This is a genomic window from Spirosoma luteolum (assembly GCF_054778875.1).
Genome location: NZ_BAAGZE010000019.1, coordinates 57,672 through 105,195 on the forward strand (window position 1 = coordinate 57,672; position 47,524 = coordinate 105,195).

A 47,524-nucleotide genomic window follows, 5' to 3' on the forward strand; every position below is an offset into this window, starting at 1 on the left:
TCGAGCTCGGTATCGGTAACGCTGCAGACGCAGGCCGAAGGTGTACTCTTCAACACGGCCTATGTAACGGCCGATCCGGTTTCGGGCCAGCCCGAGTTCAACCTGAGCAACAACGTAAGCCGGGCCTGTGTGACAGTGCCTGTCAAACTGTGTTCGGGCGAAGGCTACGAAGCTACCGTTCCGGCCGAATTTACCAACGTGATCTGGTACCGGGGCAATACGCAGGTAGCGACCGGAAACAGCTATACCATTACGCAGGCGGGTAGCTACAGCTACACGGCTTCGGCGAGTGTCGGTTGCGGAGCCACCAGCTGCTGCCCCATTGTGGTAGAAGATGGTGTGGTACCAACGCTGGCCATCACCCCATCTAACCCGGCTATCTGCGCCGGTAGCTCGGTTAGTCTGACTGCAACCGCGACCGGCGCCGGCAGTTCGGCCGGTACGATGCTGTGGAGCACGGGCGCCACCACGAACAGCAACACGAGTACGATTGTCGTGACACCCGTGAGCACAACGGCTTATTCGGTGACCTTCACGCCATCGTCGTATGGAACCTGTCCGACATCGACCAGCACCACGGTAACGGTGAATCCGAACCCCGTAGTGACCCTGAGCAGCGCAACGATCTGCGCTGGCACGACGGCTACGCTGTCGGCTTCGGTAGCAGGCGGTGGCACCTACACCTACGCCTTCTCGGCCGGTCTGACGCCAACCTCGGCAGGCAGCGCATCGGCCAGCACGGGTGTGCTGACGGCGGCCGGCACGACGGTTTACAGCGTAACGGCCACTTCGGCTCAGGGATGCTCGAGCACGGCCACGGGCAGTGTGACGGTAAATCCGAACCCAGTAGTAACGCTGAGCAGCGCAACGATCTGCGCCGGTACGACGGCTACGCTGTCGGCTTCGGTAGCGGGTGGCGGCACTTACACCTACGCCTTCTCGACGGGTCTGACGCCGACTTCGGCAGGCAGCGCATCGGCCAGCACGGGTGTGCTGACGGCAGCCGGCACGACGGTCTACAGCGTAACGGCGACCTCGGCTGAAGGTTGTTCGAGCACGGCCACGGGCAGTGTGACGGTGAATCCGAACCCAGTGGTAACGCTGAGCAGCGCCACGATCTGCGCCGGCACGACGGCTACGCTGTCGGCTTCGGTAGCGGGCGGTGGCACTTACACCTACGCCTTCTCAACGGGTCTGACGCCAACCTCGGCAGGCAGCGCATCGGCCAGCACGGGTGTGCTGACGGCGGCCGGCACGACGGTCTACAGCGTAACGGCCACTTCGGCTGAAGGTTGCTCGAGCACGGCCACGGGCAGTGTGACGGTAAATCCGAACCCCGTGGTAACGCTGAGCAGCGCGACAATCTGCGCCGGCACGACGGCTACGCTGTCGGCTTCGGTAGCGGGTGGCGGCACCTACACCTACGCTTTCTCGGCCGGTCTGACGCCAACGTCGGCAGGTAGCTCGTCGGCCACGACGGGCGTGCTGACGGCAGCCGGCACGACGGTTTACAGCGTAACGGCCACCTCGGCTCAGGGATGCTCGAGCACGGCCACGGGCAGTGTGACGGTGAACCCCAACCCCGTGGTAACGCTGAGCAGCGCGACAATCTGCGCCGGCACGACGGCTACGCTGTCGGCTTCGGTAGCAGGTGGTGGCACCTACACCTACGCCTTCTCGACGGGTCTGACGCCAACGTCGGCAGGCAGCGCATCGGCCAGCACGGGTGTGCTGACAGCAGCGGGCACGACGGTCTACAGCGTAACGGCCACCTCGGCTGAAGGTTGTTCGAGCACAGCCACGGGCAGTGTGACGGTGAATCCGAACCCCGTGGTAACGCTGAGCAGCGCAACGATCTGCGCCGGTACGACGGCTACGCTGTCGGCTTCGGTAGCGGGTGGCGGCACCTACACCTACGCCTTCTCGGCGGGCCTGACGCCGACCTCGGCAGGCAGCGCATCGGCCAGCACGGGTGTGCTGACGGCAGCCGGCACGACGGTCTACAGCGTAACGGCAACCTCGGCTGAAGGTTGCTCGAGCACGGCCACGGGCAGTGTGACGGTGAACCCCAACCCCGTGGTAACGCTGAGCAGCGCGACGATCTGCGCCGGTACGACGGCTACGCTGTCGGCTTCGGTGGCAGGCGGTGGCACTTACACCTACGCCTTCTCGACGGGTCTGACGCCGACCTCGGCAGGCAGTGCATCGGCCAGCACGGGTGTGCTGACGGCAGCCGGCACGACGGTCTACAGCGTAACGGCAACCTCGGCTGAAGGTTGCTCGAGCACGGCCACGGGCAGTGTAACGGTGAACCCCAACCCCGTAGCGTCGATCGCGGCCAGCAGCCTGACGACCTGCCAGGGCTCGCCAATCTCGCTGACCGCGAATGGTGGCAACACCTATCTCTGGTCGACGGGAGCAACCACGGCCATCATCAGCGTAACGGCCAGCGGTACCTACTCGGTAACGGCAATCAGCGGTCAGGGCTGTACGGATGTTGCCAGCGTATCGGTAACGGTACAACCCACGCCAGTACTGACGGTAACGTCATCGGCTCCGTCGGCAGCACTCTGCGCTGGTCAGTCGACGACCCTGACGGTGAACGGCTGCTCGGGTACGGTACTGTGGTCGACGGGTGACACCGGCGCATCGCTGCTGGTCGAGCCGCTCGTAACCACGACCTACTCGGCAACCTGTACGCTCTCGACGGGCTGCGCGGCCGACGTAGACGTGACGGTAACGGTGAATCCGGCTCCGACCTACGACAACCCACCGGTTGTAACGTCGGCCACGTGTAACGGGGCTACGGCCAACAACGACGCGAAGGTGACTTTCACCACGCTGAGCAACACGGCCAAGGCGGGCATCTCGCTCGGAGCAACCTACACGGGTCCTGATTATAACACGGCAACAACGGTTAGCGGTGGAACGGTAACGTTTGCCGGTCTCGACAATCCGTCGGCCCGTCAGGCCTACACGGTGCGGCTGTTCAGCCAGGATGGTACCTGCTACACCGACGTAGTCGTGTATGTCAGCCCGGCCGACTGCACCTGCCCGGTTAAATGTGTACCGGTTGTAATTCGTAAAACACGCTAACTGAGCATACCCTGAAAAGGTAGATAGTGCCTACAACATAGAGAGAGACTATGTTACACGTAAAACCCCGGCGACCCTGTCGCCGGGGTTTTTTGTTGCGGGATCGGTGCCAGGGCGTTGTTTGCGGGAGAACCGGCTGGCAACTGGCCGGTGATGGGGTGGTTAAAATTTCGCCCGGGCAAGTATGTATGGAGCGGGTTTCGGTTTGTTTAGCACCATGCGTTCTGCCAATCCAATCTTCCGTCTGCTGCTGGTTGCCTTACTGATCGGTGCCTGCCACCGGCGCGACGAGGGCGCGTCGCGGCCGCTAACGTTCTGGTGCTCCAACAACGCGGGCGAGATTCAGTTTGCGAAGGAGTTTGTGGCACGCTGGCAGCGAGACCGGCCCGATAAGCCACTGCGCTACCAGCCCATTCCGGAAGGGCAGTCGAGCGAAGAAATCATTCTGGCATCGGTGGTGGGCAAAACCACCCCCGACATCTACGCCAACATGTGGCAGGGCAGCGTGGCCATGTATGCCAAAGCAGGCGTGCTGGTTCCGCTCGACACCATTGCCGATTTCCGGGCGTTCATCGCAGCCCGCTGCGACAGCGCCATGATTCGGGAAATTACCTCGGCCGATGGTCATATCTACCAGGTACCCTGGAAAGTGAATCCGTTCATGACGCTGTGCAACACGCGGGCGCTGGTGCCGGGCTCGCCCACGGGGCCGCCCTATACTTACGACCGCTACCTGCAGGCGGGGGCGCAGCAGCAGCACCGCGATGCCAACGGCTACGTCGACCACTGGCTGGGCTATACCGAGGTGAAGGCCATCTGGTACCAGCGACTGTTCAACTTTTACCCGCTCTACCTGGCCGCTTCGCACGGCGCTCCGCTGGTAGACGTGCGCCGGGGGCAACCGTCGCGGGCTGCTTTCAACAACCGCCACGCGGTGGGTGTATTCCGGTTCCTGCAAACGCTCTACCGCCAGAACTACTTTGCCCGGGAACGGCTTTCGGCCACCCGCGACCCGTTTATCGACCAGCGCATCGCATCGCAGTTTACGGGCCCCTGGCAGGTCAGCTACCTCGACAAGTTTGCCGATCCGGGCCTGACCTACGATTTCTACCCCATGCCGGTACCCGCCAGCCACACGGGCCCGATCTACAGCTACGGCGACCCGAAAAACATCGTTATCTTCAACACCTGCCGCGACCCGGCCGGTGCCTGGGCATTTATCCGGACGCTGATCGACAAGCCCGGCGATCTGCGGTTGCTGGAGCTGACGGGGCAGTTTCCGCGCCGGCAGCAACTCGATACCGATCCGTACTTCGCGCCCTTTCTGGCCAGCCATCCACGCCTGCGTCCGTTTGCGCAGCAGAGCCGCTACATCCGGGGGGTCGATAACTGCGAGGTGATTGTGGAGGTATTCGACATTATTTCGCAGGAGTATGAAGCCTGCGTGATCTTTGGCCGGAAAACGCCCGAAGCCGCCATTGCCGATGCCGCCCGGGCGGTGGATGTGTTACTGGAAAGTGAAAGAGCGAAAGAATGAAAGGGTGCTTGTGTTATAAAGTCTCTTTTTTACTCTCTCGCGCGCTCGACGTATGAAGAAGCTGATTCCTTACCTGCTGGTTTCGCCTTACCTGCTGCACGTGCTGGTGTTTGTGGCGTTTCCGGTGGTGTTTTCGGTGGTGCTGACATTCCATAGCTGGAACATCATTGCGCCGATGCAGTATGTGGGCCTGGCCAACTACCGGCACCTGCTGCACGACCGGCTGTTCTGGACGGCCATTGGCAACACGCTGCGGTTTCTGCTGGTGCATATTCCGCTCCAGATCGGGGTGGCGCTGGGGCTGGCCGAGCTCCTGAACCGAACAGTGCGGGGAGCGGCTTTTTTTCGGGCGGCTTTCTTCCTTCCGGTTATCGTGTCGGGTGTGGTCGTTACCATTCTGTGGCAGCAGCTGCTGGGCTACAACGCGGGTCTGCTCAACCGCCTGCTGACAGCCATCAGCCTGCCCCGCGTGCCCTGGCTCGACGATCCCGATCTGGCTATGTATGCCATTGCGCTTATGGCTACCTGGAAAAACGTGGGGCTCTACGTGATTCTGTTTCTGGTGGGGCTGCAATCGGTGCCGACGCAGTATTACGAAGCCGCCGACATGGAAGGGGCCACCAGCTGGCAGAAGTTCCGTTATATTACGCTCCCCATCATCAACCCGACGCTCTTCACGGTGGTCGTGCTGTCGACGATCAGTGGCTTTTCACTTTTTATTGAACCTTACATCATGACCGAAGGCGGGCCGCTCAACAGCACCCTCTCGGCGGTTATGTACATCTACAAACAGGCGTTTCAGTACTACCATATGGGCTACTCGGCCACGCTGGGCTTCTGCTTCGCGCTTATCATCCTCTTCGTGGTTATCATTCAGAAGCGCTTCGTGGAGCAGGAGGAGTAATGATAAGTTTGAGGTTTGTCGTTCGACGTTTTGTCGTTAAACGGATACCCTAAACAGGCTAACTCAGCAATACATCCGTTGGGATACACGCAACAGTAAACGACCAACACCAAACTACACACCTCTCTCTATGCTCCGCTTCGTCCGATACCTCCTCCTCACGATGGCGGCACTGTCGTTTATCTATCCATTCATCTGGATGGTGAGCGCGTCGCTGTCGACGGAGAGTGGGCTGGGGCAGCTGGTACTGTGGCCGCAGGCGGTTACGCTGGCCAACTACACCACTGTGCTGACCAAGATTCCGCTGGGCCGGGCCTTTCTGAACAGCGTGCTGGTGGCTACCCTGACCACAGGGCTCGTGCTGGTGTCGGGGGCGATGGTGGGCTATGCGCTGGCCCGGCTGTCGTTTGTGGGTCGTAACTGGATTTTCTACGCCATCATTTTCACGATGACGCTGCCGTTTCAGATCACCCTGATCCCAAACTACATCACCATGGTGCGGCTGGGCTGGGTCGATACGTATCTGGCGCTCATCGTACCTTTTGCGCTCAACTCCCTGTCGATACTGCTGTTCCGGCAGGCGTTCCAGGGTTTACCCCAGGCCCTGATCGACGCGGCCCGGATGGACGGGGCGGGCGAGTTGCGCATTATTTTCCAGATTCTGGTGCCCAACGTGCTGCCTACCATGCTGACCATTACAATTCTGACGTTTATGGGCCTGTGGAACGAAGCCCTGTGGCCGCTGATCGTAATCCGCGACGAAGCGACCATGACCATGCCGCAACTCGTAACGCTGTTTTCGGTGGGCGGGCGGGCCGAAGGGCAGCTGGGTGTCAAGATTGCCGCGGCCGTGATGCTGGCCGTGCCCATTGTGCTGCTCTACCTGTTTTTTCAGAAACATTTTATCCGCAGTATGGCCTCGTCGGGGCTGAAAGACTGATTACGAACTATGGGTACAGACAAACCGCGGGTGTACCTGCTGCTGGGGCTGCAACTGCTGCTGCTGTCGTTTTCGTGCCGGAAAGACCAACCCGCGCCCCAGCCCGACGCTGGCGGTCGGTACGTCAACTTCGATTATTTCGACCGGCTCTACCAGACCGTCACCCTCGCCAACGGTGCGGAGGTGGGCACGATCGCCATCTACAGCAATGCCCCCGATTACCGGCTCGTGGCCGACCCCGACGAGGGTTTTACCTGTGTCGATGATGTGGCGCGGGCGGCCCTGCTGCTAGCGGCCGAACCCGATCTGGGCACCAACCTCGACAAGCAGATAAAACTGCGCAACCTGACCGAGTTTGTGCTGCAGCTACAGGCACCCGAGGGGGTACCCGGCGCCGGCTATTTCTACAATTTTCTCTGGCCCGACAAAACCATCAACAAGACCTTTACGACCAGCGTGGCCGAACCCAACTTCTGGTCGTGGCGGGCATTCTGGCACCTGACCGAGGTGTATCCGTACATGCAGCGGGCCAACCCGGGTCTGGCTGCACGCATGCAGACCGCCATTCGGCGCATCACGGCCAACGCCATCCGTGATTTCGGCAGCCGCCCCAACGACTACACCCTGATCAACGGCGTTGCCGTGCCCAAATGGCTTCCCTTCGGGTCGGGCACCGATCAGGCGGCCATTATGCTGTTGAGTCTGGCTAACGTGCAGCAGCAGTCGCCCAGCGATGCGGTGCTGCGGTTGATCGAGCAGCTCGGGGCCGGTATCGTGGCGATGCAGTACGGCGGCCCGAACGAGTTTCCGTACGGAGCGATTCTAAGCTTCGAAAACACTTGGCACGCCTACGCCAGCGATCAGTCGTATGCGTTGCTGCGAGTAGGCAAACAACTGGGCAAACCTGAGTGGCAGGCGGCCGCCCGGCGCGAAATCGACTTGTTTTACCCGTGGCTGCTCAGTCAGGGCGGTCTCGAGTCGCTGGCTATAGCGCGAACCGGTTCGGCGCTGACGGCCGCCCGTACCAGCCAATACGCCCAGATTGCCTACGGGATTCGGCCGATGGTGTGGGCTGCGCTCGAAGCTTACGACCAGACCCGCGACGCCCGTTACGCCGACCTGGCCGGGCAACTGGCACGCTGGTTTCTGGGGGCTAATCCGGCCGGTGCCGTTATGTACGACCGAACCACCGGCCGCGGCTACGATGGCATCGGGGCAGGTAACCAGGTAAACCGCAACGCCGGCGCCGAATCGACCATCGAAAGCCTCTGGGCCTTCCAGCGCCTGGAGAAATACCCGGAGGTGACACTAAACTAAATGGCGAAAGCGTGAATGAGCGAAAGAGCGAAACGGCCCGGAATAACCGCTCATTCACTCATTCACTCTTTCGCTCATTATCCAACACATGGCTACTATACAACTGAACCATATTGCCAAGGCCTATGCCGGTGGCCCCCGGGTGATTCGGGATGTGACGATCGATATCCGCGATAAAGAATTTGTGGTGCTGGTAGGGCCGAGCGGCTGTGGTAAATCGACGCTGCTCCGGATGATTGCCGGGCTCGAGGAAATTACCGCCGGCGACCTGCTGCTCGACGGGGAGCGCATCAACGACTTGGCGCCCAACGACCGCGACATCGCCATGGTCTTTCAGAACTACGCTCTGTACCCGCACATGACCGTGTTCGATAACATGGCGTTTGGCCTCAAGCTGCGCAAACTGCCCAAAACCGAGATTCGCGATCGGGTGCTGGCGGCCGCCCGTATTCTCGACATCGAAGCCCTGCTCGACCGCAAACCCAAAGATATGTCGGGGGGGCAGCGGCAGCGGGTCGCCATCGGACGGGCCATTGTGCGGGAGCCCCGCGCCTTTCTGTTCGACGAACCCCTGAGTAACCTCGACGCCAAACTGCGCGGCCAGACCCGTATCGAACTCCAGAAACTGCACCGTGCGCTGCAGGCCACCATACTCTACGTAACCCACGATCAGGTGGAGGCCATGACCCTGGGCGACCGGATTGTGGTGCTGCGTGGGGGCGACGTGATGCAGTTCGATACCCCCCTGACGCTCTATAACCAGCCCGCCAACCGGTTTGTGGCCGGCTTCATTGGCACGCCACCCATGAATTTTTTGCCCGGTCGGCTTTCCCGGCGCGGGGAGCAGCTCTGGTTTGACAGCACCGACGGCGCTGTAACGGGGTGTGTCGACAGCAGTCCGCACCGGGCGGCCCTGCTGGCCTATGAAGGGCAGTCGATTACGATGGGTATCCGGGCCGAAGCCTTTGCCCCCCGCCCCGACGCATCGGCGCCGATGATACTTCGGGCGGTCAGCGAAGCGGTCGAGCACATGGGCAACGAAGTACTGGTTTATCTGCTAACCGGCACCACCCGACTGGTGGCGCGGCTGCTGCCGGCCGAGGCACCGCTGGTGGCGGCAGGGCAGCACGTGGTAGTCGCCCTCGATCTGAGCCAGGCTCATTTTTTCGATGATGCAACCGACAAGACGATTCGCTGACCGGCCTACAGCTCCCGGCCGCAGTGCGGGCAGCGCCGGCCCGAGCCGGTTTTGTGGTAGCGTACCTGCTCGGTAAAACCCGATACCAGTACGCCGGTGGGCAGGGCAAACAGCCCGATACCCAGAATGGCCGCTACGCCACCCAGCAGCTTGCCCAGGGGCGTGATGGGGTGAATGTCGCCGTAACCCACCGTCGTCATGGCGCTGACGCCCCACCACATTGTGGCAGGAATCGAGGCAAATTTGTCGGGCTGGGCCGGGTGCTCCACGTAGTACATCACGCTCGACACAATGATGAGCATGAACACAACGAACGCCATGCTCAGGATAAGTTCTTCCTTGCGCTCGCTGACTACCTGCTGCATCATACGGGCGGCCCGGTCGTAGCGCGTAATACGAAACAGCCGGAAAATCCGGAACAGCCGCAAAATCCGGACAATGGCCAGATCGGTGGCAAACAGCGAGAAATAAAACGGAAATATGGCCAGGAAGTCGATGATGGCTGTGGCCGAGAACAGATACCGCAGCCGCCCCCAGACCGGGTGGGCGTAGCGCTCATTTTCGACGCAGACCCACAGCCGCAGCAAATACTCGACGGTGAAGAACGACACCGAAAACAACTCGAAGTCGTAGAACAGCCGGGCGTAGCGCTTATTGTATTCCGGCACCGTGTGCAGCACAATGGCGATGGCGTTGAGCGTGATAATCAGGATCAGCACAACGTTGAACAGCAGACTAACCCCCCGCCGACGGCCGGCCGAGGTTTCGAGAATACGATAGAGCAGTTTGCGGAGCGGTTTCATGGCGGTGGGGGAGACCGCTAAGCTACACACGTCTGCGCTATTTTACGACCGATAGGTTAGCGCGCGGTGGCGGGTCAGGCCAGCCACCAGAAGGGCCACCCCAAAAAGCCCCCCGCCCGCCAGGCCGATAGCCGGTGCCGACACATAGTCGAGTGCGTAGCCAGCGGCCAGCGTACCGGCAATATCCGACAGGTTCACGAATGCCATATAGGTCGTAAACTGCGAGCCTTCGATGCCCTTGCGGCAAAGGCTCATCAGAACCGGCAGGGCAGCCGCGCTGAGGGCCGGGTCGATCAGGTAGAGAATCATCAGCCCCGTTTGCCCAACCGACAGCGTAGGCCACCGGTCGGCCAGCAGGTTAAAGCCGATCAGGTAAGCGGCCACCACCGCCAGCACCAGCAGCAGCAGCCGGCGCGCCCCCAGTTTGTCGGCCACATACCCGCCCGTAAGCGACACGGTAGCGGCTGCCACCATGCCATAGGTGCCGGTCAGTACCGACAGGTCGGTGTCGTTCCAGTGCAGCACGTAGAGCAGGTGATGGTTGTAGGCCCGCAGAAACAGGGCATTACTCAGATAGGCCAGTATGATGGCAGCCGCTATCAGCAGGCTCCGTCGGCTAAGCAGTCCCCGCATCAGCTCGGTAAACAGGTGCCGGAAGTCGGGCGCTGCCGACGATGTCGACGCGGGGCCGGCGGGTCGGGCTGGTACTGTGCGTTGGGCCGGCCAGAGCGGGTCGCCGGGGCGCTCCCGTACCACCAGCATCAGTACTACCCCCGTCAGCAGCAGGCCCAGCTGTACCAGTACGGCCGGCCGGAAGCCATAGTCGCGCAGGAGCATGGCAAATGCCGCGGCCCCGATGCCGACGCCGGTCAGGTAGCCCGCCCGCATAAAGGCGTTCACGCGCCCCCGTTCGGCGTCGGGCGTAACGGTGATGGCCATTGCATCGACGGCGGCATCCTGCAGCGCAGCAAACACACTCCGGCCGCAGAAAAGCCAGCCCAGCATACCGATCTGCGCCACCGGATCGGCAACCAGCAGCAGGAGCGCCGACGCCAGCAGCGCCATCACCTGCGACCCTACTACCCAGGGCTTACGCCGACCCAGCACCGAGTGCTGAAACCGGTCGATGAGCGGCCCCCATACAAACTGAAACGCCCAGGGCAGGCCGATGAGGGCAATAAAAGCGCCGACCGTTGTGGAACGCACCCCGTGGGCCGTGAAAAAATTGGTCAGTGCCGTCAGGTAAAAGCCAGCCGGAATACCCTGCATGATATACAGGTACGCGAAAACAGCGTACCGGGCGAAACGGCTTTGGGTGAGGGCGCAGGAGCGGGCGGAGTGGGGCAGGGCCAGAGGCATGGAGAGCGGTTGCAGGTGGGCGCAGCGTTGGCCCGGATCGGCAGGGTGATCTATATACCGGCCGGTTTGGCGATATGTTTACGGGCGGCCGAACTATCGCTTAAAAAATGCGTTTTATGTATTGCAGGACCCGGATAAAGTACCTAACATTGTCCGCGTTTTCTGCGCCAGAATCAACCGATGGGTAAGCTCGTAATCATACCGACTTTCTTCCATACTACGCCCTTCCGGTTTAGGTCCGTGAGGACCATATAGCATTATCTGCCTACGTGGTAGATTAGTTTCGCCCCCCCTTTCGTTTTTACTGTCCAACTAAGTGTAGAACCGCGGATCCCAACGTCTCCGCAGCGGTCCTGAGGCCGCCCAACCAACGACGATGATTAAGCCAGAAGTAGTTAACGATCAGTACATTGTTCAGGTAGCCAGCGAAGACCATCTGCGGCTGGCCGAAACCATCTGTAAGGAGATGGAGGAAAGCGCCAAAGCGCGCGGAACGGGTATCGCCAAGCGATCACCGATCTACCTGATGGAAAAAATGCTGGAGGGGAAAGCGATTGTTGCCACCACCATGGCGGGCGACTGGGTCGGCTTCTGCTACATCGAGACCTGGGACCACGGCAAGTTCGTGGCCAACTCCGGCCTGATCGTGCGCCCCGACCATCGCAAAAGCGGCATTGCCACGCGCATCAAGGCCAAGGCCTTCGAACTGTCGCGGACAATGTTTCCTACAGCCAAGATCATTGGTATCACCACCAGCCTGGCCGTGATGAAGATCAACTCCGACCTGGGGTATCAGCCCGTTACGCTGAGCGAACTGCCCCCCGACGAGTCGTTCTGGAAAGGCTGCCAGACCTGCGCGAACTTCGATATCCTGACCCGTACCAACCGCAAGCACTGTCTCTGCACGGGTATGCTCTACGATCCTGAAGAGCACAAGAAACCCGAGAAAGAGGAAAACTGGAATTTCCTGAAAGAATCGAAATTGTATGAGCGCTGGATGCGGATCAAAAAGGGCATCCTGATGCGTCTGCACTACGATCGACCACGTTCGCGCCGGTCGGAGCGGGAGCTCGAAACGATCGGGTAAGTCCGGTCGCGTCTATACGTCACTAAAAAAGGCCCCGCAGCGCTACCGGCTGCGGGGCCTTTTTGTAGGTAGTCAATGGTAAGTCGGCTGCTTTTTGCGCTTTGGTAGGCAGGTCTGAACCCCCTTTCGTTATGACTGACTTTCCCCTCGATCGGCGCCAGTTTCTGCTGGGCGCATCGGCTGCCCTGGCCCTGCATACCCTCGATGCCCATGGACTTGCTGCCACGGCAGCCGCCAAACCCTATCGGGTGGCGCTGATCGGCACCGGCTGGTACGGCAAAAGCGATTTATTCCGGCTTATGCAGGTAGCCCCCGTTGAGGTGGTGGCGCTCTGCGATGTCGATAAACACCAGCTCGACGAAGCGGCCAAACTGGTCAGCCAGCGGCAGGCGTCGCGGCAGGTGCCCAAACTATACGGTGACTACCGCCGGCTGCTGGCCGAAAACAAACTCGATATCGTCCTGATCGGTACACCCGATCACTGGCACGCGCTGACCATGATCGATGCCGTGAAGGCAGGCGCGCACGTCTACGTGCAGAAACCCATCAGTGTGGATGTGCTGGAAGGGGAGGCCATGGTGGCCGCAGCCCGAAAATACAATAAAGTCGTGCAGGTGGGCACCCAGCGCCGGAGTACGCCCCACCTCATCGACGCGCAGAAAAACGTGATCGATGCGGGGCTGCTGGGCAAGATCTCGCACGTGGAGATGTGCTGCTACTACCCCATGCGCGCCAACGGCAACCCGCCCGTCGAGCCCATACCGGCTTTCCTCGATTACGAGATGTGGACGGGTCCGGCCCCGCTGCGGCCCTACGACGGGCTGCCCCACACACGCTGGTGGCGCACGTTTATGGAGTACGGCAACGGCATCGTGGGTGATATGTGCGTGCACATGTTCGATGCCGTGCGGTGGCTGCTCAAACTGGGCTGGCCCACCCGCATCAGCTCGACAGGGGGTATCTACGTCGACAAAAGTGGCAAATCCAACATCGCCGACACCCAGTCGGCCCTGTTCGAATACCCGGGGCTGAACTGCGTCTGGCAGCACCGGAGCTGGGGCACGCCCAACAACCCCGATTACCCCTGGGCCTTTACGCTCTACGGCGATAAGGGCACGCTCTGGGCCAGCACCATGCGTTACGATTTTATTCCGGTTGGCAAAGACGGCCCCACCAAAGGCGAGCGGATTCACCGCGATGTGGTGTTTGAAAAAGAGCAGTACCCCGAAGATTTGACGGAAGACCGGATCGAGCTGAATGCCGCCCCGGCCACGCGCCGGCACATGCTCGATTTTCTGGCCGCCATCGAGAAAGGCAGCCGACCTGTGGCCGATATCGCCGAGGGCCACATCTCGACGGCGAGCTGCATCATGGCCAACCTGTCGATGCAGCTGGGTCGGCCGCTGGTCTACGATCCGGCGAAGCGCCTGGTGGTCAACGACCCCGAAGCCACCCGTCTGCTACAGCGCCCCTACCGCGCCCCCTTCACTCACCCCGACTGGCAGCGGGTATAGCCCAATACGAAAAATCCCCGAAACCGGATGGTTTCGGGGATTTCAGAGCCTCCTACGGGATTCGAACCTGCGACCTACGCATTACGAATGCGTCGCTCTACCAGCTGAGCTAAGGAGGCTTCTTGCTGTTAGCGGGTGCAAATATAATGAGGCCGGTACGATACACGCAATAAAAGCCGGTATTTTTTCTGTCTGTACGGTAACAAAAGGGGCGTGTCGGACCGTAGGTGCCTGTTTATGACGGATGTAGTTATAATTAACCGACAGTGCGCTTTTGTCCGTATGGCAACCCATCCGACCTCCATCAGCCGCCGGGACTTTCTCGATCTGGCTACCAAAACCACGCTGGCCTCGTCGGCGCTGGTGTGCGGCTTTCCAACCATTGTACCGGCTTCGGTCTTTGGCCGGCATGCGCCCAGCAACCGCATCAATATCGGCGCCATCGGCACCGGGCGGATTTCGCGCGGCCATGATATGCCCGGCGTCTGGCAGTACGACAACGCCCGCATTATGGCCGTCTGCGATGTCGACAGCAAACGCGCCGACGAGGCAAAGCAGCTGGTCAACGAGGTGTACGCCAAAAAAACGGGTAAGGCGTACGATGGTGTTCGGGTATACACCGACTACCGCGAATTGCTGAACAACAAGGATATCGATGCGGTGCTGGTGAGCACGCCCGACCACTGGCACGCGCCCATTGTGATCGATGCGGTGCGGGCCGGTAAAGACGTATATATGCAGAAGCCAGCCTCGCTGACTATTGCCGAGGGCCGCCTGATGGCCGACGCCGTAAAACAGTCGGGGCGCATTGTGCAGGTAGGCAGTCAGCAGCGTTCGTCGGAGCAGTTTCGCTACGCGGCCGAACTGGTGCGCAACGGCCGCATCGGCCAGCTTAAAACCGTGTACGTTGGCCTGCCGGGCGACCCCTCGGGTGAGGAGGAGGCCGAGATGCCCGTTCCCAAAAATCTGAACTACGACATGTGGCTCGGCACAACGCCCGAGGTGTATTACACCGAAAAGCGCGTGCATCCGCAACAGGGCTACGACCGGCCGGGCTGGCTGCGCTGTGAGCAGTTTGGCGCGGGTATGATTACCGGCTGGGGCTCCCACCACATCGACTGCGCGCACTGGGCCATGAACACCGAACATACCGGCCCCGTCGAAATCTGGGGGCATGCCGATTTTCCGAAGGCGGGGCTGTGGGATGTGCACGGCATTTTCAAGACCGAAGCCCGCTATGCCAACGGGGTGCATATGATTGTGAGCAACGAAATCCCGAATGGCATCCGATTCGAAGGCACTGAAGGCTGGGTTTTCGTGTCGCGGGGCGATGCATCGGTGACGGCCAGCGACCCCGTGGCTAAACAGCAGGCGGCCAAAAAGCTCGATGCCAGCGACCCGCGCCTGCTGGAGTCGGTGATCGGCCCCAACGAAACGCACCTGACCGTCAGTAAGGAGCATCATGGCAACTGGCTCGAGAGTATTGTAAGCCGCAAAGAGCCGATTGCCCCCGCCGAAACCGGCCACCGATCGTGCTCGGCCTGCCTGCTCCACCATGCCGCTATGAAACTAAACCGCCGGCTCTACTGGGACCCCCAGCAGGAGCGGTTTAAAAATGACCCCGAAGCCAATGCGCTGCTGTCGCGGCCCCAGCGAAAAGCCTATGCCATTCGGGCGCTGGCCAGCGCCCGAAAGTAATTGCTGATCGATCAAACCCACTGTATGAAACGAGTTTTGCTGACTGGCAGTGTGCTGGGCCTGATCGGCCTGATGGCTATGCTGCCCCGTCCCGGAGCCACGCCGGTGATTAAACTGATTACCCTCGATCCGGGTCACTTCCACGCAGCCCTGGTGCAGAAAACAAGCTACGAAGGGGTCGACCCCACGGTGCATGTCTACGCGCCGGCTGCCGCAACCGCAGGACCGTCGGATCTGCAGCTGCACCTCGACCGGATCAAAGGCTACAACACCCGCGCCGACAATCCGACGCACTGGCAGGAGGAGGTGTACCGGGGCGCTGATTTTCTGGAGCAGATGATTCGGCAGAAGGCGGGCAACGTAGTGGTGATGGCGGGTAACAACCAGCGCAAAACCGACTACATCAGCAAAGCCGTTGGCGCGGGGTTCAACGTGCTGGCCGATAAACCCATGGTGATCAGCGCCGACAAGTTCGATGACCTGAAAGCGGCCTTTGCTATGGCCCGCAAAAACAACGTGCTGCTCTACGACATCATGACCGAGCGCTTCGAGATTACGACCATGCTGCAGCGGGCATTCTCGCAGCAGTCGGGCGTGTTTGGTACACTCGAGAAAGGTACACCCGACCAACCGGCCGTGACCAAAGAAAGCGTTCACTATTTCTACAAAAACGTGTCGGGCAGTATCCTGACCCGGCCCGCCTGGTTTATGGATGTGCGGCAGCAGGGCGAAGGTATTGTCGATGTGACAACACACCTGGTCGATCTGGTGCAGTGGGCCTGCTTTCCGAATCAGGTGATCGACTACCGGAACGATATCCGGCTGACGGGGGCCCGGCGCTGGACCACCGATATGACCCTGAGTCAGTTCAGGGCCATTACGAAACTGCCGGCCTTCCCGGCTTATCTGCGGCCGGCCATCCGGCAGGATAGTGTGCTGCAGGTGTACAGCAATGGCCAGATCGATTACCAGCTGCGGGGCGTTCATGCCCGGGTATCGGTAACCTGGGCCTATAAAGCCCCGGAAGGTGCCGGCGACACGCATCATTCGGTGATGTGGGGTACTAAAGCGCGGCTCGAGATCCGACAGGGCGTGGCCGAACGCTATAAGCCTATGCTCTACCTGGTACCGGCGGCCGGCAACACGGGCTTCGACGTAGCGGTGCAGGCGGCTTTGCCCGCCATTCAGCAGCAGTTTCCGGGCGTGGGGGTGGTGCGGGCCGAAACGGGCTGGCGCGTTACGGTACCCGAGACTTATAACGAAGGCCACGAAGCCCATTTTGGCCGCGTCATGCAGCACTACCTGGCCTACCTGCGCGACGGCAGCATGCCCGCCTGGGAGGTGCCCAACATGCTGGCCAAATACTACACGACCACGCAGGCGTTACTGGTGGCAAAGAGCGAAAGAGCCAAAGAGTGAAAGAGCGACCGGCCGTTCTCGATAGTCCCCGATCTGCACGATGTCTCTTTAATACATTTTTCCTTTTCCGGTACTATCGCTGTTGCCTACGTTCCGGTACCGCTCTTGGTTCGTTGCCTGCTCAGCGGCCCTGTCCCCGCTCGTTCAATAGTTAATTCTCTTTCACCCTTCAGTTCTCTCCCCGCTCTTTCACTCATTCACTCTTTCGCTCTTTACTTTTTTCGCTCTTTACTACTTTCCCATGCATCGCCGTTCTTTCCTTCACGATACCCTGGCGACAGCGGCCGGACTTGTTGCCCTGCCCGCTTTGTCGACTGCTGCACAGGCGGCTCCGCAACCCGATCTGCGGGGCGCCAACCGAATCAAATTTGCCGCTGTAGGTCTCAACCACGGCCACATCTACGGGCAGGTCGAAGCCGTAATCCGGGGCGGGGGCGAGCTGGTAGCGTTCTACGCCAAAGAACCCGACCTGGCAGCAGCCTTCGCCAAACGCTATCCGCAGGCTAAACAGGCCGCCAGCGAACAGGCCGTTCTCGACGATAAATCGATCCAGCTGGTACTCAGCGCGGGTATCCCGGCCGACCGGGCTCCGCTGGGAATCCGGGTTATGAAAGCCGGCAAAGACTACATGTCCGACAAGCCGGGCATCACCACCCTCGAGCAACTGGCCGAGGTGCGCAAGGTGCAGCAGGCCACCCAACGCATTTACTCGATCATGTACAGTGAACGCTTCGAGAACCGGGCAACGGTGAAGGCGGGCGAACTGGTGAAGGCGGGCGCTATTGGCAAGGTGATTCAGACAATCGGGCTGGGGCCGCACCGCATGACCCCGCAGTCGAGACCCGCCTGGTTCTTCGAGAAAAAAGCGTACGGCGGTATTCTGTGCGACATCGGCTCCCACCAGTTCGATCAGTTTCTGTTCTTCACGGGCTCGACCTCGGCCGACGTGGTAGCGTCGGAGGTAGGTAACGTGCACCACCCGCAGTACCCCGGTCTGGAAGATTTCGGCGATGTGATGGTGCGGGGTAACGGCGGCATGGGCTATGTGCGCGTCGACTGGTTCACGCCCGATGGCCTGAAAACCTGGGGCGACGGCCGGCTGACCATTCTAGGCACCGAAGGCTACATCGAAATCCGGAAAAACATCGACATTGCCCAGCACGACGGCGGCAACCACCTGTATCTTGTCAACAACAAGGAAACCCGCTACATCGACTGCAGCCAGGAACCCCTGCCATACGGTCAGCTGCTGGTCGACGATGTGCTGAACCGCACCGAAACCGCCATGCCGCAGGCGCATTGCTTTCTGGCCACCGAGCTGGCGCTGAAAGCCCAGAAACAGGCCGAGGTGGTGAAGCTTAAGGTTTGAGGCCGGTATACAGTATACAGTTTTTAGTTTGCAGTTTTCAGTTTACGGGAGTGTAGCCTCGCTTGGACAGAAAATACAGTGTTCAGGTTACCGTTTTCAGTTTACGGGATCGTAGCCTCGCCTGGGCAGAATATAGTGTTCAGTTTTTAGTTTTCAGTTTACCGGAGCGTAGCCTGGCCTGGGCAGTAGGGCTGGCGTTCTACGGTATACTGAAAACTGTAAATCGAAAACTGTGCGGTATACTGAAAACGGTATACCGTCCCTGCACAGGGTTTCCGGAATTTTAACCCGCGGAGATCGGTTTTCTTTCCGGTAACTTTGTGTCCATGATTTCCATTACGAACCTCTCGTACTACCTCGGTAGCCGGGCTTTATACGAAAATGCCTCGCTCCATATCAAGCCCAACCAAAAAATCGGTCTGATCGGCCTGAACGGAACGGGCAAATCAACGCTGCTGCGCATCATCAACGGCGAATACCAGCCCGACGGCGGCACCATCTCCAAAGCGGGCGACGTAACCATCGGTTTCCTGAATCAGGACCTGCTCTCGTACCAGACCGACGAGTCGATTCTGTCGGTGGCCATGCAGGCCTTCGAACGGCAGAACCAGCTGCAGAAGCTCATCGATGAGGTGCTGCACGAGATGGATACCAACTACCGCGACGAACTGGTCGATAAGCTGGGTAAGCTGCAGGAAGAGTTCGAAGCCCTCGACGGCTACTCCGTTCAGTCGAAGGCGGAGGAAATTATGGAGGGGCTTGGCTTCTCGACCGAGGACCTCCAGAAACCCCTGCGCACCTTCTCGGGCGGTTGGCGTATGCGCGTGATGCTGGCTAAACTGCTGCTCCAGAAGCCATCGCTGCTCATGCTCGATGAGCCGACCAACCACCTTGACCTCCCCTCGATTCAGTGGGTCGAGAAATACATTCAGACCTACGAAGGAGCCGTTATTGTGGTATCGCACGACCGCGAATTCCTCGATAACGTGATCGACGTAACGGTCGAAGTGGCCAACGCCAAGCTGAATTACTACGCCGGCAACTACTCGTTCTACCTCGAAGAGAAAGCCCTGCGCAACGAAATTCAGAAGGGAGCCTACGAAAACCAGCAGGCTAAAATCCGGCAGACCGAACGCTTTATCGAACGCTTCAAAGCCCAGGCCACCAAAGCCAAGCAGGCGCAGAGCCGCGTGAAACAGCTGGCCCGTATGGAGCGGATCGACGATGTGATCGACGAATCGGCGCGGGTGAACTTCAAGTTTCAGTTCTCGACCCAGCCGGGCCGCCATATCCTGCACCTCGACGATATCACCAAAGCCTACGGTGCCAAGAAAATCCTGACCCGCGCCGACATCCGGCTCGAGCGGGGCGATAAGGTAGCCCTGATCGGCGCCAACGGCCGCGGTAAGTCGACCCTGCTCCGGATCATTTCGGGCTCCGAGCCGGTCAACGAAGGCAAGCGCCAGCTGGGCCATAACGTATCGTTCAGCTTCTATGCCCAGCACCAGCTCGAATCGCTCAGCGTAGACGATACGCTGCTCGACGAGCTGAAACACGCCAACCCCACCAAGAGCGAAGGCGAACTGCGCGGGGTACTGGGTTGCTTCCTGTTCTCGAACGACGAAGTCTTCAAAAAGATCAAGGTACTGTCGGGGGGCGAGAAATCGCGGGTGGCGCTGGCCAAGGTGCTGCTGTCGCAGGCTAACTTCCTGCTGCTCGACGAACCGACCAACCACCTCGACATGCAGTCGGTGAATATCCTGATTCAGGCGCTCGAGCAGTACGAAGGTACCTACGTGGTTGTTTCGCACGACCGCTACTTCGTGTCGCAGATTGCCAACAAAATCTGGTATATCGAAGACGAGCAGATCAAGGAGTATCCGGGCACCTACGACGAATACGAATGGTGGATGGAGGAGCGCAAAGCCGGTCGGGCCGAGCCCCTGCCCGAACCGCCGAAAGCCGCTCCGGCTTCGGCACCCGCCAGCAACGGCCGGGCCACCGACGATGAGCGCCGGGAGTGGCAGAAAACCCTGAAAAAGCTCAACCAGCAGGCCGACGAGTCGGAGGCCAAGATCGGGCAGCTCGAAGAACGGAAGAAACGGCTCGAAGCCGAACTGGCCGACCCGGCTACCTACGGCGACGACAAACTCATGCAGGCCAAAAATGACGAATACCGCCGGCTGACCAACCAGCTCGACCAGCTTCAGACGGAGTGGGAAGAGGCCATGGTACAGGCCGAAGCCTGGGAGAAAAAACTGGCGGTATAACGCCGTTTTAGTCCCCAAACAAAGGAGGGCTGTGCGCAAACACAGCCCTCCTTTGTTTATGGCGGTATCCGATTCAATGCTTAGGCCGGCAGCGGCTGGGTAGGGGCGGGGTGCTCGAAGGCCTGGTGAACGGTTTTGTAGATGGTGCGCGAAATAGCGTCGAGGGGCAAATCGTTTTCGTCGGTGCCAAACGGATTCTCGATTTCTTCGGCAATGATTTCCAGACTGGCCAGAATGTAAAACACAAACATGGCGAACGGAATGACGAGGTAGTGCAGGCTGAACGTGAAGCCGATGGGCAGCGTGAGGCAGTAGCTGACAATGAATTTCTTCACGAATGAGCTATAGGAATAGGGGATGGGCGTGTTCCGGATCCGTTCGCAGGCCCCACAGATATCCATAAAACCCTGCAGCTCGGCGTTGAGCAGATACACGTGTTCAGGCCTGAGGATGCCGCGCTGCTGGAGTGCAAATACCTGCCCGAACAGCGCCGACGCGACCTGGTTGGGTATATGTTCGTCGGTGCGCAGATCGGTAAAGCGCAGCAGCGACGTGTCGATAAACTCCGCAGCATCGGTGTGGCCGCGCAGATGATTTTTCAGCACGAAGGCAAAATTGCCGATCATGGTCTGGAAAAACTGGCGCTCGGGGCCCAGCGACTCGGGCAGCATCTGGTGCAGCTTGAGGGCCAGGTTGCGGCTGTTGTTGACCAGCGATCCCCACAGCCGGCGCCCTTCCCACCAGCGGTCGTAGGCCGTATTGGTGCGAAACACGAGCAGCATCGAAATGACGAAGCCCAGCAGCGTGTGCAGCAGGGTTACGTTGCGCACCGCCGAGGTTTCGCCCAGCTGAAACACGTGCTTTTCGAGCAGCACAACGACCAGCGAATACAGGCCGATACCCAGTATATAGGGCGCCAGTTTGCGGGCGGTGTCGCTGCGCTTGAGCGTAAGCAGATTGAACCACTGTTTTGGATTATACGGGATCATACACTAAACTACGTTATTAGTCGTAAACAAGACGCTTGCCTGAGTCAACCCGTCCGGTCGCCGAAAGGTTAATCCCGGCTTCGGTCAATGGGTTGATCGGCCCATACGTTCTATCCCTTCTGTATGCCATTCTTTCGTTTTATCGTGGTCGGCTGGCTGCTGTTGCAGCCGCTAGCGGCCTTGCTTGCCCAGGCAATCCCCACCATCGACCGTATTTATGACCCGCGCCTGCAAACGGTACTGCTGTTTCCGCAGGTGGGGGCCACCGGCAATCAGCCCGCCGAGTCGCCGGCGCTGGCCCTGAATCCGCCCATTATTTCGCTCGACGAACAGGTGCCCCTGCAGCTCGAATTCGACGATCTGACGGCCAACTACCGATCGTTTCGGGCGCGGCTCATCCACTGCAACGCCGACTGGCAGCAATCGGTGCTCAACGATATCGAGTTTACTTACGAATACAACGACAACCCGATCACCGATTACCAGGTGTCGATCAATACCAAGGTGCCTTATTACCACTACCGGTTTATGGTGCCCCGCGTGAAACTACCGGGCAATTACCTGCTGGTGGTGTACGACGAACGAAACCGGAGCAACATACTGCTGACGCGTCGGTTCTGCACCTACCAGAACAAGATTGCCGTGAGCGCCGATGTGCGGTTTTCCAACGATCCGTCGCGGCAGTTTTCCGATCAGCTGGTCAACCTGGCCATCAGTTACCGGGGCTATCAGGTGATTTCGCCCCAGGACGATTTCAAGGTGGTGATCCGGCAGAACTACCGCGACGACCGGACCATACAGGGGCTGCGGCCAACCAACGTGCGGGCCTTCGACCAGGTGCTCGACTACCAGCTCATCGACCTGAGCAACACCATGCCGGGGGGCAACGAATTCCGGTTCTTCGATACTCGCACCATCCTGTCGCGCGCCAATTACATCGACCGCATCGATCGCCCTGCCGACCGCAATATCGTTTATGTGCAGATCGACCAGCCGCGCAGCCGGGGGGCCTACATCCAGAGCGACGATTTCAATGGTTTGTTCGTCATCGACCACCGCGAAACAGGCAACGGGGCCACCAATGCCGACTACGTCGAAACCGTTTTTACGCTCAGGATACCGTCGTTGCCGACGGGGGAGGTGTATGTAAACGGCGCGTTCAATTTCTGGCAGCGCAACGACCGCAACCGCATGACCTTCGATCCCACCAAGGGGCTCTACCAGGCGTCGATTTTGCTGAAGCAGGGTGTATATAATTACGATTACGTGATCGAAACGGCCGATACACCGCCCCGCGCCGACGAGGGGCTGATCGAAGGCAATTTCTCGGGGACTGAAAACGATTACGAGGTGTTTGTGTACCACCGCCCCCCAGCCGCCCGCGCCGATCAGCTCGTGGCCTACCGGCGCGTAGGGGTCAACAAGCGCAACTGAAAATCGCCGTGGCCGTAGGTTCGTAAACCCGCAGCCACGGCGATTTTTTTATTGAACCGGTGCGCTAGGCGCTGTGCAGAAACTCCATGATGTCGCCATCCTGCACAACATATTCCTTGCCTTCGACCGACAGCTTGCCGGCTTCGCGAACGCCGGCTTCGGTTTTGTACTGCTCGAAGTCGGGCAGTTTCATCACCTGAGCCCGGATAAATTTCTTCTCGAAATCGGAGTGAATCACACCCGCGGCCTGGGGTGCTTTCCAGCCCCGGTGAATGGTCCAGGCCCGTACTTCTTTCACGCCGGCGGTGAAGTAGGTAATCAGTCCCAGAAGCCGGTACGACTCCTTGATAAGCTTGCTCAGGCCCGACTCGGTCAGGCCGTATTCGCCCAGAAACAGTTCCCGTTCGTCGGGGTCTTCCATCTCGGCAATCTGCGATTCGATACCGGCACTGATAATAACGACTTCGGCACCCTCTTCCTTCACGGCCTCGCGCAGGGCGTCGGAGTACGCGTTGCCGTTGGGCAGCGACCCTTCGTCGACATTGGCTACGTAGATCACCGGCTTCACGGTCAGCAGAGCCAGATCGGCCAGAACGGCGTCGCGCTCCTCGGGCGATACGTCGACGGTGCGGGCGCTTTTGCCGGCTTCGAGCGCCGTTTTAAAGCGTTTGAGAATGTCGAGTTCGCTTTTTGCCTTGGCATCGCCTACCTGAGCGGCTTTGGCGATGCGCTGAATTTTCTTGTCGACCGATTCAAGATCTTTCAGCTGCAGTTCCGCATCGATGATCTCTTTGTCGGCGATGGGGTTTACTTTTCCTTCGACGTGTACGATGTTTTCGTCTTCAAAGCACCGGATCACGTGCACGATGGCATCGACCTCCCGGATGTTAGCCAGAAACTTATTGCCCAGCCCGGCGCCCTGACTGGCCCCTTTGACCAGCCCGGCAATATCAACGAATTCGATAATGGTGGGCACGACCTTCTGCGGTTTCACCAGGCCCTCCAGCGTGTTGAGCCGCTCGTCGGGAACGGTAACGACCCCCACGTTGGGTTCTATCGTGCAGAACGGGTAGTTGGCAGCTTCGGCCTTACCGCTCGAAATGGCATTAAACAGCGTGGATTTGCCAACGTTTGGCAGCCCCACGATTCCACATTGTAGACCCATAAGTTGTTTATGAATGAATAGCGACCCACGTACTGGCGTCGCTACGCTTCTCATTAATTTCGGTAAAATTACAACCGGGTGGGCGGACCACAAAAAAAGCCTTCGGCCCGGGCCGAAGGCTGCAACAGGTATGCGGTTCGGCCGGTCTGCGGGAGCGGCCCCGGTCTGCAGTGGCTAGTCCCACTTCAGCTCGCTGGCGAAATCATCCCGGGTGTCGCGTTCGCGCTGGGCAAACTGCGCAAAATCCACGTCGGGCATCAGTTCGGTCTTCAGATGATCGAGCGTTTCCTGCAGGGCTTCCAGAAATTTATCGAAGTCTTCTTTGTAGAGAAACAGCTTTTGTTTTTCATAGGAGAAACCGTCGCCCTGACTGAGCCGGCGACTTTCGGTGATGGTCAGAAAATAATCGTTGGAGCGGGTCGCTTTCACGTCGAAAAAGTAGGTCCGTTTGCCGGCCCGTACGCGCTTCGAATAAATTTTCTCACGATCTCGATCGTCCACAGCAAAGTCTGGTTAAGGGTTCGTCTGCGCTAAAATACGTTGAATCAGGCCAGAATTAAAAGCGGGGAAATGACTATATTTTGGGGAGAAATAGCCACGTTGACGAGTAGAGTTGTGGAGGCCGTTCTACAGTTTTTTGGCTAAATGCTTGGTTATTAGGGTGCCAAAACTTATCTTTGTTTAGTGCCTGTTGCACTTTTTAAGGATAATGCAAGTTGGTCAGGCCGATTGACCGCTGCTGATCGCTCCCGAAAACGTAACCAATAGCTGTATGAATTTACTCGTGTCCTTCATGTTGCTTGCCAGTGCCATGAAACCAGCGGAGACCCTTCCGGGTCTCATACAGAAAGGCAAAGCGTCTTTTTATGCTAAAAAATTCAACGGTCGCCGTACGGCCTATGGCGAACGAGTCGATTCCGAAGCGCTGGCTGGTGCCCACCGTCAGTTCCCCATCAACACCCTCGTCGAAGTCACGAACCTCTCCAACAACAAATCGATAATTGTACGAATCAATGATCGGGGGCCGTTTGCCAAAGGCCGTGTCATCGATCTGACGTATGCAGCCGCCCGGGCCATTGGCATGGTATCGCAGGGGGTAGCCACCGTATCGCTGCGTGTTGTCGGTAAGGGCAAAGCCGAATCGCTGGCGGCCCTGTCGTCGGTCTTTACTAGCCCCGACCTCAACCAGTCGCTGCTGCAGCCCGTACTCTAGGGCCGTATCGCCAATCCGTTTTTTTGCGTACCTTACCTGAATGAAGCAACCCATCAATCTGGGGCAGGTTCGCTCGTTCGGTAATGTCGAATTTCTGGCCCGTCAGCTCGTCGAAGGCTTTATCACGGGGCTCCACAAATCGCCGTTTCACGGCTTCTCGGTTGAATTTGCCGAACACCGGCTCTACAATACCGGCGAGACAACCCGGTACATCGACTGGAAAGTGTTTGGTAAAACCGAGAAGCTCTTTGTGAAGCGCTACGAGGAAGAAACAAACCTCCGCTGCCATCTGCTCATCGACACGTCCTCGTCGATGTACTATCCCGAAGCCACCTACGGCAAGATGACCTTCAGCGTGATGGCTGCGGCCTGCCTGGCCTATATGCTGCAGCGCCAGAAAGACGCGGTAAGTCTGACCACCTTTGCCGATACCATCGAACTCCAGACGCCGGTAAAGTCGACCCCCTCGCATGTACATAAGCTGTTCACCCAGCTCGATCAGCTGATGGTGCAGCCCAAGCCCCAGCGCCGGACTTCGGCGGCCGACGTGATTCATCAGGTAGCCGAGAAAATAAACAAGCGGTCGCTGGTGGTTATTTTCAGCGATATGTTTGAGAATGCGGGCAAAAGCGACGCGCTGTTTGCGGCTCTGCAGCACCTGCGTCACAACCTCCACGAGGTGCTGCTGTTTCACGTTACCGACAAAAAGACGGAGCAGGACTTCGCCTTCGACGAACGACCCTACGAGTTTGTTGACCTCGAAACGGGCGAGACCGTGAAACTCCAGCCGGGCCAGGTGCGCGACTCCTATCAGCAGGCTGTGAAAACGTATTTGCAGGAACTGAAAATGCGTTGCGGCCAATACAAGATCGACTTTATCGAAGCCGACATTGCGCAGGGATTCGATCAGATTCTGACAGCCTACCTGGTCAAGCGTACCAAGATGCGGTAGGCCGCGGCTCCCGCGGCATACGAGCGGATGCCGCGGGAGCCCCGAACCCACTAAAAACGGCCGGGCCGGCGAACACGATCGTTCGCCGGCCCGGCCGTTTACGTAATAGGGGTTACTTACGAACGGCGGTTTTAGCCGGTGTGGCCGGCGCCTTGGCTACGGCTGCCTGTTGCCGTTTGTGAAACTGGATAAAATCTTCGATCTGCTCTACGGGCAGCTTGCGGGCCAGAATTTTCTTGCTCCGGTCGAGGATGTAGACCGTGGGCGTGGTCCAGACGTCGTACTGGTGTCGGAAGTCGGTACGGGCGTTATAGTCGTAGCCGTTGATGGCGTTTTGCAGCTTAAACTCCCGGATAAACTTTTTCCACTCCTCGGGGGTCTGGTCGATGGCGATAGCAACGACTTCGGTGCCTTTGCCTTTGTAGGTGTCGACAAACTTCCTGAGCTTGGGGGCGCTGTCGCGGCAGTGGCCACAGTGCGGATCGTAAAAATAAACGACCGTGTAGTCGGCCTTGATACCCTGGAAATTGATGGGCCGGCGCAGGGTGTCGCTCACAACGGGCGCCGGCAGTATTTTGCCCACCAGCAGCGGCTTCAGCGTGGCCACACGTTCGCCGATGCTTTTGAGCGTCGACGAGTCGGATACGGCCATAACGCCGGTTTTGTAGTACTTCTCAAACATGTGCACAAACAGACCGTCGGTACCCATCACTTTGGGTTGCTCATATTGGCTCGTGATGTAGTAGATCACGTAGTTGAGCATGTCTTTATTTTTGCCGGCCCGGGCTTTTTCCACCAGAAAATCCGCTTCCTTGATCAGCGAATCGGGCACCTGCACGGTAAGTTCCTTGATGTACCGCTCAAGCTTCTTCTGCAAAATGGGCGTTCGGATAAACCGCTCGTCGGCAAAGTCGAAGTTATCCCAGAAATGACCTTTGTAGTAGTTGAACACCCAGGTCGAGTCGTTACGGCCGCTAACGAGTTTGGGTGCGGGGGGCACCTCGGGTTCGCCCGATGCGCTGATCAGCTTGGCCGCGAAGGTGCCCTTGTGCTCGGCAAAAAACTTATTTCGGTCGGTTTGCGCCCGCCTTTGCAGATCGGCCATTTTCTGGTCGACAGCGGCCGCCTGGCTGGGGTCTTTGCGGAGTTTGTTGAGCGCCTGGGCTTCATCGTAAAGCTTGCCCAGCTGCTGCTGATAGCCGTAGAACAGTTCGTTCTCGCGTGAGCCGGTTACCTGCATGTTTTTGATGATACTGCTGGTATCGGTCGTAAAAGCGAACTGCTGATCGTCGTCCATCAGAAACTCGATGTAGCCGCTTTTGGGCATTACCAGCAGATAGAGGCCCGTGGGCAGGGGTTTGGTGCCCGAAAAGACCATGCGGCCCTCGCGGTCGGTGCGCGCAGTGTCTTTCGGAATATACTGGCCCGATCCGTAGTAATGGGCCAGTACACAGGTCGTGTCAGACAGCCCGCGCACCTGCCCGGTAATGGTATAGGCCGGGGTGGTTGCGGTTTGCGCCTGCAAACCCGCTACCGAGGTGAATGCAAACAGGAAGGTCAAAAACAGGTATTTCATGGAACGACAGGGGTGTATCTTCGCAGCTGAACAGGCAAATTTACAGGATTTTGCCGGCAACCAGCTTCCCTAAAACGCTGAGGACCGGCTCACTAGTCTATGTTTTACTTCTTCTCAAAAACCCTCAATTACCTGCTGACGCCGGCTGGCTGGCTGCTGCTGACGCTGGCACTGGCTACGGCCCTGCGCCGGCCGGCGCAACGGCGGTGGCTGGCGGGGCTGGCGCTGGTACTGTTCTGGCTCCTGGGCAATTCGTTTCTGAGCAACGAACTGGCCCATTGGTGGGCCTACCCGCCAGCTGCACTACCCCGGCCCGACAGTACCCGCGCGGTCGCCGTTGTGCTGACCGGGGGCACCACCAACAGCCGAATTGCCATTGCCGACGGTCACCCGTCGCTCGGTCCTGAATCGGATCGACTGGCGCAGGCGCTATACCTCTACAGGCGGGGCGTTGTGACGAAAATTCTGATCAGTGGCGGTATCGGTACCTTACCCTTTGGCACACGGCCCATCGGCGACGAAGGGCATCTGGGTGCCGGGTTTCTGCGGCTGGCAGGCGTGGCCCCGGCCGACATCATCCTCGAAAACAAATCGGTCAATACGCGCGAGAATGCGCTCTTCACCAAAGCCGTGCTGCAGCGGCAGCTGCGCACCAGCCGCTGTGTGCTGGTAACGTCGGCCGCCCACATGCGTCGGGCGGTAGCCTGTTTTCAGAAAGTAGGCGTCGACGTGGTGCCGTATCCGGGCAGTTTCAAACAAACCCCGCGGTCGTTTGCCATTGGCGAATGGCTGCTCCCCAACGAGTCGGCCCTGAAAGAAACCCACGACCTGCTCCGCGAACTGGCCGGCTATGTGATTTATTGGGCGTCGGGGTATTGTTGAGTTGTACGGTTGGCGCGTTACCGCGTTGTAAAGTTGGGTAGAAGCAAAAAAAGTAAGTGACTGCGTGGAGAAACGGGTAGTCGTTATCGTCACGCAATCACTCAATCACTCAATCAAAAAGCACTCAATAAACTATACGCTCAGGATCTTCACCATCCGAAGGAGGTCTTCGCTGATGGGTTTGGGCAGGCGGATGGTATCGCGGAAGGGGGTGTAAACGAGTTCGTTGTTGACGATACCCGCCATCACGTTTTTCTCGCCGTTCATGAGGCCTTCCAGCGCCCCCAGGCCCAGCCGGCTGGCCAGAATCCGGTCGTAGGCGGTAGGAATACCCCCGCGCTGGATGTGGCCCAGGGTTGTTACCCGCATATCGATGTCGGAGGCTACCTGCGCCCGGATTTTCTCGGCTATCTCGGCCGAGTTACCCGCTACTTCGCCTTCGGCGATCACGACGATCGACGACGATTTCTGGCGGCTCCAGCCCGCTTTCAACGTTTCAACTACTTCCGAAATCGGCGTCAGCACCTCGGGAACCATCACCATTTCGGCGCCACCGGCAATCCCCGACTGAATGGCAATGTAGCCCGAGTCGCGGCCCATCACTTCGATAAAGAAGATCCGGTCGTGCGAATCGGCCGTGTCGCGGATTTTGTCGATGGCTTCGAGGGCGGTATTCACGGCCGTGTCGAAGCCGATGGTATAATCAGTACCGTAGAGGTCGTTGTCGATGGTGCCGGGGGCGCCCACCGTTGGGATGCCAAATTCGTCGAAGAAAAGCGTTGCGCCCGTGAACGTACCATTACCGCCGATGGCTACCAGTCCTTCGATACCAAACTTCTGCAGCTGTTCGGCGGCCTGGGCGCGGCCCTCGGGCGTCATGAACTGCTTGCTGCGGGCCGATTTCAGAATGGTCCCCCCGCGCTGCACAATGTTGCTTACCGAGTGGGAGGTCATCTGAAAGATATCCCCATTTATCATTCCGCTGTACCCCCGGCGAATTCCGAATACTTCGATACCGTGATAGACCGCGCCCCGGACCACGGCCCGGATGCAGGCGTTCATACCCGGCGCGTCGCCACCCGAGGTAAAAACAGCTATTCGTTTCATAGGTTAAAGACTAATTTATAACGGAAAAAGGACAAACAGGTCGCTTCGATTTAGGTTTTCGGCTCAAATTTATGGGCATTCTTCTGTAAAATGTACACCTGGCCAACGAATCGCCCCTTTTCGGCTAAAAATTTAAAAAATTCATAATTAGCGTTTCTGGGCAATACCATAAGGCTTAGCGGACGTTGCTATACCCCTCAATAAGGCCCGCAATTGTCTGATATGCGGACCGCACGGACTGCTGCAACCGCGCGGCAACAGCCTCGGCCGCCTGCCGCCCCTGCCGTACACGATCGGGCGTGAGCGATGCCAGAAAGGCCGCTACGGCTGGTTCGATAGGTTGGCGGGCATCGATTAGAAAGGCGGCTTCCTGCAGCAGCCCGTAACTGTCACTGTCGGGATCGCCACAGAACAGTACCGGCGAGCCGGCGCCCACGGCGCTCATAGCTTTGGAGGGTACGGCAATGTGCGTCCACTCGGGCAGCAGGCTCACCAGTTGTACGTCGAGGTAGTGCAGCTGGCTGCGCGGTATACTGGCCAGTTTGATGATGCCGGCCACCCCCTCGGCGGCCCGCAGTACGGCGCTGGCTTTGGTGCCGTAGAGAGCCAGCACAAGCCGAAACCGGGCTGGATCGAGGTTGCGGATAACGCTGAGCAGAAAATCGGCCGAGTGGGCCTGCCCCACGTTGCCGGCATACCCCAGGTAGATCAGCCCGTCGGCGGGGTTGCGCCAGGCGGGGCAGGCGGGGTCGCGCTCCTGGTGCATCAGCACGCCACAGGGCAGCACCGTCGTCGGAATAGGCTGCCCGTACAGGGTTTCGAGGTGGGCGGCCTGCCGGGGTCCGAGCGCCACCAGCTGCCGGGGCGGTCGGCGGTACGTCTGCCGGATAATCCAGCGGTAGACGGGGTTGGTGGGGCTAATCTTGCCTTCGGCCGCAAAGCCTTCGGGAAACAGATCCATCGACCAGAGCCAGTAGGGTATGTTGCGCAGCAGCAGCGATGCCCAGAAAGGCAGCATGGGCGGACTGGTCATGATAAGAAGGGGGCCCCGGCGCACCCGCAACGCCCGCCGGATAAGCAGGAAGCCATCAAGCAGTCCGGCCACGAGTTTGAGTAAGCCGTTCTTGCCGGCATAGATCGGCCGAACGGCGTGGGTTTCGCCCACCGGTTGCCGGATGGCTCCCCCACCGTCGTACGTGCGTTCGATATGCACCACCACGACCTCGATGCCGTGCTGCTCGATCAGATACCGGGCCAGATCCCAGGCCGACTCCCCCGTTATGCCCGGGTTCGGCGGATAGTGTCGATTGACGATGGTAAGGGCGGGCATGGAGGTGTTATTGAGTGATTGAGTGGATTGGTGGTTGAATGAACTGGTGAGTGATTGAGTACCAGTAATGAGAGTGAGCAGGTTGGTGGGCTAACCAGATACGAAAGCGAGTTGTCGGTTAACTAGGTGGTAGATCATCCACACACAATCATCCATTCACTCAACCACTCAATATAAATCGCTCATTGATCGATAAATAGTCAGATACTGCTGCACCACCACGGCTTCGGCGTAGTGGGTTTCGGCGAAGTAGCGGGCGTTGTGGCGTAGCTGGTGGGGATGCGGGTGCGCCAGTAGCTGCGCTATGCCGTCGGCCAGTTCATCGGTCGAGCCGGTGGTGGCCAGATATCCCGTTTCGCCTGGTACAACCATCTCCGGAATGCCCCCGGTACGGAACGCCACAACGGGTGTGCCGCAGCTAAGCGACTCCATGATGGTGTTGGGCAGGTTATCTTCCAGCGAGGGTACGACCAGGGCATCGGCCGCGTTGTAAGCCGCCACAATGTCGTCGACGGTGTCGAGCTGGCCCAGGAGCCGTACCGGATAAGGGCTTTCCCCAACCAGATACGTTTTACCCTTGCCAAAAACCAGCAGTTCGAGCGTCAGGTCGGGCTGGCGCTGGCGCAGCGTTTTAAGCGCATCGATCAGCAGGCGGAAGCCTTTCCGTTCGTCGGTCACGTTGGCACTGCCAAACAGCAGCCGGGGCACCGTTGTGTCGGGCAGGTCGAGCCGGGCGTTGGCATCGCGCCGATCGACGGGGCAGAAGCTGTACTGGTCGATGGTGTTGGGGATGGCCGTTACCGATGCCTGCCCCAACAGCGCCGATTGCTTCAGATCGTCGGCCAGCCACTGGCTCGGGGGCGTGAAGTGCACCCGCGTATTGGCAAAAAGGGTTTGCTTGCGGGCAAACCGCCGGTAGGCCAGGTCATGCGCACCCGGTTTTTTCAGGTAGGGGCAGTGGTGGCAGTGGCTCAGGTAGTGCGTACAGCCACGGCTGTAGTGGCAGCCGCCCGTGAAGGCCCACTGGTCGTGCAGGGTCCAGATTACGGGTTTGCCCAGCGCCAGCAGTGCCTGCAGCCCCGACAGCGACAGGAAGCCGAAGTTGATCCAGTGCAGGTGCAGCACGTCGGCCTCCTGAATGATTGGATGAAAGGTCAGGCTGGTGCCGAATACGGCCGGCGAAAAAGCGAATCGTACCTCGGCACTGCGTTCGTAGGGCAGAAAAAAAAGTCGCTCGGCCGCAAACCGGGCAAAGGCTGTGTTTTCGGCCAGCATGTTGTTGGCCAGATAGCGTACGCCCGCTTCGGGCTGGTGCCGCTCGAGCCGGTTGGGAATACCCACCAGCAGCGTCGACGCTACGCCCTGCGCCAGCATGGCCCGGTGTAGCCGGGTAGCCGCTACGCCAGCCCCGCCCGCGAGGTGGTAGGTGCTGAGGTGGACAACGTTCACGGACGGTAAGCGAAAATGTTGAGTTGCAAATCCATCAGGTCGTTGCCCCGGTAGCGGTGGTTCACCAGCGGTCGGGTGCGCCCCTGGTTGCTGTCGATGTAATACCGAAAGCCGGTTGTTTCGAGCAGCTGCACGATGGCACCCAGCGCCTGCGGATGGCCGATGTAAGCGTGGTATTCGATAAACAGATTTCGGACGTGGGCCAGGGCGTCGTGGCAGTCGGCGAGCACCTCGGTCTCGGCGCCTTCGATATCCATCTTGAGCATATCGACGCGGGTTTCGCGCAGCAGGTAATCGCGCAGCCGCACCGACGGCACGCGCCGACGGCCGGTTTCGGAGTACATCGAGGCCGCATCGGCGTCGCCACTGCCAAAATCAAGGCCTTCGTCGTTGATCCAGACCGCTTTGTTGACCACATCGATGTCGCTGATGTGATTTTTTTGCAGGTTTTCGGCCAGGATGGCGCCAATGGCCGGGTCGGCCTCAAATGCCAGAATCCGGGCCGTTGGGTAGGTCTGCCGGAAATAGGCCAGGCTGGTGCCGATGTTGGCCCCGCAGTCGAGAATTACGGGCGTAGCCGCCGTGGTGTTGAAGCGGTACGACTCATCGGCGAAAATTTCCTTGAACTGCCACGCAAACGACAGCGCATCGGGTACCTGAAAGCGGTAGTTCAGAAACGGAATCACGCCCGATTGGTGGCGTGGTCGCCCGGCATAGCGCAGAAACAGCCACAGCATCCGCCGGCCATTCGGCGTCTGCAAGGCCCGGTACAGATTGGTAAAGAGGTATTTGAAAAGCCACATAATGAGGGTACAGTTTACAGGCAACGGTATTCAGTTTTCGGTTTTTCGCCTGCGCCATCCGCCATCTCAGCGTATCGGCCACTAGACCTGGTGCGATGCGGAGAACCACACCGTAAACTGAAAACGGTGAACCGTATTACTGAAAAGAAAAGCCAATGCCCGCGCCGGGGTACCAGTGGTCTTTGGGGACTTCGGGGTAGTAGACAAACCGGCGGCCGGTGTCGAGGGAGAGCTGCGCCAGTGAAGCCGCAATGTGGGCGTTGTCGCTCAGCAGCACACCCTTCGGCGTGAGTTTGGGCAGCACCACCTTGTATTCCTCCAGCTCGTAGGTCGCCGAGTGATCGCTGTCGTTGATAAACAGATCGATGGGTTGCGCGAAGGCCCGCAGGCTCGTGATCGAATCGCCGTAGAGCACTTCGCCCACCTCGCGGTACACCCCGTCGAGCAGGTAGCCGGCTTTGGGGGCAATATCGGTACCGTAGTAGCGGCCCGGAGCACCTTCGGCCCGGTTGCGCAGCAGCGCCGAACAGAGCAGCACCGCCCCCAGTCCCTTATCGACCCCCGTTTCGATCACCACACCCGGCTTCAGAATACGCGTCAGCGCGTACCAGCCCAGCCGCCGGCCAAACTCGACCCGCAGATCGGCCACGCGCCGGTACGACGAGGTGCGGGTTTTTTCGAGAACATAATCGCGCAGTACGGTATCGGTCTGGGCTTCCCGGATATAAGTCATCACCGTCTGGGGCGACACGCCGGCTACCACCGCTACCGTGTGGGCCAGATAGAGCAGACTATCGTCGGTGAGAGCGTAGGTGTAGTTGGTGTCTTCGCGCGAGTCGACCGACCAGCGCAGAATCTGCCCGTAGCGGTAGTTATAGGCCCGGGTTGCCTGCCGGATGCGGGGCAGATAGTTGACCACCCGCGATTTACGGATCTTATAGAGTCGGTCGAGGCCGAACAGATCGATCAGGAGTTTTCGCATAGATAGGGGAAGAAAGAAAACAGAGGAAAGAAGAGAAAAACCGACAGGTAACGACCACCTGTCTTTCGTCTACCGTCCTGCCTCTTTCTTCTCAAAAGACAAAGATAGGCGTTGTTAGCGAACCCGCCGGATGCGTTGCCAGGCCCCTGCCAGCAGTTCGTTGGCGTCGGGCGACAGCCGCAGGCCGATGACACCCCCCAGAAACAGGCCCGCGATGAGCGCCGACCGCCAGGCCAGGTCGAACAGAATGGCCCAGATGGGTGCACCCGTGGCCGGGTAGGGGAGCTGCACCGCCACCCACCACACGGCCAGCCCAATCAGCACCACGGCGCCATTGCGCCACGAAAACGGCTGCATCTGAAAGGCAAACCCCACAAACAGCGTGCGGGCCAGGTTGAACAGCCCCGTAGCCAGGGCTGCGCCGATGGCCGCACCCGTGATACCGTAGGCCGGAATCAGCCAGAGGTTGGCGGCAATGGTGATGAAGATGAGCAGAATAAAGAAAAGCGAATCGTAGGCGTAGTAGCGCGAGGTCGACAGAATCATGCCGTTGACGCCGGTGGCCATATCGATCAGTTTGCCCAGCCCCAGCCACAGAATCACGTAGTAGCCCGAGTCGTAGCCAGCGGGCAAAAACCGGAAAATACCCGGCAGGTTGGCCGCCACGCCCACAAAGACAAGGCAGCCCGCAATGAGCTGGTTGAGGCAGCTTTTGCGGTAGATCATGGCAATATTCTGCCGGTCGTTTACTTTCCACGACTCGGCAATGAGCGTACCCGACACTTTGTAGAGCGCCGTGGCCGGTACCGCAATCACGGCGGCAAAGTAGGAGGCCGTGCCGTAGACCCCCGTGTCGGATAGCCCCAGCTTATTCGAGATCATGACCTTATCGATGGCCAGAATCACCTGCGACGACAGGGCGGTGGCCAGGCTGAGGGCCGCATAGCGCATCAGATCCCGACGGAGCTGCGGAGCAACGGCCACGAACCGACGGGCTACAAACAGCGCTTCGTCGCGGGCCACGCGGCTAATCATCAGCACCATCGTGATCAGAAAAGCCAGCAGCCACACGCCCATAAACTGCCCGAACGTAACCCAGCCCAGCCAGTACAGCACCCCCGCCAGCAGAATCAGTACGCGCAGCACAAACTGCTGGAGCAGGGTGCCCGTAACGGGGTCGTAGAGCAGTTTGGCGTAGTTGTCGAATACCGAGAAGCCCAGCGAAAACAGCGTCAGCGGAATGAGCAGGTAATAGTAGTCGACGAAGAGGGGTGAGGCTTCGGCGTACTGCGCCAGTACCAGCGGCCGGGCCAGCCACAGCCCCAGCACACACAGCCCGAAGCCCAGCAGCATCGTTACGAGGCTGATGAGCAGGTAACCATTGTGCTGTCGGTCGGCGTTGCGGAAATAGGGAAAATAGCGTCCGCCGGCACTGTTGAACCCCAGCGAGCTGGCCTGGGTCAGCACCTGCGACAGCGAAATCAATAGCGTCAGCAGCCCGATCTGGGCCTTGCTGAACAGGTTTGGAAAAAACAGACCCTGCGTCAGAAACCCCACGGCTACCCCCGCGTAGGTATAGACCGAACTCTGAATGGTCTGCCGTTTGATGATGCCCATCGGGGTCAGTGAGTGAAAGAGTGAATGAGCGATTGAGTGATGAAGTGGCCGGCCATGAATCGCTCGGATGCTTGTAGGCCAGTAACTGGCTCCGGCAAACCACTCAATCACTCAACTACTCATTCGCAATAAGCTCCCACGCCAGCGCCGTGCCGGCTGCGATGTCCTGCGTGGCGGTGCGGCCCAGCACGGTGTCGTAATAGCGGGTGTGCAGGCCGTTGGCGGGCCGGATGCTGCGCACGTTGTCGGGTGTGAAGGCTTCGCCGGCCTGCACGGGTTTCACCACGTACAGCGACCGTTTGAACTGCAGGCTTTTGCACTCTTTGGGCGTCAGCGTGTAGCTGATCTGGCCCATGGCGAGTTGCGCCCGCTCGGTTTCGATAACCAGTGCTTTCAGCTCGTCGGGTTCGAGCGAGAAGGCCGAATCGACCCCACCGTCGGCCCGACGCAGGGTGACGTGCTTTTCGAGCACCACCGCACCCAGCGCCACGGCCGCCACGGCCGCGCCAATACCCATGGTGTGGTCGGAGAGGCCCACCGGCACGTCGAACAGGTCGCGCATGTGCGGAATGGTGTGCAGGTTGGTGCTTTCGGGCGTGGCCGGGTAGGTGCTGGTGCACTTGAGCAGCACCAGCTGGGTACAGCCGTGCTGGCGCAGTACCTTCACCGACTCCTCGAGGTCGGCAACCGATGCCACGCCCGTGCTCATGATAACGGGCTTGCCCGTCTGAGCTACCTTTTTGAGCAGGATGTGATCGGTGTTTTCAAACGACGCAATCTTGTAGAGCGGTACGTCGAGCGATTCGAGGAAGTCGACGGCGGTGGTATCGAAGGGCGAGCTGAACGGAATCAGCCCCCTTTTGCGGGCGTGCTCGAAAATGGGGGCGTGCCACTCCCAGGGCGTATAGGCATCCTGATACAGCTTGTACAGGTTTTTATCGGCCCACAGCGATTTGTCGTCCCGGATGTAGAACTCGTCCGATCCGCCGTTGAACGTGATGGTGTCGGGCGTGTAGGTCTGTAGCTTGAGGGCGTGGGCGCCGGTATCAGCAACGGCGTCGACAATAGCCAGCGCCCGCTCGAGCGACTGATTGTGGTTGCCCGACATTTCGGCGATCACGAAGGGCCGATGGCCGACTCCGATCTGCTGATGGGCAACCTGTATAGACTGGGTACTGCTCATGGACGATTGAGGTAAAGCAAGCTCGGCTGGCCGAGTTCTGAATCGGTAAATTTACCGCTTTCGCCCAACAATGTGAAGCCGGCCCGTTCGAAGGCCCGCACCGATGCCTGGTTGGCCGGTTTGATGTAGGCATGCACCGGCACGGCCCCCCACTGGTCGCGGCAGGCCGCGCACCCCTGCCGAATGAGCTGGCTGGCCAGCCCCTGCCCCCGAAACCGGGCATCGACCGACAGGCCAATAATCACCTCGTCGGGCATATCGGCATCGGGCCGGCGCTCAAATCGCACTTGCCCCACGGCTTCGCCGGTTTCCTGTTCAAACACAAACAACAGCGTGTCGGCGTCGGCAAGCCTGCGTGTAAACCAGGCCGCGTGAGTCTCGGCCGAAATGGGTGCGGTGCTGAACGACTGCCGGCGGGTGTTGGGATCGTTGGCCCAGTCGAAATACAGGGCCGAGTCGGCGGGCTGGGCGGGGCGGTGGGTCAGGGGCATGCTGCGTGGCGTTGGGAAGGGCGTTGGGCTATCAGGCCCAAAGCGGGCTGATGGGGTACAGCTAACCGGCAAACGGCCCGACGGGCGAACTAAACCGGGTCGCTGTCGGACACGGATCAGGTCAGCGGGCAAACAGCGCCCGGAAGCGGTCGGGCGACTGGCCGTCGAAGTACCGGCGCTGACTGGCCAGCGAAGCCTCGACTGTTTCGGGCGAAAACTGCGCGGCCTGAATCGCCAGCTTCAGCATCGTTTCGAGCGATACCGAGGGCGTCATCCGGCTGAGCTGATGCGGAAAATGAACCGACAGCGCCAGCTTTTCGTCGCTCAGAAAGCGGGCCAGCCGGTCCTGATTGTCGGCGGTCATAATACCGATCAGGGGGCGGTTGATGGCGCAGACCTCGTAGGCAATGGTGCTGCAGGCCGTAATGGCCAGACTGCACGCCTGCAGTTGGTCGGCCATGTCGTCGGCGCTCAGGTTTTGCAGAATGGTCAGGTTGGGCAGCTGCTCGCGAAAGGCCTCGATCAGCGGGCGACCCGGATGAAACGGCCCCAGCACCACCTGTACCGCCTGCGACGCGTCGAGCTGCTGAATGGCCTGGAGCACTGTCAGCGATACGTTGTGGACATCGGCCCCGCCCATGCTCACGAAAAAAGGCCCCTCGGTGGGTGTTTCGCCGTAGCCCCGCGCCTGCAGGAAAGCCGGCCGCAGCAGCGCGTAGTGGGGGCCCAGACAAAAATGGGTCTCGGGGTCGGCGTCGTAGTCGCCGGGCGAGATGCCCCCCGCGTGGTTGATGATTGTCTGAGCCACCTGGTGGCCATCCAGCAAATCATCGATCAGAAACAGCCGTCCTGCCCGGGCCCGGATGGCGCGCTGGAACGGCTTGCTGAACGTATAGCCGTCCAGCACCACATCGTCGTGTTCGGTCAGCTGATCCAGAAAGGCGGGGCCGGTGCCGGTAGCTGGCAGTTCGATCACTGTCAGGCCGGCCTCCTCGATGAGCGCGCGCACCGATGGGGCGGGCGTTACGATAGCCAGATACCGATCGTGCTGGTCGTCGAGCATGTCGGCCAGCGCCAGGCAGCGCATCACGTGGCCCATACCCAGCTGGCCATCGGCATCGGCCCGGAATAGAATGCGGTTCATAAGCAGTGAAGTAGGGTATATAGTTTAGGGTATACAGTATACTGTAAACGGTATACTGTGCATGGCCAGTGGGATGAACTACAAACTACAAACCGATCCCCTCATTCTGCATCAGCCGGTATTTAAACTCGGCAATCTGCCAGTCGGCTTCGGTGTCGATATCGTGGGCGTGGAGTTCGGGAATGACCAGCCCGCCCGAGTTGGCCGTGATGAGCTGACCCGACTGCCGAAACCGGCTGGTGTTGAAGGCATAGAACTGCCCGGCATCGTGGTAGGCCGGTGTCAGATCCTGCGAGCGGGTCAGGGCGTGTTCGGGCGCCAGCCAGGCCACGCGGCTGCCGTTGAGCGTGATGGCGCGCTGCACCGGAAAGCTGAACGGCTGTACCGGATAAACCGTGTCGAAGTCGTGGTCGGCCAGCATCGAGAAGGCGCGCTGCAGCAGGTCGGGTGTTATGAAGGGCGCCGTCGGGTAAAGACAGCAGGCCCGGTCGAAAACCTGCCCCCGGTCGGCAAAGTCGGTCAATACTTCCTGCAGCACCTGGGCCGTTGTGGCAAAATCATCGGCCGTTTGGGGGCGCCGGCGAAACGGCACCGTGGCTCCGAGCGACAGCGCCAGTTCGGCCAGCGCATCATCATCGGTCGATACCATCACCGTATCGAACAAACCCGACTGCCGGGCGGCTTCGATGGGATAGGCCATAATGGGTTTTCCCAGAAACGACCGGCTGTTTTTGCGCGGGATGCGTTTGCTGCCTCCCCGCGCCGTGATGATGGCGACGGCTGTCATTTACGCTTTCCGTAACAGGTACATGACATCCTGATTGCCGCTTTCGGCCGCGTTGATATACGGATACAGGGTCTGCTTTTCCAGCGTCAGCTGTGGAAACTGCTGCCGGAACAGCGCTGCGTAGTCGGCCTTCCACAGAAAACCGTCGTTGCCGCGGTAGGGTACGCTGGTCAGGCTGGGGCTGTAGTATTCGAAACCCCACACAAACTGCCGGCTGCACCGAACCATTTCGCCCATGATGCGGGGCAGGTCGTCGGGGGCGATATGAATCAGCACGCCATTGGTGCAGACCACGTCGAAGTAGTTGTCGCGGAAGGGCAACTCGAAGCCCGACCCCTGGATAATATTGATGTACTGGGTCTGCTGCTTGGCCTTCTCGACCGCGTAGGGCTGCAGTTCAACGCCGTAGAGGTTGGTGAACCCCATGTCCTGCAGGCCACGCAGCTGCATGCCCGTGTTACAGCCAACTTCCAGAATGCGCGCATCGCGGGGCAGGTCAGCCAGAAAAGCCGCGTTCATATCGGTCTTGGTCAGGCCCCAGTTCTGCCGGTAAAAGGCGTCCCAGTCGGCCCGGTCGCGGGTATTTCGGTCGGTATAGTGCTGGCCGAATTCGCCAGCCCAGAATTGTTCCTGATGGGTCATGAAAAAGAAGTTTGTGGTTTGTCGTCTGTGGTTCGTGGTTTGCCTGGCGCTAGCTACCCATGAACCACAACCTACAAACCGGATAAAAACGCCTGCACCGACTCGATCACAAAATCCTGTTCGTCGTCGGTCAGGGTGGGAAACATGGGTAGGCTCAGGCAGCGGGCGTAGTAGCGTTCGGCCTGGGGGAAATCGCCGGGCTGCCAGCCAAACTGCCGGTAATACGGCATCAGGTGCACGGGTATATAGTGTACCTGCGCCATGATGTTGCGGCTCCGCAGAAAATCATACAGCGCCTTGCGGTTGTCGACCTGCACCACGTAGAGGTGGTAGGCGTGGCCCACGCCCGCGGGTGGCACAATGGTCGTAACGGCGCTGTCGGCAAAGGCCGCGTCGTAGCGTTTGGCCAGGGCGCGCCGACGGTCGAGCATGGCATCGGCCCGCCCCAGCTGACTCAGCCCCAGCGCGGCCTGGAAATCGGTCAGGCGGTAGTTGTAGCCCAGCTCCTGCAGCTCCATATACCAGCCGCCCCGCTCGGGTTCGCCGGGGTAGGGCTCCGTAAAGTCGCCGGGCTTGTTGGTGATGCCGTGGGTGCGCAGCCGAAGCAGGTGGCGGTACAGCGTTTCGCTGCGGGTCGTAATCATCCCCCCTTCGCCAGCCGCAATGTGCTTGACGGGGTGAAAGCTGAAAATCGCCAGATCGGCCAGTGACCCGTCGCCACAGCGGTGCACCTGGCTGTCGGGGCCGGTAAACGAACCACCCGGCGAGTGGCAGCTGTCTTCGAGCAGCCACAGCCCATGCGCGTCGGCCAGCGCCCGGAAAGCCGCCAGATCAACCGGGTAACCCGCAAAATCGACGGGGATGATGCCGGCGAAATAGCCGGTCGGATGCTGCTCGATCAGGGCGCGCACAGTGTTGATGTCGAGCAGGGCCGTTTCGGGGTCGATGTCGGCAAAGTAGACCTCACCCCCGCAGTAGCGCACGCAGTTGGCCGAGGCCGAAAACGTGATGGGTGTGGTGATGACGCGGGTGCCGGGGCCAACCCCCAGCGCCATACAGCACAGGTGCAGGGCAGCGGTGCCGTTGGCTACCGCTACGGCATACGGCGCGCCGATATAATCGGCAAAAGCCGTTTCGAACGCGCCGATCGTGGGGCCCTGCGTCAGAAAGGGGCCGCGCAGCACCTCGTTGACAGCCGCAATATCGGCGTCGGTAATGTGCTGCCGGCCGTATGGAATCGGGGTATGCATGAGCGTGGTCAGGTAGTAACGGGACGGAGCCGGACGGATGCGTCAGACCGAGAAGCTGGGATCGACGTGCTGCCGGATCTGATCGCGGATCTGCTCGACATTCAGCCAGTCGGTATTGGTACCCGAGTTGTATTTGAAGCCCATCTCGACGGTCCGGCCGTTGAACGCGCGGATATAGTCGTCCATGCTCCAGGTTGGCGTCGACGGCGTAATGACGTAGTACTTGTCGGTTTCGATCGTATTGAGCGAGTCGGTTTCCGTAATCATTTCCTCGTGCAGCTTTTCGCCCGGCCGGATACCAACCAGCTGCTGCTCGCAGGTGGGGCCAATGGCGGTGGCTACATCGGTGATGCGGTACGACGGAATTTTAGGTACGTAAATTTCGCCACCCCAGGCGTGTTCGAGCGCATACAGCACCATGTCGACGCCTTCTTCGAGCGAGATGTTGAAGCGGGTCATGTCGGGGTGCGTAATGGGCAGTACGCCATCGTGCCGTTTGTCGAGAAAAAACGGTACAACCGACCCGCGCGAGCCGATCACGTTGCCGTAGCGAACCACCGAGAAGCGCAGATCGCGGCTGCCCTTCATGTTGTTGGCCGCCACGAAGAGTTTGTCGGAGCAGAGTTTGGTGGCGCCGTAGAGGTTGATGGGGGCGGCTGCCTTGTCGGTCGAGAGGGCTACCACACGCTGCACACCGTTGTCCATGGCGGCATTGATCACGTTTTCGGCGCCGAAAACGTTGGTCTTGATGCACTCCATGGGATTGTACTCGGCCGCCGGCACCTGTTTCAGCGCGGCCGCGTGAATAATAATGTCGATGCCTTCGCAGGCCCGCCGGAGCCGGTCGGCATCGCGCACATCGCCAATGAAAAACCGGATCGACTTGTAGGTTGACTGCGGGTAGTGCTGACTCATCTCGAACTGCTTCAGCTCATCGCGCGAATAGATCACGAGCCGCTTCAGGTTGGGATACCGCTTATACACCATTTCGACGAACTTCTTGCCGAACGAGCCGGTGCCGCCCGTGATCAGAATGGATTTATTGGTTAAGTCAAGCATAGACAGAATAGACAAATTAGGCTGCCGGGCTCACCGTTGAGCCGGGCGTGGTGGTACGAACAGAACTGGACGGGCCGGGCGGAAGGGCCACCCGCGTAAAGGCATCGATATAACTCCGGGCGCTGGCGTTGAACACCGCCACGCCCCGATGGCGGGCGTAGTCGGCCAGGCGGTCGTAGCCCCGGAACACTTTATGGATCGACAGAAACTGCGACGCCATCGACCAGCTGTGCTGCTGCCGGGCATCGGCATAAACCGGCACATGGGCCACCTGGTCGGCTTTTTCGTAGAAATGGGTTTGCTGCATCAGCAGCTGATTCTCGTTGCTGACCCGGATCTGCTCATGCCACGAGGTATCGGCCCCGAACAGGTAAATGGTATCGAACCGGCGGTTGATCATCAGGCTCAGGGTGGCAATAATCACGTTCTGCGCCTGCATCATGCCCAGCCCGCGCGCGCAGAGCCAGAACCGCAGCGCCCGAAAACCATCCACGACGGTGTAGTTGAACGGGGCCAGCTGAATGTTGGGGTTTTTCTCGGCCAGCCGCTGGGTGAGCCAGGAGCCCCGGGCAAACTGCGGTACGTACAGGGTCAGCGGCCAGTCGACCTGTTCGGCCAGTGCCGTTACGGTTTGCCGGATGTCGGCGCGGTCGGTGGGCAGGCCGGCGTAGGTGAAATAAGCCGGATCGAAGAGTACGTAGTTCTGCGGCCGCAGCTGTGCGAACACAGGTGAGTGGGCAAAGTTATTGACGCACACCAGTTCGGTCTGCCGCAAAAAGTCGGTGTGGAGCCGGAGCGACTCGTTGAGCGATGGGCCATTGCCCAGTACGGCGCAAACGGGCTGTCGACGGGCGGGCAACTGCGTACGATACCGGAGCCGAACAGCCACTTTCAGGAGTGACAGCACGGATGCCAGCAGGTTGCTTACCCATTGAGTTACTGATTTTACGCCTTGCTCGATCATGCAGCCGCTACCCCGGTGGGTAAGCCTTTTGGGAGCAAAATAACGAAAAAAAGAGCAGACCGTCATGCCGGCCCCGCTCGCTACAGCACCTTCTCGAACACCCGTTTGGGCGATGTCTGCGCACCCAGATTCCGTTTGAAACGCATCAGGCTGGGCTTGGGCAGGCGGTTGCTGTCGAGCGATACACCCAGGTCGAGCAGGCCGATGGCGTGCTGCTGGCAGTGCGCGTAAAGGCCTTCGGTGAGCAGCACCATGGGACTGAAGGCGTCGTAGGCCGGGTCGGATACCGGCAGAAAATTGTACAGAATGTCGCGCCTGACGCGCACCGTTACACTTAAGGCAACCAGCTGCCCGGCATCGCGCACGGTAAACACCTGAAACTGATCGGGGAATTGATGAAGCAGCGTAGCAAGCTGGGCCGGGGCCAGGGTGAGGGCGTGCCGGCGCTGCTGCCGAATCTGCCCGATAAACGCATTGACAAGGGCCGCATCGGGCTGCTGCCAGCGCTCGACCCGAAAGCCCGCCTGCCGGCACTTGCGCAACCGCCGTCGTTCGGCCGCATCGACACCCAGCGCGAACGGTTCGTCGCCAACGGGCAGGTAGAAGTTGTCGTTTGTATCGACCAGCCGAAAGCCCTGCCCCAGCAATTGATCGCAGAGCCGCCGGGCCTGGTCGGGCGCATAGCAGTCGGGATAGTTGACCAGCCGGAGCGACGAAACGCCCAGCGACCGGGCACTGTCGGCGAGGCTGATGAGGAGTTGATTCAGGATCGCATCGGGGAGCTGCCGGGTAAACTCGACGGAGCCAAAGGGAGCTGCCTTTGGGCTGACCGCCCCCGACGAACTGATGAAGAACGCACAGCGCCCGTCGGCCCGCCGGGTGGTCTGGTTCAGGGCCGTGAGCAGGTGGAGCCCACCGTTCTGCTGCTGGCAGAGGTGGTCGGCATCGTTGAACAGAAACCCATCGCTGGCAAATGGCGGAATCGCGGCCGGCGCCGGGTCGTGTTGTTGCAGTATGGTGTAAGAAGGCATCAGGAGAAGGCAGGTTGAGGTCGAACCCGGCAATTTTTGAGTGCGAACCCGTTCGATTCGGTATAGAAATTGACAGTAGCTACCTGACGAAGCGTGTGCATTTTGATAAGGACATGCGGCCTGTTTTTGAGTCGGGCATAGGCATTGATAAACACGAAACTATAACAGTTGTGTCGCGGGAAAAGGGTACGGGCGAGGCAGATGGATTGGTCCAGAATCTGGATTCGCTCAGTTCTTTAGTCCTGTGGTGAAAACGTCGAAACGGTTACAAACGTCGGTTATCAATAATCGTTCCGGGTTTTTGGCGGTCGGTCTGCTTCGATTTATAGTGAAAAGAATATGTGTACTACTGAGGCTCTGTTTAGACAAGCCACTAACTCTATGACAAAACCGTTTACGAACCCCCTGTTTCGGCAGATTACCGCGCTGATCAATCGACTTTACCAGCCGCAACAAGTCAGCCGAAGTCTGCTACGGGCTATGACCATCGGGTGGCTATGTGGCCTGATGAGTCTGTGGCAAATGCCCTCGGTACAGGCGCAGAACTGTACCAACTACCGCTTGCTGGTGGCCAACTACGGCAACAACACCGTAACGTCTTATTCGACAACGGCGGCCAACACCTCTGCTTTTATCAACACCCTCATTCCGGCGCCGGCTGGGGGGCTCGATCTGCCTAACTCGCTGCTGCTCTACCAGGACAAGCTGTATGTGGCCAATGCCGGGGCGGCTCCCGACCATATTAAGGAGTTTGACCTGACCAGCACTGCCGGCCTGGTATCGACCACGACCTCACGGACACTGACGGCCTCAAACCTGAATTTTCCGGAGAAGATGATTGTTGGCCCGGATGGTTTTTTATACGTAGCAAACTTCGGTTTACGGACCATTAGTAAGTACAATATCGTTACAGGGGCTTTTATTGCTTCCTATACCGTTACTAACCCCACCTCGGCAAACCATAGTCTTCTGGGGCTTGCCTTTGTAGGCACTGATCTGTATGTGACGGAGGGCCTTCTGAACTCAAACGGTGGCGGGCGGCTGATTCGAATCAGTAATCTGGGGGCGGGTACGCAGACTACGGTGATTGCGTACCCGGCCACACAATCACCCAGAGGGTTGACCCTCGGGCCCGACGGAAACCTGTATATCAGTTCGATCATCGTATCGGGTGGACTGACCACCAGTGCCGTTATCGATAGGGTAACTCCCTCATCATCGGCCGCTACCCTGACGCAGACCCGATTCGTAACGGGCATTCCATTCGTTGCCACCCGGCCGCCCAACCCCTATCAGGGGCTGAATTTCAGCCCGGATGGCTTTCTGTACGTCGCCGACTTTGATAATAACATTGTTCGGGTTTATCAGAACGTTGGTGGCGTCGGAGTCGAAACAACCCGTTCGTTCTCCACGGGTCTGTCGGGCCCGCACTATGTGCAGTTTTATTGCCCCTGCGCAGCCGAGGCTGTGCTGACACCCGCCAGTATTACCGCCTGCTCAACCGAAACGTCAACCGTAGCCGTCAGTACGACGGGCATGACGACGCCGGTGAGTTATACAGTGAGCGTAGGTGCATCATCGACGGTATTGACCGGGCAGGGCACCAGCCTGTCGTTTCCCGTAACCTCTCAAACCAGCACCACCTTTAAAGTAGCGGCTTTCGACCAGATCGGTTGTGCGGCTCAGGCAACAGGCAATCTGACGGTCAATCCAACGCCCGTCGCTACAATCAGCTCACCGCAGGGTACCGGTTCATCGGTTTGTCTGGCTGGCGGACAGGCCCAGCTGACAGGCGCTTCGACTGTGAATGGCAGTACCTATCAGTGGACGGGACCTGGTGGGTATTCGGCCACTACCCAAACCATTACGGTGTCGACGCCCGGTACCTATACGCTGATAGTATCGGCTAATGGATGCGCCAGCGATCCGGTAACCGTCACGGTCAATCAAACGCCAACCCTCACTCTCGCCAATAATGGACCGATTACGTGTGCGCAGCCAACCGCCACGCTGAGTGCCAGCATCAGCACCTTTGGTAGTTCATACAGTTATCGGTTTAGTACAAACGGTACAACGGTATCCGGACAGACGGCCGCTACGCAATCGGCTATTGTCAATCAGGCGGGCACCTATTCCTTAACCGTTACGTCAGCTAGTGGCTGTACGGCCGTAGCCAGTACGGTCGTCACGGCCAATACCACGGTGCCGACAGTATCGGTGAGCAACACGGGGCCGCTGAGCTGCACGCTGACCAGCGTCACGCTCAGCAGCACGGCCACGGCGGGAGTAAGCTATCGCTGGAGCAACGGGGCTACCACCGCTACGACGACAGCCAGCACAGCCGGCACGTACTCACTAACGGTGACCTCGGCTAACGGCTGTACGGCGGTGGCCAGCACGACGGTGACCTCAGATGTGGCTTCACCGACAGTGGCGGTGAGCAACAACGGTCCGCTGAGCTGCACGCTGACCAGCGTCACGCTCAGCAGCACGGCCACGGCAGGGGTGAGCTACCGCTGGAGCACCGGCGCTACCACCGCTACCACCAATGTCAATCAGGCCGGCACGTACTCACTAACGGTGACTTCGGCTAATGGCTGTACGGCAGTGGCCAGCACGACGGTGACCTCGGATGTGGCTTCACCGACAGTATCGGTGAGCAACAACGGTCCGCTGAGCTGCACGCTGACCAGCGTCACGCTCAGCAGCACGGCTACGGCGGGGGTGAGCTATCGCTGGAGCAACGGGGCTACCACCGCTACGACGACCGCCAGCACAGCCGGCACGTACTCACTAACGGTGACCTCGGCTAATGGCTGTACGGCAGTGGCCAGCACGACGGTGACTTCGGATGTGGCTTCACCGACAGTGGCGGTGAGCAACACGGGGCCGCTGAGCTGCACGCTGACCAGCGTGACCTTGAGCAGCACGGCCACGGCGGGAGTAAGCTACCTGTGGAGCAA

At 59.5% G+C, this 47,524-nt stretch carries 37 protein-coding genes, 1 tRNA gene and 1 pseudogene (1 of these 39 running past the window's edge); 17 read left to right on the forward strand and 22 right to left on the reverse strand.

Going from position 1 to position 47,524, the window contains the following annotated elements; all coding sequences use genetic code 11:
* The 6 genes from ACYVAC_RS17205 to ACYVAC_RS17230 all read left to right on the forward strand — a co-directional run.
* Nucleotides 1–3,096, forward strand: partial view of a beta strand repeat-containing protein gene (locus ACYVAC_RS17205; RefSeq protein ID WP_461098999.1) — the 3' portion only. Its footprint begins 780 nt before the window's first position; 3,096 of the gene's 3,876 nt are visible here — the last part of the coding sequence; its start codon lies off the left edge, out of view; it ends in the stop codon at nucleotides 3,094–3,096.
* Between the two features lie 217 nt (nucleotides 3,097–3,313).
* On the forward strand, nucleotides 3,314–4,633 hold the full coding sequence (locus ACYVAC_RS17210) for an extracellular solute-binding protein (RefSeq protein ID WP_461099000.1): 1,320 nt from the start codon (nucleotides 3,314–3,316) through the stop codon (nucleotides 4,631–4,633).
* A 52-nt stretch (nucleotides 4,634–4,685) separates the two neighbouring features.
* Nucleotides 4,686–5,537 carry a carbohydrate ABC transporter permease gene (locus tag ACYVAC_RS17215; protein WP_461099001.1) on the forward strand — a complete coding sequence of 284 codons (852 nt, stop codon included), beginning with the start codon at nucleotides 4,686–4,688 and terminating at the stop codon, nucleotides 5,535–5,537.
* Between the two features lie 130 nt (nucleotides 5,538–5,667).
* Nucleotides 5,668–6,477 (forward strand): carbohydrate ABC transporter permease, encoded by an 810-nt coding sequence (locus ACYVAC_RS17220; protein ID WP_461099002.1) that lies wholly within the window; start codon nucleotides 5,668–5,670, stop codon nucleotides 6,475–6,477.
* A gap of 9 nt (nucleotides 6,478–6,486) precedes the next feature.
* Nucleotides 6,487–7,794 carry a hypothetical protein gene (locus ACYVAC_RS17225; protein ID WP_461099003.1) on the forward strand — a complete coding sequence of 436 codons (1,308 nt, stop codon included), beginning with the start codon at nucleotides 6,487–6,489 and terminating at the stop codon, nucleotides 7,792–7,794.
* Between the two features lie 88 nt (nucleotides 7,795–7,882).
* Nucleotides 7,883–8,992 (forward strand): ABC transporter ATP-binding protein, encoded by a 1,110-nt coding sequence (locus ACYVAC_RS17230; protein ID WP_461099004.1) that lies wholly within the window; start codon nucleotides 7,883–7,885, stop codon nucleotides 8,990–8,992.
* A gap of 5 nt (nucleotides 8,993–8,997) precedes the next feature.
* Here the strand turns inward: ACYVAC_RS17230 and ACYVAC_RS17235 are convergent, their stop codons facing one another.
* Together ACYVAC_RS17235 and ACYVAC_RS17240 are read right to left on the reverse strand one after the other, a co-directional pair.
* Nucleotides 8,998–9,795: an ion transporter gene (locus tag ACYVAC_RS17235; protein ID WP_461099005.1), complete on the reverse strand. Its 798-nt coding sequence runs from the start codon at nucleotides 9,793–9,795 to the stop codon at nucleotides 8,998–9,000.
* Between the two features lie 42 nt (nucleotides 9,796–9,837).
* Nucleotides 9,838–11,154, reverse strand: a complete 1,317-nt coding sequence (locus ACYVAC_RS17240; RefSeq protein ID WP_461099006.1) for an MFS transporter — start codon at nucleotides 11,152–11,154, stop codon at nucleotides 9,838–9,840.
* 376 nt (nucleotides 11,155–11,530) lie between these two features.
* Between ACYVAC_RS17240 and ACYVAC_RS17245 the strand changes: the two genes are divergently transcribed.
* The gene (locus tag ACYVAC_RS17245; RefSeq protein ID WP_461099007.1) at nucleotides 11,531–12,241 is read left to right on the forward strand and encodes a GNAT family N-acetyltransferase; all 711 of its coding nucleotides are present in this window, start codon (nucleotides 11,531–11,533) and stop codon (nucleotides 12,239–12,241) included.
* 131 nt (nucleotides 12,242–12,372) lie between these two features.
* Entirely contained in the window at nucleotides 12,373–13,755 is a 1,383-nt protein-coding gene (locus tag ACYVAC_RS17250; protein WP_461099008.1) for a Gfo/Idh/MocA family protein, read from the forward strand.
* A gap of 46 nt (nucleotides 13,756–13,801) precedes the next feature.
* On the opposite strand, the gene ACYVAC_RS17255 is transcribed toward ACYVAC_RS17250, so the two are convergent.
* Nucleotides 13,802–13,874, reverse strand: a tRNA-Thr gene (locus ACYVAC_RS17255).
* A 163-nt stretch (nucleotides 13,875–14,037) separates the two neighbouring features.
* Between ACYVAC_RS17255 and ACYVAC_RS17260 the strand changes: the two genes are divergently transcribed.
* The 4 genes from ACYVAC_RS17260 to ACYVAC_RS17275 all read left to right on the forward strand — a co-directional run bounded on the left by ACYVAC_RS17260 (nucleotide 14,038) and on the right by ACYVAC_RS17275 (nucleotide 20,511).
* Nucleotides 14,038–15,453: a Gfo/Idh/MocA family protein gene (locus ACYVAC_RS17260; protein WP_461099009.1), complete on the forward strand. Its 1,416-nt coding sequence runs from the start codon at nucleotides 14,038–14,040 to the stop codon at nucleotides 15,451–15,453.
* 24 nt (nucleotides 15,454–15,477) lie between these two features.
* Nucleotides 15,478–16,872, forward strand: a complete 1,395-nt coding sequence (locus ACYVAC_RS17265; protein WP_461099010.1) for a putative oxidoreductase C-terminal domain-containing protein — start codon at nucleotides 15,478–15,480, stop codon at nucleotides 16,870–16,872.
* Nucleotides 16,873–17,113: 241 nt separating this feature from the next.
* Nucleotides 17,114–18,241, forward strand: coding sequence for a Gfo/Idh/MocA family protein (locus ACYVAC_RS17270; RefSeq protein ID WP_461099011.1), 1,128 nt, complete (start codon nucleotides 17,114–17,116; stop codon nucleotides 18,239–18,241).
* Nucleotides 18,242–18,567: 326 nt separating this feature from the next.
* Complete coding sequence (locus ACYVAC_RS17275; RefSeq protein ID WP_461099012.1) at nucleotides 18,568–20,511, forward strand: ABC-F family ATP-binding cassette domain-containing protein; 1,944 nt, start codon at nucleotides 18,568–18,570, stop codon at nucleotides 20,509–20,511.
* An 80-nt stretch (nucleotides 20,512–20,591) separates the two neighbouring features.
* On the opposite strand, the gene ACYVAC_RS17280 is transcribed toward ACYVAC_RS17275, so the two are convergent.
* The gene (locus tag ACYVAC_RS17280; protein ID WP_461099013.1) at nucleotides 20,592–21,500 is read right to left on the reverse strand and encodes a bestrophin family protein; all 909 of its coding nucleotides are present in this window, start codon (nucleotides 21,498–21,500) and stop codon (nucleotides 20,592–20,594) included.
* Nucleotides 21,501–21,623: 123 nt separating this feature from the next.
* Between ACYVAC_RS17280 and ACYVAC_RS17285 the strand changes: the two genes are divergently transcribed.
* The gene (locus ACYVAC_RS17285) at nucleotides 21,624–22,934 is read left to right on the forward strand and encodes a type IX secretion system plug protein (protein ID WP_461099014.1); all 1,311 of its coding nucleotides are present in this window, start codon (nucleotides 21,624–21,626) and stop codon (nucleotides 22,932–22,934) included.
* Between the two features lie 64 nt (nucleotides 22,935–22,998).
* On the opposite strand, the gene ychF is transcribed toward ACYVAC_RS17285, so the two are convergent.
* Nucleotides 22,999–24,099, reverse strand: coding sequence for a redox-regulated ATPase YchF (gene ychF / locus ACYVAC_RS17290; protein WP_461099015.1), 1,101 nt, complete (start codon nucleotides 24,097–24,099; stop codon nucleotides 22,999–23,001).
* Between the two features lie 174 nt (nucleotides 24,100–24,273).
* Nucleotides 24,274–24,600: a DUF3276 family protein gene (locus ACYVAC_RS17295; protein WP_461099016.1), complete on the reverse strand. Its 327-nt coding sequence runs from the start codon at nucleotides 24,598–24,600 to the stop codon at nucleotides 24,274–24,276.
* Between the two features lie 271 nt (nucleotides 24,601–24,871).
* Here ACYVAC_RS17295 and ACYVAC_RS17300 point away from each other — a divergent pair, with 271 nt between their 5' ends.
* Complete coding sequence (locus ACYVAC_RS17300; RefSeq protein ID WP_461099017.1) at nucleotides 24,872–25,312, forward strand: septal ring lytic transglycosylase RlpA family protein; 441 nt, start codon at nucleotides 24,872–24,874, stop codon at nucleotides 25,310–25,312.
* Nucleotides 25,313–25,352: 40 nt separating this feature from the next.
* A complete protein-coding gene (locus ACYVAC_RS17305) occupies nucleotides 25,353–26,264 on the forward strand; it encodes a DUF58 domain-containing protein (protein WP_461099018.1) in 912 nt (303 codons plus the stop codon).
* 112 nt (nucleotides 26,265–26,376) lie between these two features.
* Here the strand turns inward: ACYVAC_RS17305 and ACYVAC_RS17310 are convergent, their stop codons facing one another.
* Nucleotides 26,377–27,840: a thioredoxin-like domain-containing protein gene (locus ACYVAC_RS17310; RefSeq protein ID WP_461099019.1), complete on the reverse strand. Its 1,464-nt coding sequence runs from the start codon at nucleotides 27,838–27,840 to the stop codon at nucleotides 26,377–26,379.
* A 99-nt stretch (nucleotides 27,841–27,939) separates the two neighbouring features.
* Between ACYVAC_RS17310 and ACYVAC_RS17315 the strand changes: the two genes are divergently transcribed.
* Nucleotides 27,940–28,722: a YdcF family protein gene (locus tag ACYVAC_RS17315; protein ID WP_461099020.1), complete on the forward strand. Its 783-nt coding sequence runs from the start codon at nucleotides 27,940–27,942 to the stop codon at nucleotides 28,720–28,722.
* Between the two features lie 132 nt (nucleotides 28,723–28,854).
* On the opposite strand, the gene pfkA is transcribed toward ACYVAC_RS17315, so the two are convergent.
* From pfkA to ACYVAC_RS17390, 15 genes are all read right to left on the reverse strand, one after another.
* Nucleotides 28,855–29,829, reverse strand: a complete 975-nt coding sequence (gene pfkA, locus ACYVAC_RS17320; RefSeq protein ID WP_461099021.1) for a 6-phosphofructokinase — start codon at nucleotides 29,827–29,829, stop codon at nucleotides 28,855–28,857.
* A 175-nt stretch (nucleotides 29,830–30,004) separates the two neighbouring features.
* Nucleotides 30,005–31,159 (reverse strand): glycosyltransferase family protein, encoded by a 1,155-nt coding sequence (locus ACYVAC_RS17325; RefSeq protein ID WP_461099022.1) that lies wholly within the window; start codon nucleotides 31,157–31,159, stop codon nucleotides 30,005–30,007.
* A 168-nt stretch (nucleotides 31,160–31,327) separates the two neighbouring features.
* Nucleotides 31,328–32,608: a glycosyltransferase family 4 protein gene (locus ACYVAC_RS17330; RefSeq protein WP_461099023.1), complete on the reverse strand. Its 1,281-nt coding sequence runs from the start codon at nucleotides 32,606–32,608 to the stop codon at nucleotides 31,328–31,330.
* Nucleotides 32,605–33,411: an FkbM family methyltransferase gene (locus tag ACYVAC_RS17335; RefSeq protein WP_461099024.1), complete on the reverse strand. Its 807-nt coding sequence runs from the start codon at nucleotides 33,409–33,411 to the stop codon at nucleotides 32,605–32,607. Before ACYVAC_RS17335 ends, ACYVAC_RS17330 begins: the two co-directional genes overlap by 4 nt.
* Nucleotides 33,412–33,547: 136 nt before the next feature.
* On the reverse strand, nucleotides 33,548–34,393 hold the full coding sequence (locus tag ACYVAC_RS17340; RefSeq protein WP_461099025.1) for a class I SAM-dependent methyltransferase: 846 nt from the start codon (nucleotides 34,391–34,393) through the stop codon (nucleotides 33,548–33,550).
* A 114-nt stretch (nucleotides 34,394–34,507) separates the two neighbouring features.
* Nucleotides 34,508–36,010 carry a lipopolysaccharide biosynthesis protein gene (locus tag ACYVAC_RS17345; RefSeq protein WP_461099026.1) on the reverse strand — a complete coding sequence of 501 codons (1,503 nt, stop codon included), beginning with the start codon at nucleotides 36,008–36,010 and terminating at the stop codon, nucleotides 34,508–34,510.
* A gap of 115 nt (nucleotides 36,011–36,125) precedes the next feature.
* Nucleotides 36,126–37,193: a pseudaminic acid synthase gene (gene pseI / locus ACYVAC_RS17350; RefSeq protein ID WP_461099027.1), complete on the reverse strand. Its 1,068-nt coding sequence runs from the start codon at nucleotides 37,191–37,193 to the stop codon at nucleotides 36,126–36,128.
* Nucleotides 37,190–37,684 (reverse strand): GNAT family N-acetyltransferase, encoded by a 495-nt coding sequence (locus ACYVAC_RS17355; protein WP_461099028.1) that lies wholly within the window; start codon nucleotides 37,682–37,684, stop codon nucleotides 37,190–37,192. The genes pseI and ACYVAC_RS17355 overlap by 4 nt, the downstream gene beginning before the upstream one ends.
* A gap of 121 nt (nucleotides 37,685–37,805) precedes the next feature.
* Nucleotides 37,806–38,828 carry a UDP-2,4-diacetamido-2,4,6-trideoxy-beta-L-altropyranose hydrolase gene (pseG, locus tag ACYVAC_RS17360; protein WP_461099029.1) on the reverse strand — a complete coding sequence of 341 codons (1,023 nt, stop codon included), beginning with the start codon at nucleotides 38,826–38,828 and terminating at the stop codon, nucleotides 37,806–37,808.
* A gap of 85 nt (nucleotides 38,829–38,913) precedes the next feature.
* Nucleotides 38,914–39,615, reverse strand: a complete 702-nt coding sequence (gene pseF / locus ACYVAC_RS17365) for a pseudaminic acid cytidylyltransferase (protein WP_461099030.1) — start codon at nucleotides 39,613–39,615, stop codon at nucleotides 38,914–38,916.
* The gene (locus ACYVAC_RS17370) at nucleotides 39,616–40,257 is read right to left on the reverse strand and encodes a pseudaminic acid biosynthesis-associated methylase (RefSeq protein WP_461099031.1); all 642 of its coding nucleotides are present in this window, start codon (nucleotides 40,255–40,257) and stop codon (nucleotides 39,616–39,618) included.
* 71 nt (nucleotides 40,258–40,328) lie between these two features.
* Nucleotides 40,329–41,507 carry a UDP-4-amino-4,6-dideoxy-N-acetyl-beta-L-altrosamine transaminase gene (gene pseC, locus ACYVAC_RS17375; RefSeq protein ID WP_461099032.1) on the reverse strand — a complete coding sequence of 393 codons (1,179 nt, stop codon included), beginning with the start codon at nucleotides 41,505–41,507 and terminating at the stop codon, nucleotides 40,329–40,331.
* A gap of 42 nt (nucleotides 41,508–41,549) precedes the next feature.
* Nucleotides 41,550–42,566 (reverse strand): UDP-N-acetylglucosamine 4,6-dehydratase (inverting), encoded by a 1,017-nt coding sequence (gene pseB / locus ACYVAC_RS17380; protein ID WP_461099033.1) that lies wholly within the window; start codon nucleotides 42,564–42,566, stop codon nucleotides 41,550–41,552.
* A 16-nt stretch (nucleotides 42,567–42,582) separates the two neighbouring features.
* Entirely contained in the window at nucleotides 42,583–43,530 is a 948-nt protein-coding gene (locus ACYVAC_RS17385) for a hypothetical protein (protein WP_461099034.1), read from the reverse strand.
* Between the two features lie 80 nt (nucleotides 43,531–43,610).
* A complete protein-coding gene (locus ACYVAC_RS17390; RefSeq protein ID WP_461099035.1) occupies nucleotides 43,611–44,561 on the reverse strand; it encodes a GNAT family N-acetyltransferase in 951 nt (316 codons plus the stop codon).
* A gap of 381 nt (nucleotides 44,562–44,942) precedes the next feature.
* Between ACYVAC_RS17390 and ACYVAC_RS17395 the strand changes: the two are divergent.
* Nucleotides 44,943–47,524: pseudogene (locus ACYVAC_RS17395) on the forward strand (hypothetical protein); the annotation flags it as partial.

Bases quoted from the DNA above. Each gene is read 5' to 3' on its own strand.
- ACYVAC_RS17210 (WP_461099000.1), top strand. From the start codon at position 3,314: ATGCGTTCTGCCAATCCAATCTTCCGTCTGCTGCTGGTTGCCTTACTG.
- ACYVAC_RS17215 (WP_461099001.1), top strand. From the start codon at position 4,686: ATGAAGAAGCTGATTCCTTACCTGCTGGTTTCGCCTTACCTGCTGCAC.
- ACYVAC_RS17220 (WP_461099002.1), top strand. From the start codon at position 5,668: ATGCTCCGCTTCGTCCGATACCTCCTCCTCACGATGGCGGCACTGTCG.
- ACYVAC_RS17225 (WP_461099003.1), top strand. From the start codon at position 6,487: ATGGGTACAGACAAACCGCGGGTGTACCTGCTGCTGGGGCTGCAACTG.
- ACYVAC_RS17230 (WP_461099004.1), top strand. From the start codon at position 7,883: ATGGCTACTATACAACTGAACCATATTGCCAAGGCCTATGCCGGTGGC.
- ACYVAC_RS17235 (WP_461099005.1), bottom strand. From the start codon at position 9,795: ATGAAACCGCTCCGCAAACTGCTCTATCGTATTCTCGAAACCTCGGCC.
- ACYVAC_RS17240 (WP_461099006.1), bottom strand. From the start codon at position 11,154: ATGCCTCTGGCCCTGCCCCACTCCGCCCGCTCCTGCGCCCTCACCCAA.
- ACYVAC_RS17245 (WP_461099007.1), top strand. From the start codon at position 11,531: ATGATTAAGCCAGAAGTAGTTAACGATCAGTACATTGTTCAGGTAGCC.
- ACYVAC_RS17250 (WP_461099008.1), top strand. From the start codon at position 12,373: ATGACTGACTTTCCCCTCGATCGGCGCCAGTTTCTGCTGGGCGCATCG.
- ACYVAC_RS17260 (WP_461099009.1), top strand. From the start codon at position 14,038: ATGGCAACCCATCCGACCTCCATCAGCCGCCGGGACTTTCTCGATCTG.
- ACYVAC_RS17265 (WP_461099010.1), top strand. From the start codon at position 15,478: ATGAAACGAGTTTTGCTGACTGGCAGTGTGCTGGGCCTGATCGGCCTG.
- ACYVAC_RS17270 (WP_461099011.1), top strand. From the start codon at position 17,114: ATGCATCGCCGTTCTTTCCTTCACGATACCCTGGCGACAGCGGCCGGA.
- ACYVAC_RS17275 (WP_461099012.1), top strand. From the start codon at position 18,568: ATGATTTCCATTACGAACCTCTCGTACTACCTCGGTAGCCGGGCTTTA.
- ACYVAC_RS17280 (WP_461099013.1), bottom strand. From the start codon at position 21,500: ATGATCCCGTATAATCCAAAACAGTGGTTCAATCTGCTTACGCTCAAG.
- ACYVAC_RS17285 (WP_461099014.1), top strand. From the start codon at position 21,624: ATGCCATTCTTTCGTTTTATCGTGGTCGGCTGGCTGCTGTTGCAGCCG.
- ychF (WP_461099015.1), bottom strand. From the start codon at position 24,099: ATGGGTCTACAATGTGGAATCGTGGGGCTGCCAAACGTTGGCAAATCC.
- ACYVAC_RS17300 (WP_461099017.1), top strand. From the start codon at position 24,872: ATGAATTTACTCGTGTCCTTCATGTTGCTTGCCAGTGCCATGAAACCA.
- ACYVAC_RS17305 (WP_461099018.1), top strand. From the start codon at position 25,353: ATGAAGCAACCCATCAATCTGGGGCAGGTTCGCTCGTTCGGTAATGTC.
- ACYVAC_RS17310 (WP_461099019.1), bottom strand. From the start codon at position 27,840: ATGAAATACCTGTTTTTGACCTTCCTGTTTGCATTCACCTCGGTAGCG.
- ACYVAC_RS17315 (WP_461099020.1), top strand. From the start codon at position 27,940: ATGTTTTACTTCTTCTCAAAAACCCTCAATTACCTGCTGACGCCGGCT.
- pfkA (WP_461099021.1), bottom strand. From the start codon at position 29,829: ATGAAACGAATAGCTGTTTTTACCTCGGGTGGCGACGCGCCGGGTATG.
- ACYVAC_RS17325 (WP_461099022.1), bottom strand. From the start codon at position 31,159: ATGCCCGCCCTTACCATCGTCAATCGACACTATCCGCCGAACCCGGGC.
- ACYVAC_RS17335 (WP_461099024.1), bottom strand. From the start codon at position 33,411: ATGTGGCTTTTCAAATACCTCTTTACCAATCTGTACCGGGCCTTGCAG.
- ACYVAC_RS17340 (WP_461099025.1), bottom strand. From the start codon at position 34,393: ATGCGAAAACTCCTGATCGATCTGTTCGGCCTCGACCGACTCTATAAG.
- ACYVAC_RS17345 (WP_461099026.1), bottom strand. From the start codon at position 36,010: ATGGGCATCATCAAACGGCAGACCATTCAGAGTTCGGTCTATACCTAC.
- pseI (WP_461099027.1), bottom strand. From the start codon at position 37,193: ATGAGCAGTACCCAGTCTATACAGGTTGCCCATCAGCAGATCGGAGTC.
- ACYVAC_RS17355 (WP_461099028.1), bottom strand. From the start codon at position 37,684: ATGCCCCTGACCCACCGCCCCGCCCAGCCCGCCGACTCGGCCCTGTAT.
- pseG (WP_461099029.1), bottom strand. From the start codon at position 38,828: ATGAACCGCATTCTATTCCGGGCCGATGCCGATGGCCAGCTGGGTATG.
- pseF (WP_461099030.1), bottom strand. From the start codon at position 39,615: ATGACAGCCGTCGCCATCATCACGGCGCGGGGAGGCAGCAAACGCATC.
- ACYVAC_RS17370 (WP_461099031.1), bottom strand. From the start codon at position 40,257: ATGACCCATCAGGAACAATTCTGGGCTGGCGAATTCGGCCAGCACTAT.
- pseC (WP_461099032.1), bottom strand. From the start codon at position 41,507: ATGCATACCCCGATTCCATACGGCCGGCAGCACATTACCGACGCCGAT.
- pseB (WP_461099033.1), bottom strand. From the start codon at position 42,566: ATGCTTGACTTAACCAATAAATCCATTCTGATCACGGGCGGCACCGGC.
- ACYVAC_RS17385 (WP_461099034.1), bottom strand. From the start codon at position 43,530: ATGATCGAGCAAGGCGTAAAATCAGTAACTCAATGGGTAAGCAACCTG.
- ACYVAC_RS17390 (WP_461099035.1), bottom strand. From the start codon at position 44,561: ATGCCTTCTTACACCATACTGCAACAACACGACCCGGCGCCGGCCGCG.